The 54,193-nt window shown below is 64.6% G+C and carries 21 protein-coding genes and 2 pseudogenes; 13 read left to right on the top strand and 10 right to left on the bottom strand.

Annotated elements, in window-relative coordinates:
* Positions 1 to 43 precede the first annotated feature (43 nt).
* Both aguB and ACQKP2_RS05180 read right to left on the bottom strand, forming a co-directional pair.
* Complete coding sequence (gene aguB, locus ACQKP2_RS05185) at positions 44 to 952, bottom strand: N-carbamoylputrescine amidase (protein WP_427574897.1); 909 nt, start codon at positions 950 to 952, stop codon at positions 44 to 46.
* A gap of 4 nt (positions 953 to 956) precedes the next feature.
* Positions 957 to 2,009 carry an agmatine deiminase family protein gene (locus ACQKP2_RS05180; protein ID WP_427574895.1) on the bottom strand — a complete coding sequence of 351 codons (1,053 nt, stop codon included), beginning with the start codon at positions 2,007 to 2,009 and terminating at the stop codon, positions 957 to 959.
* A gap of 135 nt (positions 2,010 to 2,144) precedes the next feature.
* Between ACQKP2_RS05180 and ACQKP2_RS05175 the strand changes: the two genes are divergently transcribed.
* Entirely contained in the window at positions 2,145 to 3,002 is an 858-nt protein-coding gene (locus ACQKP2_RS05175) for a LysR substrate-binding domain-containing protein (protein WP_427574894.1), read from the top strand.
* Here ACQKP2_RS05175 and ACQKP2_RS05170 read toward each other — a convergent pair.
* The 5 genes from ACQKP2_RS05170 to ACQKP2_RS05150 form a co-directional block, all read right to left on the bottom strand.
* Positions 2,999 to 3,364: a fe2+ zn2+ uptake regulation protein gene (locus ACQKP2_RS05170; RefSeq protein WP_427574892.1), complete on the bottom strand. Its 366-nt coding sequence runs from the start codon at positions 3,362 to 3,364 to the stop codon at positions 2,999 to 3,001. The two genes, ACQKP2_RS05175 and ACQKP2_RS05170, sit on opposite strands and share 4 nt — an antisense overlap.
* A 148-nt stretch (positions 3,365 to 3,512) precedes the next feature.
* Positions 3,513 to 6,647 (bottom strand): multidrug efflux RND transporter permease subunit, encoded by a 3,135-nt coding sequence (locus tag ACQKP2_RS05165; protein WP_427574891.1) that lies wholly within the window; start codon positions 6,645 to 6,647, stop codon positions 3,513 to 3,515.
* Between the two features lie 19 nt (positions 6,648 to 6,666).
* Positions 6,667 to 7,836: an efflux RND transporter periplasmic adaptor subunit gene (locus ACQKP2_RS05160; protein ID WP_427574889.1), complete on the bottom strand. Its 1,170-nt coding sequence runs from the start codon at positions 7,834 to 7,836 to the stop codon at positions 6,667 to 6,669.
* 66 nt (positions 7,837 to 7,902) lie between these two features.
* Positions 7,903 to 9,324: a diaminobutyrate--2-oxoglutarate transaminase gene (locus tag ACQKP2_RS05155; protein ID WP_427574887.1), complete on the bottom strand. Its 1,422-nt coding sequence runs from the start codon at positions 9,322 to 9,324 to the stop codon at positions 7,903 to 7,905.
* 114 nt (positions 9,325 to 9,438) lie between these two features.
* Complete coding sequence (locus ACQKP2_RS05150) at positions 9,439 to 11,499, bottom strand: TonB-dependent receptor (protein WP_427574886.1); 2,061 nt, start codon at positions 11,497 to 11,499, stop codon at positions 9,439 to 9,441.
* Positions 11,500 to 11,754: 255 nt separating this feature from the next.
* On the opposite strand from ACQKP2_RS05150, the gene ACQKP2_RS05145 reads away from it, so the two are divergent.
* From ACQKP2_RS05145 to ACQKP2_RS05100, 10 genes and pseudogenes are all read left to right on the top strand, one after another.
* On the top strand, positions 11,755 to 12,732 hold the full coding sequence (locus ACQKP2_RS05145; RefSeq protein ID WP_427574884.1) for a TauD/TfdA family dioxygenase: 978 nt from the start codon (positions 11,755 to 11,757) through the stop codon (positions 12,730 to 12,732).
* Between the two features lie 7 nt (positions 12,733 to 12,739).
* On the top strand, positions 12,740 to 16,171 hold the full coding sequence (locus tag ACQKP2_RS05140; RefSeq protein ID WP_427574882.1) for a condensation domain-containing protein: 3,432 nt from the start codon (positions 12,740 to 12,742) through the stop codon (positions 16,169 to 16,171).
* 17 nt (positions 16,172 to 16,188) lie between these two features.
* On the top strand, positions 16,189 to 17,235 hold the full coding sequence (locus ACQKP2_RS05135; RefSeq protein ID WP_427574881.1) for a TauD/TfdA family dioxygenase: 1,047 nt from the start codon (positions 16,189 to 16,191) through the stop codon (positions 17,233 to 17,235).
* A 112-nt stretch (positions 17,236 to 17,347) separates the two neighbouring features.
* Positions 17,348 to 20,410, top strand: a complete 3,063-nt coding sequence (locus ACQKP2_RS05130; RefSeq protein WP_427574879.1) for a non-ribosomal peptide synthetase — start codon at positions 17,348 to 17,350, stop codon at positions 20,408 to 20,410.
* 76 nt (positions 20,411 to 20,486) lie between these two features.
* Positions 20,487 to 34,433: a non-ribosomal peptide synthase/polyketide synthase gene (locus ACQKP2_RS05125; protein ID WP_427574877.1), complete on the top strand. Its 13,947-nt coding sequence runs from the start codon at positions 20,487 to 20,489 to the stop codon at positions 34,431 to 34,433.
* A 93-nt stretch (positions 34,434 to 34,526) separates the two neighbouring features.
* A pseudogene (locus ACQKP2_RS05120) lies at positions 34,527 to 35,879 on the top strand (condensation domain-containing protein); the annotation flags it as partial.
* A gap of 120 nt (positions 35,880 to 35,999) precedes the next feature.
* Positions 36,000 to 37,328, top strand: a pseudogene (locus ACQKP2_RS05115) (amino acid adenylation domain-containing protein); the annotation flags it as partial.
* A complete protein-coding gene (locus ACQKP2_RS05110) occupies positions 37,314 to 43,637 on the top strand; it encodes an amino acid adenylation domain-containing protein (RefSeq protein ID WP_427574911.1) in 6,324 nt (2,107 codons plus the stop codon). The pseudogene ACQKP2_RS05115 and the gene ACQKP2_RS05110, both read left to right, overlap by 15 nt.
* 58 nt (positions 43,638 to 43,695) lie before the next feature.
* Entirely contained in the window at positions 43,696 to 47,517 is a 3,822-nt protein-coding gene (locus tag ACQKP2_RS05105) for a non-ribosomal peptide synthetase (RefSeq protein ID WP_427574875.1), read from the top strand.
* Positions 47,514 to 49,157 carry a cyclic peptide export ABC transporter gene (locus ACQKP2_RS05100; RefSeq protein WP_427574873.1) on the top strand — a complete coding sequence of 548 codons (1,644 nt, stop codon included), beginning with the start codon at positions 47,514 to 47,516 and terminating at the stop codon, positions 49,155 to 49,157. Before ACQKP2_RS05105 ends, ACQKP2_RS05100 begins: the two co-directional genes overlap by 4 nt.
* Before the next feature lie 69 nt (positions 49,158 to 49,226).
* Here ACQKP2_RS05100 and fhuF read toward each other — a convergent pair whose 3' ends face one another.
* Positions 49,227 to 49,916: a siderophore-iron reductase FhuF gene (gene fhuF, locus ACQKP2_RS05095; RefSeq protein WP_427574909.1), complete on the bottom strand. Its 690-nt coding sequence runs from the start codon at positions 49,914 to 49,916 to the stop codon at positions 49,227 to 49,229.
* 199 nt (positions 49,917 to 50,115) lie between these two features.
* Here fhuF and ACQKP2_RS05090 point away from each other — a divergent pair, with 199 nt between their 5' ends.
* Positions 50,116 to 51,819: an ABC transporter ATP-binding protein/permease gene (locus ACQKP2_RS05090; protein ID WP_427574872.1), complete on the top strand. Its 1,704-nt coding sequence runs from the start codon at positions 50,116 to 50,118 to the stop codon at positions 51,817 to 51,819.
* A gap of 42 nt (positions 51,820 to 51,861) precedes the next feature.
* On the opposite strand, the gene ACQKP2_RS05085 is transcribed toward ACQKP2_RS05090, so the two are convergent.
* Positions 51,862 to 52,797 carry a Ppx/GppA family phosphatase gene (locus ACQKP2_RS05085; RefSeq protein ID WP_427574870.1) on the bottom strand — a complete coding sequence of 312 codons (936 nt, stop codon included), beginning with the start codon at positions 52,795 to 52,797 and terminating at the stop codon, positions 51,862 to 51,864.
* A 197-nt stretch (positions 52,798 to 52,994) separates the two neighbouring features.
* Here ACQKP2_RS05085 and ppk2 point away from each other — a divergent pair, with 197 nt between their 5' ends.
* The gene (gene ppk2 / locus ACQKP2_RS05080; protein ID WP_427574869.1) at positions 52,995 to 53,912 is read left to right on the top strand and encodes a polyphosphate kinase 2; all 918 of its coding nucleotides are present in this window, start codon (positions 52,995 to 52,997) and stop codon (positions 53,910 to 53,912) included.
* Here the strand turns inward: ppk2 and ACQKP2_RS05075 are convergent.
* On the bottom strand, positions 53,906 to 54,193 hold a 288-nt coding region (locus ACQKP2_RS05075), incomplete at its 5' end, for a hypothetical protein (protein ID WP_427574868.1). The two genes, ppk2 and ACQKP2_RS05075, sit on opposite strands and share 7 nt — an antisense overlap.

The following is a 54,193-nucleotide window of genomic DNA, read 5'->3' as shown; positions in this document are numbered from 1 at the left end:
AAACCCCAGGACCGCGAGCAAGCGTTTATGGGAGACGTGCATATCAGACTCCTTGGTGGTTCCAGCGTGCATGGATGCGGCGACCGTCCTGGCTCAGCAGCGCCCCGTACATTTCCGGGCGACGGTCGCGGTAAATGCCCCAGCTCAGGCGTTCTTCGCGCATGGCCGCAAGGTCGAGGCCGTGCACCAGCACGCCGGTACTGTCACGGTCGGCTTCGGCGAGCAACTTGCCCTTGTGGTTGCTGATAAAGGACGAGCCATAGAAGCTCATCTGCAGGGTCGGGTCGGTGGTCGCCGCTTCCCGGCCGACACGGTTGGCCGCCACCACCGGCAGGATGTTGGCAGCCGCATGACCGCGCATGGTCATTTGCCAGTGGTCGCGCGAGTCCAGGGTTGCGCAGCCCGGCTCCGAACCGATGGCGGTGGGAAACAGCAGGACTTCGGCACCCATCAAGGCCAGGCAACGGGCGGTTTCCGGGAACCACTGGTCCCAGCAGATGCCCACACCGATGCGCCCGAACGCCGTGTCCCAGACCCGGAAACCGGTGTCGCCGGGGCTGAAGTATTCTTTTTCCTGATAGCCGATGGCGTTGGGAATATGGGTCTTGCGATACACACCTAACAAGCGCCCGTCGGCATCGGCCACGCTCAGGGAATTGAAGTACGAATTGCCCGCCTTCTCGAACCAGCTGAGCGGCAACACCACGCCCAGTTCCCTGGCCAGTGCGGCAAAGCGCTTGAGGACCGGGCTGTCGCCGAACTCCTCGGCCAGCGCCAGGTGCTGGTGGCTTTGCTCGATACAGAAATATGGAGTGGCGAACAGCTCCTGCAAGAGGATGACCTGGGCGCCTTTCGCCGCCGCCTCACGCACCAGTCGCTCGGCTTGATCCAGGTTGTGCTTCAGGTCCCAGCTGCAAGGCATCTGGGTCACGGCAATGGTCATCAGGGTCATGGCATCAACCCTCCACCGGCCAGACCGGCTGTTGCTGGGTAATGCAATGCACGCCCCCGCCGCCATGGGCCAGGTGATTGATCTGCACCGGCACCACCTCACGCCCCGGGAACGCTTGCGCCAGCACTTCGGCAGCCGCGTGGTCAGCCTCGATGCCATAGGCCGGCATGATGATCGCGCCGTTGGCAATGTAGAAGTTGGTGTAGGACGCGCAGAACACTTCGGCGTCAGGGTCCACCGCTTCCGAGGCTTCAAACAGCTCGATCAATTCGAAGCGGCGCCCCTGCGCATCGGTGTCCAGCTCCAGGGCACGGCGGTTTTCCCGGGCCACTTCGGCGTAGGTCGAACGCTTGTCATGGGTCGCATCCACCAGCAATACACCGGGGCGGGCGAAAGCACAGACGCCATCGACATGGCCATCGGTCATGTCGCCGGTGACATAGTCCGGATCGCCCGGCAGCCAGATGGTTTTCTTCACGCCCAACAGACGCGCAAAGATCTCTTCCATCTCGCCCTTGCTCATGCCCGGATTGCGATTGGGGTTGAGCAGCACCGATTCGGTGGTGATCAGCGTGCCCTCGCCGTCGACGTGGATGGCCCCGCCTTCGTTGCTCAGGGGCGTGCCGAAACATGGCAGCCCTAAATGATTGAGGGCGCGACGGGCCAGGCTTTCGTCCAGATCGTGCGCGGATTTCCCGCCCCAGGCATTGAAACGCCAGCTCACCCCGGCCAGCCCTTGTTGCGGGTGGCAGACAAAACTCGGGCCGGAGTCGCGGCACCAGCTGTCGTTCACCGCCAGTTCGATCAGCTCGACGTTGGCGCCGCACAGCGCCCTGGCACTGGCCACGGCAGACGGATCGACCACCAGTTTCACCGGTTCGAAACGGGCAATGGCATTGGCCACGCGGGCGAAATCCTCCTGCACCTGCGCCAGCGTGACGCGCCAACCCGACTCCCAGAGCGCCTGATTGTGCGGCCAGACCATCCAGGTCGCGGCATGCCGGGTCCACTCGGCAGGCATCATCCAACCGCTGTTTCGAATTTCATTCTGCTGCATGGTAAAAAGCCCTTTAGTTAAGCCATTGTGTTCAACGAAAACTGCCGCGACGGTCTTGGCATGCATGCTACGGCTGTAAAAAAGGGCGAACAAACGATGGATTTTGCAGAGAAATGATTAGGAGAACTTATCAGCATGCTCAAACACTGGCCCCCGCTCAGCTCACTGCGCGGCTTCGAAGCAGCCGCCCGGCTCGGCAGCTTCCACAAGGCTGCCGCCGAACTGCACCTGACCCAGTCGGCCATCAGTCAGCAGATCCGCAGCCTGGAGGCGTACCTTGAGCAACCGCTGTTCTTTCGCAGCGGGCGCAGTGTCAGCCTGACCGATGCCGGCCATGACCTGCTCAGCACCACCCAGGCCATGCTGCAACAACTGGCCGTGGGCATTCGCCGCCTGGGGCAGTATCAAAAACCCAATCAACTGGTGCTCAACACCACCCCGGCGTTCGCCCGCCATTGGCTGCTGCCCAGGCTCGGGGATTTCCGCCGCCGGCATCCGGAAGTCGACTTGTGGATCTTCAGCACCGATGAAGTCCCGGACATGGCCACCCAGACCATCGACATCGCCGTGCGCGACGACATCGGTTCCCAGGCCGAATGCAGCTTCAAGGTGCTCTGTGCGGACCGCCTCTATCCGGCGTGCCACCCCAACCTGCTGGCGCAGCCAGCGGAACTGCGCACCACGCTGCACGGCGAGCGGGAAATGGACTGGAGCCATTGGGCGGTGGAGGCCGGCATCGATGTCGGCCAGCAGGATCAGGGCCTGAATTTCTCCGACCCCGGCCTGCTGCTCGATGCCGCCTGCGCGGGACTGGGGATCGCCCTGGTCAGCCAGTTACTGAGCGAACAGGCCCGCGCCAGTGGTTTGCTGCACCCGTTGGTGGAGCAAACCATCCGTGGCCCCAACTGGGCCCTGTTGACCCATCGGGACAGTGAGAACAATGCGCGCAGTTTCAGTGAGTGGCTCAGTGAGCATCTGCACGCAGACAGCTAGTGGGTGTGCTGCCCCAGAAACGCCCAGGCGTGCGGCGTGAAGTGATAGGCCTTGTCGTGGAAATCGATGACGCCTTCCTCACGCAGGCGCTTGAGCACTTCGCGCACGCTGATGTACGACACCTCGGCAATCAACAGCCCCAGGTGAGCATGCACGCCATGCACGCCGATGGATCGCCCCTCTCTGGCCGCGACCAGCAGTGCGTCGATCACCTTCAAGCGGATCAGGCTGGGGCGCAAACCGTAACGGCCCAGCAGATCACGGATACGCCTGTTCTTGTTGCAATCGCCTTCCAGGCTTGGTGCGAGGGTCGCCTGTTGCAAGGGGGCAACCAGCGGCAGGCTGACGGTGCGGTTGTACATGGGAAAAGTCCTTTTCAGTAATGTACCGGTGTAAAAATTGGCGATGATTGTTTTTGACGTTTTTACCAATCTCTCTCGTGGCGCATCCGGCCCTCCACGCTGTTTTCAATGAAGCCCGCACCTCCTTTCGAGACAGTCGAAGAACCCCTCATTCATGCTGCACCTGGGTATCTGCCCCAGCAGGTTGATGGCGGCGCCAGCGCTGCGCCAGGGACAGCACCCGGACGAAGAACACCGGGACGCACAAGACGCCCAATACAGTGGCCATGAGCATGCCGCCGATCACGCCGGTGCCGATGGCGCGCTGACTGGCAGCGCCGGCGCCGCTGGCGAGCGCCAGGGGCACCACGCCCAGAATGAACGCCAGGGACGTCATGACGATGGGGCGAAAGCGCAAGCGCGCCGCCTGGGCCGCCGCTTGCGCCAGGCTCATGCCCTGGGCATGAAGCGCTCGCGCGAACTCGACAATGAGGATGGCGTTCTTGGCGGACAAACCGATGATGGTGATCAGGCCCACCTTGAAGTAGACGTCATTGGGCATGCCCATCACGGTCACCGCCAAGACCGCACCGAGCATGCCGACCGGCACGATCAACAGCACGGCAAAGGGAATCGCCCAGCTTTCATAGAGCGCGACCAGCACCAGCAGGACCATGGTCAATGACAGCCCCACCAGCAATGGCACCTGATCGCTGGCCTGTTTTTCCTGCAAAGACAAGCCCGCCCATTCGAGGTTGAATCCGGCCGGCAACTGGCGGGCGATTTTCTGCATCTCTTCCATCGCCTGCCCGGTGCTGTAGCCCGGCGCGGCATCACCGGAAAAGCGCAGCGACGACGAGCCGTTGTAACGGGCAATCTGCAAGGGGCCGACCTGCCATTCGAAACGACTGAAGGCGTCCAGCGGCACCAGGCGGCCCTCGCGGTTGGGCACTTGCAGGCGCAGCAGTGCTTCAGGCGTCTGTCGGCTGGCTCCGTCCGCCTGGATGATGACGCGCTGCATTCGCCCCTGATTGGCAAACTCGTTGATCTGTTCCGAGCCCAGCGCCGAGGACAGCGCCGAACTGATCACCTCAAACCCCACGCCCAGCGCCTCGGCCTTCTCGCGGTCGATGCTGACGCTGATTTGCGGCGCATCGGCCAGGCCGTCCTCCATCAGGTAATCGATGACCGGCGATGCCTTGGCGGCTTCGAGCAGTTGGGTGCGCGCTTTCAACAAGGCTTCATGCCCTTGCCCCGCCAGATCCTGCAAGCGCAGTTCGAAACCGTTGGACGTCCCCAGGCCCTCCACCGGAGGCGGCACCACGCTGAACAACGTGCCATCGGCAACGTTCTCGAAGGCCTCGTTCGCTTGCCGGGCCACTTCATCGCTGGCCTGCCCGCTGTCGCGCAGCGACCAGTCCTTGAGGCTGACGAACGACAACGCCGCATTGGCGCCGACCCCGGAAAAACTGAAGCCCATGATCGCCAGCACCTGGTCCGTGGCAGGTTGCGCCAGGGCGTACCGTTCCCACGCCTGGACCGTGACATCGGTGCGCGAGGCCGACGCCGCGGGCGGCAACTGGATATCGGTGATGATGTAGCCCTGATCCTCCGACGGCATGAACGAGGACGGCAGCCGGTCATAGGCAAAGGCAAGCACCAGCAGCAACATCAGGTACAGGCACAGACTTCGCGTACTGCGGCGAACCCAGCTCGCCCCCAGTCGCTCATAGCGACCGGCCAGGGCATCGAAGCGGCGATTGAACCCTTCCGCCCAGCGGTTGGGGCGCACCTGATGCGTGGGGTCAAAGGGCTTGAGCACGGTGGCGCACAGGGCGGGGGTCAAGCTCAACGCGAGGAACCCGGAGAACAGGATCGACACCGACAACGCCATGGCGAACTGCTGGTAGATCACCCCCACCGAACCGCCCATGAACGCCAGCGGCAGGAACACCGCCGACAGCACCAGCGTGATGCCGACAATCGCCCCGCTGATCTGCTGCATGGCCTTGGCGGTGGCGGCCTTGGGCGACAAGTGCTCCTGGGTGATCAGCCGCTCGACGTTCTCTACTACCACTATGGCATCGTCCACCAGTATGCCGATGGCCAACACCATGCCGAACAGCGTCAGCATGTTGATCGAGAACCCCAGCGGCGCCATGACTGCGAGGGTCCCCAGCAGGCAGACCGGCACCACCACCGCCGGTATCAGCGTGTAGCGCAGGTTCTGCAAAAACAGCAGCATGACCAGGAACACCAGGACCATGGCTTCGATGAGGGTGTAGATGACTTGCCTGATCGCCACCTCGACAAAGTACGAGGTGTCGTAGGGCACGCTCAGGACCATGTTCGCCGGCAGCGTGCCCGACAGTTGCTCGAGCCGGGTCTTGATCGCCGCCGCCGTTTGCAGCGCGTTGGCACCCGGCGCCAGTTGCACCGACATGGCCGCCGCCGGCTTGCCGTTCAGGCGCGCGTCGAAACGGTAGTCCTGGCGCCCCAGTTCGACCCGCGCCACGTCATGGATCCTGACGCTGGAGCCGTCGTCGTTGGCCCGCAGCACAATGTTGCCGAACGCCTCCACCGATTCGAGCTGTCCCTGCACCATGACCGTCGCGGTGATGTGCTGCTCGGCAGGCCCCGGGAGCTCGCCCATGCTGCCGGCGGGCACCTGCACGTTCTGCCCGGCAATGGCCTTGCCGACATCGGCCATCGACAGGTTGAAGCCCACCAGTCGCGCCGGATCGACCCAGATGCGCATGGCCCGTTCGGCGGTGTACATCTGCACCCGTCCGACCCCGGCCACCCGGCGAATTTCATTGTTGATGGCGCGGGCGGCATAGTCCGCCATCCCGACGGAGTCCTGCTGGCCGTCGGTGTAGGACAAGGCATAGACCATCAGGAAGTTGGCCCGCACCTGCTCCACCTTCAAGCCCTGCTCGATCACCGCCTGAGGCAGGCGCCCGAGCACCCGTTGCAGACGGTTTTGCACATCGACCTGGGCCATGTCCGGGTCAGTGCCCGGCTTGAAGGTAATGGTGGTTTCAGCGCTGCCGTTGGCGCTGTTGGACTCGTAATAGATCAGGCCCTTGAGGCCGTTGAGTTCTTCTTCGACCAGGCTGGTGACGTTCTGGCTGACAATCTGCGCCGAGGCGCCGGGGTAGCTGGCGCTGACACTGATTTGCGGTGGTGCCACATCCGGGTATTGGCTGACCGGCAACGTACCCAGTGTCAGCACTCCGGCCAGCGCGATGAACAGCGCAATGACCCAGGCGAAATTCGGACGGTTGATGAAAAATTCGGGCATCGCTTGCTTCCCAGGGCTTTCAGTTATGAGCCTGCTGCTCGGCCAGGGTCATGACGCTGACCTGCGTTCCGGCGCTGAGCTTGTCGGCCCGCTCGATCACCACCCGCTCGCCGGCCGACAGCCCCTGGGTGATCTGCCAGTCGGAGCCCTGCATCGCCCCGGTGCCGACCACCCGTTCGCGGACCACGCCGCCGTCGTCCACCAGCATCAACCGGGCCTGGCCATCGGCACCGCGCTGCACCGCTTGCTGGGGCACGAACAGCGCCTGCGGGTCGACGCCCGCCGGCGCGACCACGCGCACATACATGCCCGGCAGCAGCAGCTTGTCCGGGTTGGGAAACTCGCCGCGCAAAGTCACTTGCCCGGTGCTTCGATCCACGGAAATATCGGCGAACATCAACTGCCCGCGACGGGTCTGGGCCGGATTGCCCACCTGCACCGTCACCTGGGCCGAACCGCTGCCATCGAGGGTCAGGCGTCCGCTGGCCAACGCCTGCTGCAAGGCCACGACCTGATCGGCCGATTGCGTGAAGTCCGCGTAAATCGGGTCCAGTTGCTGGATGCGCGCCATCTGCGTCGCTTCGTCCTGCCCCACCAGCGCCCCTTCGCTGACCAGGGCCCGGCCGATACGCCCGCTGATCGGCGCGCGCACCTGGCAATAACCCAGGTTGAGCCTTGCGCTGGTGACATCCGCCTCGGCAGCAAGACGATTGGCCTGGGCGCTCTTGAGGTCGGACATGGCGTCGTCGAATGCCTGCTGGCTGACGGCATTGATGTCCACCAGTTGCCTGAAGCGCTGTACCTGGGTATTGGCGCGATAGACGTCGGCCTCGACCCTGGCCAAAGCACCTTCGGCACGCATCAGGGCAGCCTTGAGCGGTGCCGGGTCGATGCTGAACAGCAACTGCCCGGCCTTGACGTCACTGCCTTCCTGAAAATGCCGGGTGAGCACAACGCCAGCCACCCGCGCACGTACCTCGGCGATGCGTACCGGCTCGACCCGCCCCGGCAGATCGGTGGTCATGGCAAAGGCGCGCGGTTGTACGGTCAGTGTTTTCACCTGCGGCACCGATGCACTGTGTTCGGCGGGCGGTTTCCCGTCGCCGCAACCGCCCAGTCCCAACGCCGCAGGCAGCAGTACCGCCCGTAACAGCCGCGCCGGTTTCTTCGAGCTGAACGCCTTCTGCATTATTGCTCCCTGTTCAATGAAAAAAGGCCCGCCGGTTGCAGCCGGCAGGCCCTGTGCAGCGGTTTGTCAGCCACGCACGCGCTCGTTGAGCGCACTGGCGGCGCGGAACAGGATCTGCGCGACAAAGTCGATTTCCTGCTCGGTGATGATCAGCGGCGGCAGCAAACGCACCGTAGCGCCATGACGTCCACCCAGCTCGACGATCAGACCGTGTTGCAGGCAGGCCTGCTGGAATGCCTTGGCGCGCGCGGTGTCCACCGGCGGATGCCCCTGCACGTCGCGCTCGCCCTGCGGGTCGACGATTTCCATGCCGAGCATCAGGCCACGGCCACGAACGTCGCCGATCCAGCCGAACTCGTTTTGCAGGGCCAACAGTTGTTTACGCAGATGCGCACCGGCCTTTTCGGCATGCGCCACCAGGCCTTCGTCGCGAATGAAACGCAAGGTGGCAGTGCCGGCAGCCATGGCCAGTTGGTTGCCACGGAACGTACCGGCGTGGGCACCCGGCTGCCAGACGTCCAGCGAATCGTTGTAGACCACGACCGATAACGGCAGGCCGCCGCCGATGGCCTTGGACAAGGTGATGACATCCGGAGTGATGCCCGAGTGCTCGAAGGCGAACATGCGGCCGCTGCGGGCGATACCGCACTGGATTTCATCGACGATCAACGGAATGCCATGGGCCTGGGTCAGGCGACGCAGCGCCTGCATCCAGCGATCGGGCGCAGCAATCACCCCGCCCTCACCCTGGATCGGTTCGAGGATCATCGCTGCCGGTGCGGTGACACCGCTTTCCGGATCGTTGAGCAGATGCTCCAGGTAACGCACGTTCAGGTCCACGCCCTGCTCGCCGGCCACGCCGAACGGGCAGCGATAATCGTGCGGGTACGGCAGGCGCTGGACGCCGGCCATCAAGCCGCCCAGGGCATTTTTCGGCGACAGGTTGCCGCTGATCGACAGCGTGCCCAGCGTCATGCCGTGGTAGGCGCCTTCAAAGGCCAGTACCGAATGCCGGCCCGTGGCGGTGCGGGTCAGCTTCAGCGCAGCTTCGACCGCGTCGGCACCGCTGGGACCGCAAAACTGGATGCGCGCATTACGCGCAAAATCGGCTGGCAGGCAGCCGAAGACTTCCTGTACGAAGGCATCCTTGACCGGTGTCATGAGGTCCAGGGTATGCATCGGCACACCGGCGCTCATGACCCCGGTGATGGCTTCGATGATGACCGGGTGGTTGTGCCCCAGCGCCAGGGTACCGGCACCGGCCAGGCAGTCGACGAAGACTTGCCCGCGGCTGTCCTGCACATAGATGCCGTGGGCCTTCTCCAGCACAAGCGGAATGCGCCGAGGGTAACTGCGGGCGTTGGACTCCTGCTGTTGCTGACGCTCCAGCATCGGCGTCGAATCTAGGCAGTAAGGGCTCGACAGACCGGTGTGCAACAGGCGTAGCTGTGGCGCGCCACCGGATGTGGCATTCGAAAAAGCACTCATGATTTCCTCCTGAGAGGCTGGGTTTGGAAAGGAACCGGGCTGCCTGAAACGAGCGCTTCAGGTGACGACAGCCGTGGAACCGGACGCGGGGAATCCTTTCCCCAGTCCATGGGTTTACATGTCGTAGCGCAGAATCAGGCCTGCTGTGCGCGGAGCACCGACATCGATGATGTCGCCGCTGCGGTTGTTGGTGACGTATTCCTTGTCGAAGGCGTTTTTCACGTAACCGGATACCGAGACATTCTTGGTGAGTTTGTACTCGGCGTTGAAGTTGGCCAGCCAATAGTTGTCGGCCTTGCGCTCACCAATAACCTGACCTGCGTCATCGAACTCGTACTCCGACGGGGACGTGCTCTGCCAGACGACGTCAGTGTTGAGGGTCACGCGGTCGTTCCAGCGATAGGTAGCGCCCATGGTCATCTTGTACTTGGGCGAGAAAAGGAAATCTTCGCCGCTCATGTCCCGGCCGTCGCTGGTGACGAAGTCCTTGTACTTGCCATCGGTCACCGAGGCACCGGCGTTCAGGGTCAGTTGTTGGCCGAAGTCTTTTTCGACGGAGACTTCCAGGCCCTTGATGTCACTGCGGCCGGCGTTGAATACGTCGAAGAACTCGGTCTGCGGGTTAACCACACTGACCTGCTGGTCCTTCCAGTCGGTGTAGTAAAGGTTGGCGCGGGTACGCAGGGTCTGGTCCATGAACGAACCACGGTACGACAGCTCGTAGTTGGTGGTGTATTCCGGATCATAGGAGGTGTGGCCGCTACCGGCACGGACGTTGACGCCGCCGCCGCGATAGCCGCGCTGCACCATGAAGCCGACGAACTGATTGTCGGCCAGCTCGTAGTCGATACCCAGTTTCGGCAGGACCGCATCGGAGGTCTGCTTGTCTTTGCCAGGCGCAGAGAAGTCATCGATCTTGACGTCGGTGTCGTTGGTCTCGTGGTCGTAGCGCAGGCCGGTGATCAAGGTCCAGCGCGGGGCGAAGGTCCAGTTGATTTCACCGAACACGGCCTTGTTCTCGATCGTCGTATCGCCCTTGACTTCGCCGAACGGTTCGCCTTCGAAGAACAGCCGGTCGTGGAAATTATTGGTGTTGTGGCCGTAGTAGAGGCCGACAAAACTCTTCACCTCCTCCGAGCTGTAGTTCAGGCGCAGCTCCTGGCTGAACAGGTCGCCATACTGTTTGCGCAGTACCACCTGGTCGTCGACCGAGGTCTGGTCGAAGTCCAGGCGGGCGTCGTAATCGGAGTCGGTGTTGGCTGTCAGGCTGGTGATCGACCAGGCGTCATTGAGGCGGTAGTCGACCTTGGCGCTGACGGTGTCCTGCTTGAGCTTGTCGTAGGCGTCGGTGTTGGAGTCGATTTTGTAGTAACGGATCCTGTCGCCCTGGCGGACCACCGAGTTATCGCCCTTGCGGCTTTGATCGTGGGCATAGGTCAGCAGCACATCGAGATCGTCGTTGGGCAGGACCAGCAGCTTGCCACGGTAGTTCGCGTTGCGCGTCTTGTTGGCATCGCTATCGTCGAAGAGGTTGTCGATGTAGCCATCGCCTTCCTGATAATCCACGGCGATACGGCCGGCGATCTTGTCTTCGACTATCGCGCCGCCACCGGCCACCGCACCACCGCGCTCACCGTAGGTGCCGCCGTTGGCCCGCGCCGAAAAGCTCGGTTCGAAGGTCGGGTTCTTGGTCTGGATGACCACCGCACCGGCCAGGGAGTTGCGGCCCTGGGTGGTGGACTGCGGGCCGAGGAACACTTCGACCTGCTCGACGTCCCATAGCGGCATCGGGCTCAGGGTCAGTGCACGGTTGGGCTGCACCGCGCCGTCGACAAATACCGAGACTGCGCCATTGAGCGCCGCCGGGCCCTGGTCGTCGAAGCCGGAGACCGGCACGCCACGGATACCCCAGTTTTCGTTGCCGGAGGTGTTGTAGACACCCGGTGTGCGCGCGAACACATCGACCAGGCTGTGGTCTTCCTTCTCGCGCAGTTGCTTGTCCGTGACTACGGCTACGCTCGACTGGGTCTTTTCCAGTGTGCGGTTGATTTTTTCACCCGTCACCGTGATCGGAGCGATCTCCATTGTGTTCGTCTGTTCAGCCGCCCATGCACTGTTTGACAGGCACACCGCCGACCCCACAGCCAACGCAATTGTATTCTTTTTGAAATTCACGCCCCGCTCCCCTGCGACAGATTTGTATGTTTTTTCTTGCGCCCAGAACGCCGTAGTCCTGCGGCCGGCAGGAGTCTAATTCAAAAAAAAAAATAATGGAATAAGATTGATAATAACTCTCATTTGTACTTAACATGCCGAAATGTATCAACATGAATACATTTCAGTCGGACGTGAACTGCCAACTCCTGCCTTGTTTTTTCACGTTGGCAAACGTCTCTGTAACTGAGTGAAAAAGTTAAAGGATGTGCACGGATGACTTCATACGAACACCTGAGCGGGCGTCCCCACCCCTTGCCCACTGCTCCGACGGCAGGCCACGAGCCAACGTTGCCGGTGCTGGTACAGGGCAGGCCCGGACAGTCGATCCATGAACTGCAGACGTCGGTCCGCGAGACGCTGGACCAGGTATTGAGCACGGTTGGCGGTGTCCTGTTTCGTGGCTTCACCGTTCCCACGCCCATCGATTTCAAGCGCTTCGCCGCCAGCTTCGGCGCACCGCTGGCCAGCTACGAGTTCGGCTCCACGCCCCGCAGCAAAGTCTTCGCCGGGGTGTACAGCTCCACCGAATACCCGGCCCATCAATTCATCCCCCTGCACAACGAACAGGCCTACACCCGCCCCTGGCCGTCGCGCATCTGGTTCCATTGCATCAAGGCCAGCGATACCGGCGGCGAGACACCGATTGCCGACAGCCGCCTGATTTACCAGCGCATGCCCGCCGAAATCCGCGAGTTGTTCGCCAGCCGTGAACTGCTCTATGTGCGCAACTACAGCGGCGCACTGGATTTGCCCTGGCAGAAAGTGTTCAACACCGAAGATCGTGCCCAGGTGGAAAGCTACTGCCGCGACAACGGCATCGAGTGGCAATGGAAGGACGACGGTGAGCTGCGCACCCGCCAGCGTTGCGCCGCCGTGCTGCAGCATCCCGATACCGGTGAATGGGTCTGGTTCAACCAGGCGCACCTGTTCCATGTGTCCGCCATCGAGCCGAACGTGCGCGCCAGCCTGCTGGCGGCCGTGGGAGAAGAAAACCTGCCGCGTCACGTGTATTTCGGCGATGGCTCGGCCATCCCCGACGACGTCCTCGACACCGTGCGCGAGGTCTATCGCCAGACTGCCATCAGCTTTCCCTGGCAGCCCGGCGACATCCTGATGCTCGACAATCGACTGGTCGCACACGGCCGCAATCCTTTCACCGGTGACCGCAAAGTCATCGTTGCCATGGCGTGAATTGCACATGCTCTCTTTCAAACACTGGATCGAAGTGCTGGAAACCCACGCCCGGCATTTTCCACAGCGCGCGGCCCTGCACTTTCTGCCGGACGGCGTCGAGATCGGCGAAACCCTGACCTTTGCCCAACTGCACGAACAGAGCCAATCGCTGGCGGCGGCACTGCAAGCGCGCTATGCGCCCGGCGATCGCGTGCTGTTGATGTTGCCCAGCAGCCTGGACTACGCCCGCGCCTTCTGCGCCTGCGTGTATGCCGGTGTGATCGCCGTGCCGCTGTTTCCACCGCCTTCGCGCAAACCGCGTCATCTGGATCGCGTGCGCAACGTGGTGGTCGATGCCGAGCCGGCACTGATCCTTGCCCCGGCCGAGCATTGCCAGAGCCTGCTGGAACTGGTCGAAAACCGGGTCGATGTGTCGACGGTGCAGGACCTCGGTGCACCGCCTGCCAGCCAATGGACGCGCCCTGAGATCGATGGCGCTACCGTGGCCTTCTTGCAGTACACCTCAGGTTCCACAGCCACCCCCAAAGGTGTCGAAGTACGCCAGCGCAACCTGCTCGCCAACGTCGAGCTGATGCTCCAGGCCTATGGCTTCGACGAGCACGGCGCGATGGTCAACTGGCTGCCGCTCTACCATGACATGGGCCTGATCGGCGGCCTGCTGGCCCCGCTCTACAGCGGCATGCCCTGCTACCTGATGGCCTCGCAGACCTTCGTCAATGCACCGTCGACCTGGTTGCAGGCCCTGAGCCGCTACCGCGCCACCGCCAGTTTCGCCCCCAACTTCGCCTATGCCCTGTGCAACCGCGTGGTCAGCGACAACCTGATCGCACAGCTCGACCTGAGCGCCTGGCAACACGCGATCAATGGCGCCGAACCCATTCATCCCGGCACGCTGGAAACCTTTGCCCAGCGCTTCGCCGCCTGTGGTCTCAATCCCTTGGCGATCAGCCCCGGTTACGGCCAGGCCGAAGCCACCCTGTGCGTCAGCGCCACCCCGGCCGACGCCTTGCCGGTGGTGCTGCGCCTGGACAAAGCCGTGCTGGAAACCGGCCGCGTCGCCCTGGCGGCCAGCGATGCCGCTGCCGTGGAATTCGTTGCCTGCGGTTACCCGCAGGCCTTGCACGACATCGCCATCGTCAATCCGGACAGTCACGAACGCTGCGCCGCTGACCGCATCGGCGAAGTCTGGTTGAGCGGCCCGAGCAACGCCGAAGCCTACTGGAAAAACCCTGAAGCCAGCCGCGAGGCCTTCGAAGCGCGGATCGTCGGCGAGCCCGGCCAATACCTGCGCTCCGGCGACCTGGGCTTCATGCATGAAGGTCAGGTGGTGATTTGCGGTCGGCTCAAGGACCTGCTGATCCTCAACGGACGCAACCTGTACCCCCACGACATCGAGTTCGCCATTACCGATGCCGAGCCCGGCATCCGCACCGGACGCATTGCCGCCTTCTCGCAGATGGACCCGCTGCTGGGCCGCGAGCAATTGATCATCGTCGCCGAGCCCCAGCGCAAATTCGTCGACCCGGCCCATCACCCGGCCCTGTTTGCCTCGATGCAAAATGCCGTGCGCGAAGCCGCCGACTGCGGTATCGACCAGATCGTGCTGGTCGAAGCCGGCACCATCCCGATGACCACCAGCGGCAAGATCGCCCGTCAGGGCGCGCGCAAGCAGTTGGCCGCCGGCACCTTGAGCATCATTGCCCGGCACGGCGGACAGATCGGTGCAATCGATGAGCACATCACGCTGGCACAACTGCGCGAAGCAATCGACGCTGCCTCCGAGGATGCCCTGCCCGCTTGCCGCCAATGGCTGGAGCAGACCCTGCACGAGGTCAATCCGTACCTGGTGGCGGACTTCGACCTCAGCCTGATCGGCCTGGGCCTGGACTCCATCGGCATCGCCGACTTTGCCGCCCGCCTGCACAAGCAATCGGGCTGGAGCCTGGAGACCCAAAGCCTGTTCGGCGAACGAACCCTGGCCGATTGGGCGCAGGCCTTGCAAACGTTCCTGGGCGAGTGCGCAGCGGGCGCCGCGACGGCCGAACGCTGCGGCGCAAGCCCGCAGCAAGGTCGCCAGTCTTTTGCCCAGAGCCGCCTGTGGTTCCTGCGACAACTGAATCCGGATGACACCCGGCACAATCTGGTGCTGCACCTGCGCCTGCAGGGTGCGCTGGACACCCAGGACCTGGCATTGCGACTGGATGCCCTGGTCAATCGCCACGCGATCCTGCGCACGGCCTACAGCGATGGGGTCAACGGCCCGCAACAACGGATACTGCCGGCGACGGGCGTAGCGCTGACCTGGCACGACCTGCGCAATCAAGCCATCGCCTTGCAACAGCAAGCGCTCGCCGACCGCCTGGCACAGGAACACGCCACACCGGTGGACCTGGAAAACGGGCCGCTCTTGCGCGCGCACCTGCTCAGCCATGACGACGAGCAGCACGACCTGCTGTTGACCCTGCACCACATCGCCTTCGACGGGCGCTCGGCGCAGGTGCTGCTGGCGGAACTGGCCGCTCCGGTCGCAGGCGAACCGCCGATGCAATATCTGGATTTCGCCCTCTGGGAAGCCCGCCACTGGAGCGCTGAACGAATCGCCGCGCAGCAACAGTTCTGGCGCGAGCAGCTGGCGACGGTGCCGCAAACCCTTGAACTGGGTGGCCCAGGCCAAACTCCCGGCGAGCACAGCCTGAACTTCACCCTGCCCGGGACCCTGTGCGAACCGCTGGCAGAGCTGGCCCGTTCGCGGGGCATGACGCTGTTCATGCTGTTGCTGGCCGGTTATCAACTGGTGATCAGGCATCTGGGTGGCCAACAGCAGTTCATGCTCGGTACCGATGTGAGCGGCCGGCCATTGGCCGAGCACAACGACATGATCGGTTTCTTCGTCAACCAGTTGACCCTGCGCTGCGACCTGCGCGGTGAGCCGACTCTGGCTGGCCTGCTCGAACAGGTGCGCGATCAGGCGCGACTGGCCTACGCCCATCAGGACTTGCCATTCGATCTGGTGGTCTCGGCCCTGGCGCCGGAGCGTCGCAGCGGTCATTCGCCGCTGTTCCAGGTCAAGCTCAACTACCAGCCGTCGCGGGTTGCCCGGATCGACCTGGCCGGTGCGTGCATGACCTCGCTGGACGTGGTGCAGGCACCCGGCGACTTCCATCTGGTGCTGGACCTGGTGCATGGCAGCGAAGGCATCGACGCGACCCTCAAATATCGCGGCGAATACTTCGATCAGGACCGCGCCCTGCGCCTGCAGCACTTGTGGACGCGCCTGCTGCAGGAAAGCAGCGCCCTGCTGGACCAGTCGCTGCCGGTACTGGCCGAGCGGCTCGAGGCCTGGGACCTGGATTTCCAGCGTGATCGCCAACAGTCGCAAACCCTGGCCGGTCGTCGCCAGATGCTGCAAACCAAACGTCGCTCATTGACCCTTTAACCGAGTTGGATGCCTTTATGTCTATCGTGCCCCCACCTTCTCGCGCCCTCGGCGGCGTGCGTCGCAAAGCCATGAACGTGTCGGAACAGCAACTGGTCAGCGAGCGCCTGCTCAGCCCCGACCACGCCTTGCCGCTGGTGATCGAGCCGGCAGTCAGCGGCGTCGACCTGATCGCCTGGGCAGCCCGGGAACGGGAAAACCTGGAGAAGAAACTGCTGCAATACGGCGCCCTGCTGTTCCGCGGCTTCTCGGTGGTGTCGGTGGAACAGTTCGATCAGGTGATCGCCGCCCTGTCCCCCGGCGCGCTTGAATACATGTTCCGCGCCTCGCCGCGCACCCGGGTCGGCGGCAACATCTACACCTCGACCGACTACCCGGCCGACCAGATGATCTTCCCGCACAACGAGCACTCGTACTCGCCACGCTTCCCGCTGCGCCTGTTCTTCTATTGCCACATTCCATCCGAGACCGGCGGTGAAACGCCCATTGGCTCGACCCGTGCCATCAAGGCCCGCATCAGTCCGGACATCGAAGCGCGCTTCCGTGAAAAAGGCGTGCTGTACGTGCGCAACTACGGCGACGGGTTCGGCTTGCCGTGGCAGACCGTGTTCCAGTCCGAAGACCGTGGCGAAGTGGAAGCCTACTGCGCCAGTGTCGGCATCGAAGTGGAATGGAAGGAAAACAACCGCCTGCGCACCCGCCAACGCGGGCCGGCCGTGGTGCGTCACCCGCGCACCGGTGAGGAAGTCTGGTTCAACCACGCCACCTTCTTCCACATCAGCACCCTGCCGCCGGCCATCCGCGACTCACTGCAAAGCAACTTCACCGACCTCGACCTGCCCACCAACACCTTCTACGGCGATGGCGAACCCATCGAACCGCAGGTGCTGGAGTCCCTGCGCGCCGCTTACCTGGACTCGCTGGTGAAGTTCGGCTGGCAACAGGGCGACGTGCTGTTCATCGACAACATGCTGGCGGTACACGGTCGCGAACCCTTCACCGGCAAGCGCGCCATCATGACCGGCATGGCCGAAGCCCTGCTGCAGCGTGACGTCGCCGTCTGATCTTTCAACGGGCGCATCCCAATGAACACCCAGGCTCATCTGACGGCGGTCAGTGGGCCTGTGTGTCCCTGTTGTCGCCCGGTTTTAACCCCTATTTCCAGTCGAGTTGAACATGAGCGGACTCCAAGGTTTTCGTATCTCGCCACAACAGGCGTCTGTGTATCGGCACATCAACGGCGTTGCCGATCATCCACTGAGTTGCCGCTTGCAGTGGGCGCTGCCCCATCCGGTAACGGCCGATACCCTGAACCAGCGCCTGTGCGCACTGATCGCCGACAGTGAAATCCTGCGCACCCGCCTGGTTGCGGTGCCGGGTCTGCGCCATCCGGTGCAGGTGATCCATGACAGTGTTGACGTGCCGGTTGCCGTGCAGGACTTGCGCACATTCGATCAGGCGCAACAGGACGCCGCCCTGGCTCGCCTTGCCACGCAGCCCCGCGACTGGACCTCACCGTTGGCCGTGACACTGGTGCAGCTGTCGGACCAGCAATCGCTACTGGACCTGGCCGCTGCCAGCAGCCATTTCGACCTCGCCAGCCTGAAACTGCTGGCCCGGGCGTTGCAGCAGGACGCCAGCCCCGAGTTGAGCGAATCGCTGCAATACGCCGATTACGCCGAGTGGCGCTGGAGCCTGACCGAGGACGAACCCGATCATCCGGGGGTCAATTTCTGGAAGCCACTGGCCGAAAGCGAGCAACCTTCCCTGCAACTGTCCCTGGAGTCGGTTTCGGGCACAGGCTTTGCCCCGGACCGTGTTGATCTTGAGATCGCGCAGGACCTCGCCCGCCACCCGGCGCTGACCGACAACCTGCTGCTGAGCGCCTGGGCGACTCTGCTCGCACGCCTGGCCGGCCAGCAGCAGATTGCGCTGACGGTGATCCTGGAAAACCGTGGCGCGGAACTGGAACACGCCCTGGGCCTGTTCGAGCAATGCCTGCCGGTGCGTTTTGACCTGGACACCCAAACCACGCTGGCCGAGCAAGGCAAGGCCGTCGCCGCCACCCTCGAACGCAGCGCCGGCTGGCAGGACTACTACACCCACGATCTCAATGGCGGTTACGCCTTCGCCTGCCGTCAGGCCGACCCTGCGCAGCGCTATGCCAGCGCCGTGTTGAACCCGGTCAAGGCCTGCCTGAATGTGCACCGGTCGGCAGACGGCGTTCAGGCCCAGCTGATTTACGACCGCCACACCCTGAGCGCCAACGCCGCTGCCTGCCTCGGCGAGCAATGGCTGCAACTGCTGCAAGGCGCTTTGGCCGAGCCGCAACGCAGCTGGGCGCAACTGCCGCTGTCGGGCCCGCTGCAAGCGCAGACCATCGATAACACACCGACCTCGCCTGCGATTGAACCGCTCACGTTGGTGGAGCTGATTGCCCACCAGGTTCGGCAACAACCCGATGCCATTGCCCTGAGCGACCAGGATGGCGACCTGAGCTACGCCGCCCTCGACGCCTGCGCCACTCGCCTGGCCCATCAATTGCGCGACGCCGGCATCGCCGCCGGTGTGCCGGTGGGCATCCTGTTCGGCCGTGGCAATGCCGCCATCGTCGCCATGCTCGCGGTGTTGAAGGCCGGCGGCGCGTACGTGCCGGTCGACCCGACCTACCCGGCAGACCGCCGTGCCTACATGCTCGCCGACAGCGCCATCGCCCACATCGTGGTCAGTGCCGAACTGGCCGACAGCGTCCCGGCGAGCCTGCAGCGCTTCGTGCTCGACGACCTGACGGTGCCGGACATCAGCGACCTTGCGCCGCTGCCTTTGCCGCAGGCCGACGATCTGGCCTACCTGATCTACACCTCCGGTTCCACCGGCGCACCGAAAGCCGTGGAAATCAGCCATGGCGCCCTGAGTTTTTCCACCCAGGTGCGCATGGCTGCCTATGACACGCCGGTGCGGGCCTACCTGTTGCTGTCTTCGTTCGCCTTCGACAGCTCGGTGGCGGGCATTTTCTGGACCCTGGCCCAGGGTGGCCGCCTGGTCTTGCCGGCCACCGGCGAAGAGCTGGACATGCCGCGCCTGGCGCAGCTGATTGCCCAACACCGCGTGAGCCACGGGCTGTCGCTGCCGTCGCTCTATCAGGCGTTGCTCGACCAGCTGCAACGTACCGCCGGCAGCGACAGCCTCGAATGCTGGATCGTCGCCGGTGAAGCCTGCCCGCCATCCTTGATCGCCCAGCACAGCCGGGCCTTGCCGAACGCACGGCTGGTCAATGAATACGGCCCCACCGAAGCCACGGTCTGGGCTTCCTTTGAAGTGCTGGACCCCAACCGTGCCCTGAGCATCGGTCGGCCCATCGCCGGCATGGACCTGCGCGTGCTCAATGAATACGGGGTCGCCAGCGCTGTTGGCGAGCCGGGAGAAATCGTCCTCGCCGGCCCGACCCTGGCCCGCGGCTATCGCAACAAACCCGAGGAAACCGCCAGGGCCTTCGTCACCCTGGCCGATGGCACCCGCGCCTACCGCACCGGCGACCTGGCCTGCTGGCTGGCGGACGGACGCCTGGCGTTCCTGGGACGCAAGGACCATCAGGTCAAGCTGCGCGGCTACCGCATAGAACTCGGTGAAATCGAGCGTCAACTGTGCAGCCACAGCGACGTGCGCGAAGCCGCGGTGATCGTGCAGGAACACGCCGCCGGCAAGCGCCTGCTGGCCTACATCCTGGCGGCCCACGGCTATGCACCGGACTCGGAGGCGATCAAGCGTTTCCTCGGCGAGCGCTTGCCCTCGTACATGGTGCCGGCCCGGGTGCTGACGCTGCCGACCTTCCCGCGCACGCCCAACGGCAAGCTCGATCTGCGCCAGTTGCCCGACCCGGACCAGTTCGACGAAAGCGCCCACGTGGCCCCGCGCAACGCCATGGAAACCACGCTGCAAGCCATTGTCGCCAGGGTCTTGAAGCTTGAGACCGTGAGTGTCACCGAGAACTTCTTCGCCATCGGCGGCGACTCGATCCTCAGCCTGCAAGTGGTCGCCCAGGCCCATGAGCAAGGCATCGCCTTGTCGGCCAAGCATGTATTCGAGCGCCAGACCATCGCCGCCATGGCCGAAGTGGCACAGCCGCTGGCCGCCGACAGCGTGACCGCGCAAGCCCCGAGTACCGAGTTCAGTGCCTCGGGCCTGTCCGATGACGAGATGCAGGCGCTGATGGCCGAACTCGACGAGAACGAATTTTGACTGGCCGCACTCTTCACCGCGCTCCTCACCGCACAGATCGCCGCGCCGTCACCCCTTTTTTTGCAGGACGCTTTAAATGACCACCGAAAAAACCAGCAGCAACCCGATCGAAGACATCTACCCCCTGTCACCGTTGCAGCAAGGGATGCTGTTCCACTCCCTGCTGCACGAAGATTCCGGCGTGTACCTGATGCAGGACCGCTACCGCATCGGGGGTGCCATCGATGAAGCGCTTTTCCTGGAGTCGTGGCGCCAGGTGGTGGCGCTGCACCCGTCCCTGCGTGCCAGTTTCCAGTGGAAAACCCAGAAGCAACCGGTGCAGGTGATCCACCGCGAGGTCAAGGTGCCGCTGGACACAATCGACTTGCGCGGGCTTGCGCCCCATGAGCAGGAAGCACGTATCCGTGCCCTGCTGGCCGACGAACAGAAAACCGGTTTCAACCTGTCGAAGCCGCCGCTGATCCGCTTCCGTCTGGTGCGCCTGGCCGACGAGTCCTACGAATTCATCCGCAGCTTCCACCACATCCTGATGGATGCCTGGTGTATCTCCCTGGTCACCGTGGATTTCCTCAAGGTCTACGAAGCGCTGTGCAACGACCACACGCCGCAGCTCAAGAGCCCGCGCCCGTTTCGCGATTACATTCAGTGGCTGCAACGCCAGGATGCAGGCAAGGCCGAACAGTTCTGGCGTGGCCAGCTGCAGGGGCTCAATGCGCCGACGCCGTTGACCGTGGACAACGGCGTGACCCGCGACCGCTACACGGACGCCGTCTTGGTGGACGATCAACTGATTCGCCTGAGCGAGCAGGAAACCCAGGCCCTGGCGAGCTTCTGCCGCAGCAACCGGATCACCCCGAACACCTTCTTCCAGGGTGCCTGGTCGTTGCTGTTGTCGCGCTACAGCGGCCAGCGTGACGTGCTGTTCGGCGTTACCGTGGCCGGCCGCCCGGCGGAATTGACCGGCGTGGCGGAGATGATCGGCCTGTTCATCAATACCCTGCCGTTGCGGGTCTCGGTAGACCCCGAGGCGCCCCTTGACCAGTGGCTTGGCGCCCTGCAAGGGCTGAACGTCGACATGCGCGACTATGAGCACACGCCGCTGACCGACATTCAGGGCTGGAGCGATTTCCCCCGTGGCGAAACCCTGTTCGACAGCATTCTGGTGTTCGAGAACGCGCCCATCGACGAGCAGATTCTGGAGGGTGGCTTCCAGTTCAGCCTCGATGGCATGGACCACAGCGTGCACACCCACTACGGCCTGACCGTGGTGATCTTGCCTGAAGCCGAGCTGGGCATTCGCGTGTCCTACGACCGCGAACGCTTCGAGGCTGCCACCGTCCAGCGCCTGCTCGGTCACCTGGCCAGCCTGGTGCGCGGCATGCTCGCCGCCCCGAACGCCAGGCTGGGCAGCTTCGAACTGCTGGCCGAAGACGAACGCCGGCAAATGCTCGGCGAGTGGGCCGTCAACCCGCATGCTTTCCCGCTGGAGCAAAGCTACGCGCAGCTGTTCGCCGAACAGGTTGCCCAACGTGGCGATCAGCTGGCCGCGATCTGCGACGGCGAATCCCTGACCTACACCGAGCTGGATCGCCGCGCCACCCGTCTGGCCCATGCCCTGCGCGATGCCGGCGCCGGCGAGGACCGCTTGGTCGCGCTGGTCGCCCCTCGTGGCCTGTCGCTGCTGACCATGATGATCGCCGTGTTCAAGGCCGGCGCGGCGATGCTGCCGCTGGAGGTCAATCACCCGCCGGAACGCCTGCGCGAAATCCTCAACCTGTCCCGCGCACCGCTGCTGGTGGCCAGCGAAGGTTGCAATGGCCTGCTCGATCAACTGCTCAGCGGCCTCGATCACGCCCCCACGGCATTGTGCGCCGAAGCCTGCTGGCGGACCGGCAACCATGCGCCGTTGCCGCTGCTCGGTAGCCCCGACAGTCTTGCCTATGTGTTGTTTACCTCCGGTTCCACCGGCACACCCAAAGGCGTGATGATCGAACAACGGGGCATGCTCAATAACATCTACGGCAAGGTCCCGGCCCTGGGCCTGAACGCCGATGACCGCATCCCGCAGACCGCCTCGGTGGCCTTCGATATTTCCGTGTGGCAGTTCCTCGCCGCACCGGTGCTGGGCGCCACGGTTCATATCCTGCCGGATGAAGTGGCCCACGATCCGCAACGCCTGCTGCAAGTGCTGGCCAGCGAACGCCTGAGCGTGCTGGAAATCGTCCCCAGCCTGATGCGCACCCTGCTCGCGCTGTGCCCGTGCGACCTGCAACTGCCTGACCTGCGCTGGGTGCTGCCGACCGGCGAAGCCCTGCCGCCGACCGTGGCCCGCGACTGGTTCGCGCGCTTCCCGAACATTGCCCTGATGAACGCCTACGGTCCCGCCGAATGCGCCGACGATGTGGCGTTCCAGCCGATTTTCGAAGCGCCGGATGCCGACGTCAGCCACATGCCCATCGGCCAGCCGACCGCCAACAACCGCTTGTATGTGCTGGACGAGGCCTTGCGCCCGGTGCCGGTCGGCGTGGCCGGGGAGATCTGTGTCGGTGGTGTCGGTGTCGGCCGTGGCTACCTGCACGATCCGCAACGCAGCGCAGACGCCTTCATCGATCACCCGACACTCCAGGGACGCCTCTACCGCACCGGCGATTTGGGACGCTGGCGCGCCGATGGCGTGATCGAATACCTGGGCCGTCGCGACCAGCAGGTCAAGCTGCGCGGCCACCGCATCGAACTGACGGAAATCGAACATCGCCTGGCCCAGCACCCGAACGTGCGTGAAGCCGCCGTTCTGCTGCGCGAGAACAGCGTCGGCGAAGCCTGGCTGGTGGCTTACTGGTCGGCCCATGACGAGAGCCTGGGCAGCGATGGCCCGAGCGGCCAGTTAGGCGAGCATCTGCGCACGCAACTGCCGCCGTACATGGTGCCGGCAGCGTTTGTCTGCCTGGAACGCCTGCCGCTCAATGCCAACGGCAAGGTCGACCGCAAGGCCCTGGCCGCCAAAGAACTGGACTGGCAGGCCGACGCCCTGGAAAGCATCGCCCCGCGCAACGAACTGGAAGCGGCCGTGGCCAAGGTCTGGGCCGAGGTACTGGGCCGCGACAACGTCGGCGTGGAAGACAACTTCTTCACCCTCGGCGGGCACTCGCTGCTGGCCACGCAAATCGTTGCGCGCCTGCGGGCGCACTTCAAACTCGACCTGCCCTTGCGTGTGCTGTTCGAACACCCCACGGTCGCGTTGCTGGCCGTGGCGATTGCCGCCCGCCAGGCCGACGCTGCCGCGCCGCAAGCCAACAACAGCCAAGGACCGCAAGCCCAGCCACGGCCGGCGCTGCTGCCGCTGTCGTTCTCGCAACAACGCCTGTGGTTCATCGAACAACTGACACCGGGCACCACGCTGTTCAACATCCCGTTCGCCCTGCACTTGAAAGGCGAGCTGAATGTCGACGCCCTGCACGCCAGCCTCAACGATCTGCTGGCACGCCATGAAATCCTGCGCACCGGCATCCGCAGCACCGATGGCGTGCCTTGCCAGCACATCAGCCAATCGCTGAGCATCGAATTGCCGTTCGACGACTTGTCCGCGCTGGCGGCCACCGCCCGCGAAGGCGCGCAGTTCAGTGCCCTGCAAGGCACCTTCGAGCAACCGTTCGATCTGAGCCATCCGCCGCTGTTGCGTGCACGCCTGCTGCGCCTGGCGCCACAGGAGCACGTACTGGGCATTGCCTTGCATCACCTGGTCTCCGACGCCTGGTCGGCGACCATCGCCCTGCGCGAACTGGCCCTGGGTTATGAAGCCCGTTGCAACGGCAAGTCGGCCGAGCTGCCGGCATTGCCGGTGCAATACGCCGACTTCGCCCTGTGGCAACGCGAGCACCTGCAAGGTGCCGAGCTCAAGCGTCAGCTCGACTACTGGACCCGTACCCTGGACCGCAGCAACAGCGAAAGCAGCCCGTTGCTGGCGCTGCCGACCGATCTGGCGCGGCCGTCGGTGCAGACCTATCGCGCCGGCATCGTACAGCGTGAACTCGGCGCCGACCTCAGCGCGCGGGTGCAGGCTTTTGCCAGTCGTCTGGGCACCACGCCCTTCACGGTGTTGTTCGCCGGCTTCGCCGTGCTGATGCACCGTCTGAGCGGCGATGCCACGGTGCTGATCGGCACTCCGGTGACCCACCGTGAACAACCGGGCACCGAAGGCCTGCTCGGCATCCTGCTGAACAACCTCGCCATACGCGCCGATTTCGCACCCCAGGCCGATTTCACCGCACTGGTGGAGCAAGTGGCCCTGCGCCTGCGTGAAGGCTTGCAGCATCAGGACCTGCCCTTCGAGCAACTGGTCGACAGCCTGCAACTGCCGCGCAGCCTCAGCCACGCGCCGCTGTATCAGGTGATGGTGGCCCAGCAACTGGCCATGGAATCGCGCCTGCGCTTCCCCGGCCTTGAGTTCGAAGCCCTGGACACTCCGCTGAAACAGTCCGAGTGCGACCTGGACCTGCACGTGCTGTGCCCGGCCAATGCGCCGATCCAGCTGGAGCTGATGTACGCCCTGGACCTGTTTGTCGCCGACAGCGCGCGCCAGACCCTCGCCCGCCTGGAGCATCTGCTCGAACACATGATTGCCGAACCGCAACGCCCGGTGGCCGCCCTGCCGCTGCTGATGCCTGAGGAATGGCAACGCACCGTGGTCGAGTGGAACCGCACCGACATGGACGTGCCTCGGCACCTGACCTTCGCCCAACTGTTCGAACAGCAGGCCGAACGCACTCCGGACCGCGACGCCCTGTGCTTCGAAGGGCGCAGCCTGAGCTACGGCGAACTCAATCGCCGGGCCAACCAGGTCGCGCATTACCTGCGCAGTCGCGGGGTGGTGGCCAACCGCCCGGTGGCCCTGTGCGTGGAACGCTCGCTGGAGCTGTTGATCGGCCTGCTGGGCATTCTCAAATCCGGTGGTGCCTACGTGCCGCTCGACCCGACCTACCCGGTCGATCGCCTGGCCTACATGCTCGAAGACGCGCAACCGGCGCTGTTCCTCGGCCAGCAAGGGCTGCTGGAGCAGCTTGGCAGCGACTTGCCGCGCCTGCGCCTGGACACCGACGCCGCCCTGTTCGCCGCGCAGCCCGATGACAACCTTGCGCCACTGGCCGGGCCGGACGACCTGGCCTACATCATGTACACCTCCGGTTCCACCGGTAAGCCCAAGGGCACGCTGGTCACCAACGGCTCGGTGGTCAACCTGGCCTGGGCGCGCATTCACGGCCTGTACCGGCGCTACACCGACCAGCCGATGCGCACCAGTTTCAACTACTCGTTCGCGTTCGACAGTTCGGTGGCCGAGCTCATCCTGCTGCTCGATGGCCACAGCCTGTACCTGACGCCCGAAGATGTGCGCTACGACCCCGAGGCACTTGCACGGTTTTTCCGCGATACACGCCTGGACGCGTTCGAATGCACCCCGGCACAGCTCAAGGCGCTGCTCGAAAGCGACGGCGTGCGTCGTGGCCAGGTGTACCTGCCGCGCTTCGTGCTGTTCGGTGGCGATGCCGTGGACGCACAACTGTGGCAGCGCCTGCCGTCGATTGCCGGCAGCCGCTTCTTCAACACCTACGGTCCGACCGAATGCACGGTGGACGCCACCGGCTGCGCTGTGGACGACTTCCCGGCACGGCCGATCATCGGCCGCCCTATCGCCAACGTGCGCACCTATGTACTCGATGCCTGGCTCAACCCGATGCCGGCGGGCGTGCCGGGTGAACTGCACATTGGTGGCGCCGGCGTGACCCTGGGCTACCTCAACCGCGCCGAGCAGACGGCGAAAGTCTTCATTGACGATCCGTTCTCGCCGCTGCCGGGCGCGCGCATGTACAAGACGGGCGACCTGGTGCGCTGGTTGCCCGACGGCAATATCGAATACCTGGGACGCATGGACCATCAGGTGAAAATCCGTGGCTTCCGGGTCGAGCTTGGGGAAATCGAAGCCCTGATCGGCGCCCAGCCCGGCGTGCGCCAATCGGTGGTGCTGGCCCGCGAGGACGTACCCGGCGACAAGCGCCTGGTGGCCTATGTCACCTGTGATGCCCAGGCCGACATCGACGCCTGGCGCAAAGCCATCGGCGCCGCCCTGCCCGACTACATGGTGCCTTCGGCCTTCGTGGTGCTCGATGAGCTGCCGCTGACCGACAACGGCAAACTCAACCGCAAGGCCCTGCCGGCCCCGGACATTCAATCCGCGCCGGACGCCCAGGACCTGCCGCGTACCCTCGCCGAGCAACAATTGGCGGCGCTGTGGTCCGAACTGCTCAACGTGCCGTTGACGCAGATCGGTCGCGACAGCCACTTCTTCTACCTGGGCGGTCACTCGCTGCTGGCGGCGGTGCTGTTTGCCCGCCTGCGCCAACAGTTCGCCACGGTTCCGGCGCTGCGCTCGGTGTTCGAACACCCGACGCTGGAGGCCCTGGCCGCGCTGTTGGGCGAACCGCTGCAAGCCCCGGCCGCGACCTGGACCAAGGCACAACGCCCGAGCCGCCTGCCGCTGTCCTTCGAACAACAGCGCCTGTGGTTCCTCGAACAGTTGAGCGCCGACGGCGGCGAGTACAACGTGGTCAGCGCCGTGCAATTGGACGGTGAACTGAACGTTGCGGCCCTGCAATCGGCCTTGAACGCCGTGGTCGCGCGCCATGAGAGCTTGCGCAGCCGCATCGTGCGCGAGGCCGACGGCGAACTGGCGCTGGTGATCGAGCCGCAAGCGGACGTCACGCTGCGTCTGGCCCCGCTGGAGGCAAGCAGCGATGAAGTCTGGCAACAGCTGACCGACGAGGCGATCCATGCCGAGACCGGCCACCGCTTCGACCTGGCCAACCAGATTCCGCTTCGCGCCACGCTGATTCAGCGCCGTGGCCAGCCTCAGGCGTTGTTGCTGCTCAATGTGCATCACTGCGCCACCGACGACGCGTCCAGCCAGAACCTGCTCGATGAGCTGGCGCGTTTCTATGACGCCCATTGCCAGGGCGCCGTTGCCGAGTTGCCGGACCTGGCCCTGCAATACCCCGACTACGCGCTCTGGCAGCGTGAACCGGGGCAGCAGGCGCGGTTCACCGAGCAACTGGACTACTGGCGCACGCAACTGGAGGACGGTGACTACCTGCTGGACCTGCCGACCCGACAGGCTCGCCCACATCAGCTCGACCCGGTCGCCGGCGCGGTGCAGCTGCAATTGCCGCAGGAGCTGACCGTACGCTTGCGCCAATTCGCCCAACAACGCGGCGCCACCCTGTACATGCTGATGCTCGGAGCCGCGCAATTGCTGCTGGGGCGTCATGCCAACCAGCGCGATGTGCGTTTCGGCAGCCCGGTCGCCCAACGTCCGCTGGCCGAGTTGCAGCCGCTGATCGGTTGCTTCGTCAACTCCGTGGTCATGCGCAGCGACCTCGATCCGGCGTTGAGTTTCGAGGGTCTGCTCAGCCAGGTTCGCGACCGCGTACTGGACGCCCAGCAACATCAGGACGTGCCGTTCGACCAGGTGGTCGAAGCCTTGAATCCGTCCCGTAGCCTCGCTCAAACGCCACTGTTCCAGGTGCTGTTCGTGATGCAGAACGCCGATGCGTCCGCCGGCCAGTGGCCGCAGTTGCAGGTGCGTGAGCGCGCGGTAACGGCGCAATCGGCCAAGTACGACCTGAACTGGGAAGTGCATGACGGCGAGGAGCTGTCGGTGCTGCTCGAATACCGTGCCGCGCTGTTCAGCGAGAGCACCGTCAAGGCCTGGCTGGATCAGTGGCAACAATTGCTGGAAACCATGCTCGACGCGCCGCAGACTCGCCTCGGTGACTGGTCACCGTTGACTGAAACCCAGCGTCGGCAACAGCTGATCGAGTGGAACGCCACCGAGCGTCACTACACCGGCCCGAGCAACCTGCACACGGCCCTCAGCCAGCAGGCGGCCCTGACGCCGAATGCTCCGGCACTGGTGTTCGAAGGCCAGCGCCTGAGCTACGCCGAGCTGGATCAGCGCGCACAGCAGTTGGCCCGTGCCCTGCGTGCGGCCGGGGTCGGTCGCGAGACGATTGTTCCGGTGTGCATGGAGCGCTCGGTGGAGATGGTCGTCGCCCTGCTCGGCATCGTGCATGCCGGTGCGGCATGGCTGCCGCTCGATCCCGAGTTGCCGGCGGCGCGCCTGGCCTTCCTCATCGAAGATGCCGATGCGCGCATCACCCTGACCCAACCACAGTGGCTGTCGCGCCTGCCGGCCGGGCACGACGCCTGGACCCTCGACGCGTTGCCACAGGCACCTGCGGCCGAGCCGCTGAGCGTGGAGCCAAACGACCTGGCCTACGTGCTCTACACCTCCGGTTCCACCGGCCAGCCCAAAGGCGTGATGAACGAACATGGCGCCTTGATGAACCGCATCCACTGGATGCAGGACGCCTTCCCGATTGGCCCGAACGACCGCGTGTTGCAGAAGACGCCGTACAGCTTCGACGTGTCGGTGTGGGAGTTCTTCTGGCCGCTGATCACCGGCGCCACGCTGGTGGTTGCCCGCCCGGACGGCCATCGCGACCCGGCCTACCTCAGCCAGTTGATCCAGCAGGAACAGGTCACCATCCTGCACTTCGTGCCATCGATGCTGCGCGCCTTTGTCGAAGAGCCGAGCCTTGAGCACTGCCACAGTCTGCGGCAGGTGTTCGCCAGCGGCGAAGCGCTGCCGGCGGATCTGGTGCGGCGTTTCATGGGCAGCCACCCGGCGGCGCTAATCAACCTGTACGGCCCGACCGAAGCGGCCATCGACGTGTCGGTGTGGCGTTGCTCGCAAGACGACGTAATCGTGCCGATTGGCAAACCGATCGCCAACCTGCGCCTGTACATCCTCGATGCTTCGATGCAGCCATTGCCCATCGGCAGCATCGGCGAGCTGTACATCGGCGGTGTCGGCGTGGCCCGTGGCTACCTCAAACGCCCGGAACTGACCGAGGAGCGCTTCCTCGAAAGCCCGTTCATCGAGGGTGATCGCCTGTACCGCACCGGCGACCGCTGCCGCTTCCTCGCCGATGGCAACATCGAATACCTCGGCCGCCTGGATCATCAGGTGAAGTTGCGTGGCCAGCGTATCGAACTGGGTGAAATCGATGCCGTACTGTTGAAGCAGTCCGGCGTTCGCGATGCCGCGACCCTGTTGCTCGATCAGCGTCTGGTGAGTTTCTGGTGCGGCGACGCCGATGAAAGCGCCCTGCGTGCGGCCTTGAACGACAACCTGCCGGCGCACATGGTGCCGGGCCTGCTGGTGCAGCTGGACAACCTGCCGCTCAACAGCAACGGCAAGCTCGACCGCAAGGCGCTGGCTGCCACGGCATTGCCTGAAACACACCTTGACCGACCTCAGACGGCACCGCGCAACGCCACTGAAACGGTGCTGTGCGAGCTGTTCAGCGAACTGCTGGAATGCCCGTCGGCAGGCATCGAAGACCACTTCTTCCAACTCGGTGGTCACTCGTTGCTAGCCACTCGCCTGGTCGCGCGGGTGCGTGAACGTCTTGGCGCAACGCTGCCGTTGGCAGTGGTGTTCGCCCAGCCGACCGTAGCGGCATTGGCCGATCACCTGCGGGCGGCACTGCCCGGCGAAACGATCAGAGCGCAGTCGCGTCCGACGCGGTTGCCGCTGGGTCTGGCACAACAGCGGTTCTGGATGCTCGGCCGACTGGTAGCGGATTCGCGCGAATACCACATGCCGTTTGCCCTGACCCTGCGTGGCGATCTTCAGATCGATGCCTTGAGCAAGGCGTTCGAACAGGTCAGCCAGCGCCATCTGGTGCTGCGCAGCCGTATCGTCGAAGTCGATGGCGAGGCGCAATTGCTGATCGACGAACAGGGTCCGGCGCTGGCCGTTGATTGCGTGGCCACAGCAGACTGGACAGCGGCCTGCGCGCATGCCGAAGACGCCTTGATGGCGCCTTTCGACCTGGCGGGCGCCGCGCCTTGGCGGGCTCACCTGTTGCAACGCCAGGACAGCGACGAAAGCCGCCTGCTGGTGTGCCTGCACCACAGCGCCACCGACGGCTGGGCCATGCAACTGCTGATCGATGAGCTGAGCCAGGCCTATAGCGCCAACCTGCACGGGCAGGCACCGGACTGGGCCGCGCTGGAGATCGACTACGTCGACTTCGCCCTGTGGCAACAGCACCCGGACACCCAGGCCGGCCGCAGCGCCAGCCTGGACTACTGGAAAAACCACCTGGGCCAGGACGACTATCAACTCGACCTGCCGCTGGACCATCCGCGCGGCGCCGAAGCGGACCGCCGCGCCGGGCAACTGACGCTCAGCCTCGGCAGCGCACGTGCGGACGCCATTCGCCAATTCGCCCGTCAACGCGGCACCACCGCCTACGTGGTGCTGGCCAGTGCCTTGAGCGCCCTGCTCGCGCGCTACAGCGGCCAGCGCGAGATTCGCCTTGGCACGCCCGCCGATCAGCGCGATCAACCGCAAACCCAAGCCTTGCTGGCGTGTCTGGTGAACACCCTGGTGATCCACAGCGACGTCGATCAGCAGGCCCCCGGCGAGCAGTTGCTGGCCAACCTCGAAGCTGACCTGCGCGCGGCCCAGGCTCATGCCGACCTGCCGTTCGCCACGCTGGTGGGCGCCGTCGCGCAACGCCGCGACCTGAACCGCACGCCGCTGTTCCAGGTGATGTTCGCCCTCAACCACGGGCGCATGGACAGCCGTCAGTGGCCGGGCCTGACCATCGACGAGCAGATGCTGCCGGTGATCGATGCCAAGTTCGAACAGAGCTGGGAAGTCCAGGACGACGGCCGCGACATGATCCTCGCCCTCGAATACCAGTCGGCGCTGTTCGACGCGCACACCATGCAACGCTGGAGCGAGCAATGGTGCAGCCTGCTCGACGCGCTGGTCGCCGCACCGCAGCGGCCGCTGGTGGAGCTGTTCCCGCAACAGCAGGATCAGCAGCAACTGGATCGCTGGAACGCCACCGAGCGCCACTACTCCGGCCCGAGCAACCTGCACACGGCCCTCAGCCAACAGGCGGCCCTGACGCCGAACGCTCCGGCACTGGTGTTCGAAGGCCAGCGCCTGAGCTACGCCGAACTGGATCAGCGCGCACAGCAGTTGGCCCGTGCCCTGCGTGCGGCCGGGGTCGGCCGCGAGACCATCGTCCCGGTGTGCATGGAGCGTTCGGTGGAGATGGTCGTCGCCCTGCTCGGCATCGTGCATGCCGGTGCGGCGTGGCTGCCGCTCGATCCCGAGTTGCCGGCGGCGCGCCTGGCCTTCCTCATCGAGGACGCCGATGCGCGCATCACCCTGACCCAAGCGCAATGGCTGTCGCGCCTGCCGGCCGGGCACGACGCCTGGACCCTCGACGCGTTACCCACCGCACCCGCAGTCGAGACGCTGAACGTGGAGCCAAACGACCTGGCCTACGTGCTCTACACCTCCGGTTCCACCGGCCAGCCCAAGGGCGTGATGAACGAACACGGCGCCTTGATGAACCGCATCCACTGGATGCAGGACGCCTTCCCGATTGGCCCGAACGACCGCGTGCTGCAGAAGACGCCGTACAGCTTCGACGTGTCGGTGTGGGAGTTCTTCTGGCCGCTGATCACCGGTGCCACCCTGGTGGTTGCCCGTCCGGACGGCCATCGCGACCCGGCCTACCTCAGCCAGTTGATCCAGCAGGAGCGGGTCACCACCCTGCACTTCGTGCCGTCGATGCTGCGCGCCTTCGTCGAAGAACCGAGCCTGGCGCACTGCCACAGCCTGCGGCAGGTGTTCGCCAGCGGCGAAGCGCTGCCGGCGGATCTGGTGCGGCGTTTCATGGGCAGCCACCCGGCGGCGCTGATCAACCTGTACGGCCCGACCGAAGCGGCCATCGACGTGTCGGTGTGGCGTTGCTCGCAAGACGACGCGATCGTGCCGATTGGCAAACCGATCGCCAACCTGCGCCTGTACATCCTCGACGCGGCCCAGCAGCCGCTGCCCATCGGCAGCATCGGCGAGCTGTACATCGGCGGTGTCGGCGTGGCCCGTGGCTACCTCAAACGCCCGGAACTGACCGGGGAGCGCTTCCTCGAAAGTCCGTTCATCGAGGGTGATCGCCTGTACCGCACCGGCGACCGCTGCCGCTTCCTCGCCGACGGCAACATCGAATACCTCGGCCGCCTGGACCATCAAGTGAAGCTGCGCGGCCAGCGTATCGAACTGGGTGAAATCGATGCCGCACTGCTGAACCAGCCTGCGATCACCGGGGCCTGCACCCTGGTGCTCGATAACCGGCTGGTGGCCTTCTACAGCGGCAGTGCAGCGCAAGCGGATCTGGGCGCAGCGCTCGGCGCCGAGTTGCCGGCCTACATGGTCCCGACGGTGTGGGTCGAAGTACCGGCCCTGCCGCTGACCACCAACGGCAAGATCGACCGCAAGTCCCTGGCGGCCCTGCCGATGCCGGTGACCCAGGCGGATCACGTGGCACCACGCAACGAACTCGAAGCCCTGCTCTGCCGACTGTTCGGTGAGTTGCTGGGCGAGATGATGAGCGCAGGCCGCGAGGTCGGCACCTCGGACAGTTTCTTCGCCCTGGGCGGGGATTCGATTCTCGGCCTGAAGCTGATCTCGCGCTTGCGTGAACAGGGTTACGCGCTCACCCCCAAAGACCTGTTCCGCTCGCCGACCCCGGCGGCGCTGGCGCAGATCGCAAGCCCCTTGCAGAGCCTGGCCGAACAGGGCGACGTGACCGGTGCGATGCCGTTGATGCCCCTGCATCAATGGTTCTTCGACCAGCAACAGCCGCAAGCGGCGTATTGGAACCAGTCGGTGCTGGCCGACAGCGACCGTCGCCTGGAACCGGCGCTCGTACAGGCCACGCTGGATCGTCTGGTCGCCCACCATGACGCCCTGCGTCTGCGCTTCGCCGAAGTCGATGGCCAGTGGCAGGCGCATTTTGCCCCGGTGTCGCCAGCGTCCTTGACCTGTTGCGACCACCTGGAGCAACTGCAGGATGTCGCCCAGAGCCTCGACCTGCAAAACGGCCCGCTGTTCGCCGCCGCCCTGCTCGAAGGCCAGCCGCAACGCCTGTATCTGGTAGCGCACCACCTGGTGGTCGATGCGGTGTCCTGGACGCCGTTGCTGGAAGACTTCCAGCAGCTGTATCAGGGTCTGGAGCGTGGTGAAAACCCGAGCCTGCCGGCGAAAACCACGTCCTACGGGCAATGGGCAGAGCACCTGCACGCACACGCCGCCAAGGTCGGTGCCGAGCGAGGCTACTGGAACACCCAGGCGGCCGTGAGCGCGGCGCCAACGGCCACGGTCGCCGAGCGCCAGACCCTGTCGGCCCGCTGGGATGCGACCCGCACCCAGCAATGGCTGACCGAGTCCCACGCCGCCTATCGCACGCAACCGGAAGAGCTGCTGATCGCCGCCCTCGCCGCGACGCTGGCCGAAGCGCAAAGCCGTGCCGACATCGTGGTCGATCTGGAGCGCCACGGTCGCGATGCGCCGTTCGAAGGCCTGGATGTCAGCCGCACCGTCGGCTGGTTCACCACCCTTTACCCGTTGCGGGTCAACTCCAGCGGGGCCCCCGGTGAACGTGTGCGCAGCGCCAAGGAAGCCTTGCGCGGCGTACCGGGCCAGGGACTTGGCTACGGCTTGCTGCGCCAGCGCGGCGAATTGTCGGCCAGCCATGGCGATGTGCTGTTCAACTACCTGGGGCATGAGGCTTCGGCCGGTGGCTGGTTACGCGCCAGCCGCCTGACGCCACCGGCAGAAGTGGCCACGGCCAACCGGGTCACCCATGGCCGTGAAGTGGTGGCGTGGCTGGAGGACGGTGTGTTGCACATCCAGTGGCACAGCGTCACGCCGAGCGCCGACAGCCGCTTGCCCGCGCGCCTGCTGGAGCATCTGCAAGCGCTGGTCGAACACTGCCTGGACCCGCAGGCCGGGACGTTGATGCCATCGGACTTCCCGCTGGCCAAAGGCATGAACCAGGCCACCCTCGACACCCTGCTCAAACGCCTGGGGCCAAAGAAATGAGTCCCGCCATCGTCTAGTAGCTAGTAGCTGATTTCGGAGTGCGCCGTTCGCGGCGCACGTGCCCTTCGTTTTTCTGGATTGAACACCGCTGCCATGCATGACCAAATCGAAAACATCTATTCGTTGACTGCGCTGCAAAAAGGCCTGCTGTACCACGAGGCCTACGCCCCCGAGTCCCGGGTTTACTACCAGCAGATGAACATCGCCCTGGCTGGTGAACTCGACCTGGGCGCCTTTCGCCAGGCCTGGCACGCCCTGATGCAGCGCCACGCGGTGCTGCGCACGGCGTTCCTGTGGGAAGAACTGGACGATGCCTTTCAGGTCGTGCTCAAGGAAGCGGACCTGCCGCTGCGCGAAGTCGATTTGCGCGGCAATCCGCAGGGCCTGGCGGCGCTGGCGGCCGAGGATCATGCCCAGGCGTTCGAACTGGGCGCCGCGCCGCTGATGCGCCTGACCCTGGCACGTCTGGACGACCGCGACGGCCTGGCGCACTGGTCACTGCTGTGGACCCACCATCACCTGTTGCTCGATGGCTGGAGTGTCGGTTCGCTGCTGGCGGACTGGCGCGACCTGTACCGTGCGGCCCGGCGCGGTCAACAGGCGGTGCTGGACAGCGTGCGTCCGTTCCAGGACTACGTGGCTTACCTGAGTGAGCGCCCATCCGCCGATGATTTCTGGCGCGCCCGCCTGGCGGACTTCGCCAACACCACCCGCGTTCCCGAGTCCGATCCTCGCGGCCTGCTCGCCGACCCCGTCGAGGCGCACCTGCCCTGCACCGAGCATCTGAGCGTGCTGGATGCCGTGACCACCGCGCGCCTGAGCGGTTTCGCCCGGGACAACAACCTGACCGTCAACACCCTGCTGCAAGCGGCCTACGCCTATTTGCTGGGTCGTCATAACGGCAGCGATGAAGCCTTGATCGGCGTCACCGTGGCCGGGCGTCCACAGCGCCTGGGCGGCGTCGAGCGCATGGTCGGCCTGTTCATCAATACCTTGCCGCTGCGCGTGCGCTGGGACGATGCACCGACCGTGGGCCAATGGCTGGCGGGTATCCAGGACTGGAACGCCGAGATGCGTGAGCACGAACACACGCCGCTGGCCAGCCTGCGCGCATTGACCGCGCTGCCGCCCGGCGGTGAATTGTTCGAAGCGATCATGGTGTTCGAGAACTTTCCGTTCCCGCGCGAACTGGACCAGATCGACGATGGCCTGTTCGGCCTGCCCGATGCGGAACACAGCGCCCCCCTTCGCCACACCGGCGGGCGCAACAACTACCCGATGTCGTTGATCGCTTCGATGGAAGGCGACTGCCTGCATCTGCACCTGGTGCATCAGCGCAAGCGCCTGTCCGACGCCGCCGGCGCACGCCTGTTGCAGCAACTGGTCGCGCTGATCGAAGAACTGAGCCGCGATGCCGCACGCCCCCTGGCCGACGTTGCGCTGTGCCCGGCGCAGGAGCTGAACCTGACCCGCACCTGGGGCAACGGGGCAACGTTGCAATTGCCGGATGCCCCGCTGCATGAACTGATCACCGAGCAGGCTCGCCGCCATCCGGAACGCGAAGCCGTGCGCGACGCCCAGGGTGCGCTGAACTATGGCGAACTGCTGCAAGCCTCGACCGGGCTGGCCAACGCCTTGCGCCAGCGCGGCCTGCAACCGGGTGATCGCGTGGCCCTGGCCCTGCCACGCAGCAATGACGCGGTGGTCTCGCTGCTGGCGGTGATGCAGGCCGGCGGCTGCTTCCTGCCGCTGGACCTGGGCCAACCGGCCTCGCGCCTGGGTGCGCTGATGGCCAGCGCCGACGTGGACTTCATCATCGGTGCGCCGACCTTCGACACCGCCTCCGCCCAGGTGATCGACGCCGCGGCCCGCGCCACCGGCACTGACCTGCCGAGCGTGGACCCACAGGCCTGCGCCTACGTGATCTACACCTCGGGCTCCACCGGCACCCCCAAGGGGGTGCGCCTGTCCCACCGCGCCATCGTGGCCTATGTCAGCGGCATTCTCGCCGAGCTGGGTTGCGACGATGCCGAACAGCCGTGGCGCCATGCCCTGCTGTCGACCCTGGCGGCCGACCTTGGCTACACCCAGCTGTTCGGCGCCCTGGTCAGCGGCGGCAGCCTGCTGCTGGTGGACGATGACACCCGTGCCGACCCGAACGCCCTGGCGCAGTGCTTTGGCGCTTTCCCGCCGGATCTGGTCAAGCTCACGCCCAACCACTTGCAGGGCCTGCTCGCCGCACACCCCGACGCCGGCCTGCTGCCGCGCCGCGCCCTGCTGCTCGGCGGCGAAGCGTTGCAAGGCAGCTTGCTCGACACCGTGTTCGGCCTGTGCCCCGACCTTGCGGTCTACAACCACTATGGCCCGACCGAAAGCGCCGTGGGTATCTGCCTGTCGCGCATCGACCAGCCCCTGGACGGAGTCCAACCGCTGGGCCGTCCACAACCGAACCGCCAATTGCGCGTACTCGATGCTCAGGGCCATGCGGTGCCGGTGGGCATGCCGGGCGAACTGTGGGTCGGTGGCGAAGGTCTGGCCATCGATTACCTGGGCGATCCGGTCCAGACCGCAGCGCGATTCGCAGCCGTCGCCGACCTGCCGCGTGCCTACCGCACCGGCGACCGCGTGCGCTGGCTGGAGTCGGGTGAACTGGCGTTCCTGGGCCGCGTCGACAATCAGGTCAAACTGCGTGGCTACCGCATTGAACTGGGCGAGGTCGAAGCCCAGATCAAACGCCTGTCGAGCAATATCGAGCAGGTACTGGCGCGGGTCATCCAGCCGGCCAACGAAGCACCGCGCCTGATCGCCTGGCTGGTCGCCAGCACGTCCCTGTCGACCGACAAACTGCGCTCCGACCTCGCCCTGCGCGTGCCGGACTACATGGTGCCGGCGGATTTCGTCGCCCTCGATGCGATCCCGCTCAATGCCAACGGCAAACCGGACATCGCCCGCCTGCCGCTGCCCGATGCACCGGTCAGCCAGGACAACTACGTGGCGCCGCGCGATGCGGTGGAAACCGCCTTTGCCGAGATCTGGCAGGACGTGCTGCAAGTGGAGCGCGTCGGCATTCACGACAACTTCTTCGCCCTGGGCGGCGACTCGATTCTCAACCTGCAGATCATCGCTCGCGCCCACCAGCGCGGCATGAAGCTGACGCCCAAGCAATTGTTCGAAAACCGCACCATCGCCGACATTTCGGCGGTGATCAGCCAAGGGGCGAATTTCAGTCGCGAGGCCGCCAGCGTTGCACGCACAGTACCGCTGACAGCCGGCCAGCATGCCCGGATCGTAGCCGGCCCGCTGGTGTCGGACTGGCGTTGCGTGGCGCTTGACTCGCCGATCAGTGTCGAGGTGCTGAACCGCGCCGTGCAGGCCCTGCAACAGCAACACCGTGCGCTGCAGTCGGGTCTGTTCCAGCAGGCGGACGGTACCTGGTCGCAAAACCTTCCGGCGAACCCCAAACCGGCCGGCGCCAGCGTCCAGTCGTTGAACCTCGATGACGCCAATGCCCTGGCAGCGATCGCTGAACAGATCCACGCCTCGCTGGATCATGCCGCGGGCGAAGGCTGGCACGCCTGCCTTTCGCAACAGGGCGATGCCGTGCTGCTGGTCACCCACGCCCTGCGGCTGGACGCCGCTTCATGGGCCCTGCTGATGACCGACCTGGCGCTGGCCGTGGCCCAGGCGCAATACGACCGGGCAATCGAGTTGCCCCATCACGGCGGCCATCTCGATGAATGGGCCGAACATCAGCACAACCGCGCCAAGGATGAAGACGCACTGGAGTCGGCCTGGGAGTACTGGTTGCAACACGCCGGTGAACCCCTGCCGACCACCGCGCAAGCGGACGGCCCGGCGACGGTGCGCAGCGTGCACATCGATGCACCTCTCAATGCCCGCCTGAACCTGCTGCAACGCCGCAGCCATGCACCGTGGGCGTCGCTGGTGGCCACTGCCGTCGCCGCCGAACTGGCGCAACAATCCTCTACGCCGGACGTCTGGCTGAGCCTGGATCGCGGTCGTTGCGAGCGTGCACGCCTGTCGCTCGACAGCGCCTTGAGCCGTACCGATTTCGATCCGGCCACGGTCATTGGCGCCTTGAGCCACGGCGTGCCACTGCGCCTGAGCGTGACTCCGTCGGCCAGTGCCGCGCAGATGCTTGCCCAGGTCGACGCACAACTGGCCGCCGCACCGCATGCCGGTGACGACTACGGTGTGCTGCGCTACCTGGCCGACAACGACTACCTGCGCGAGCCGCTGTTGAGCCTGCCGCAGCCGACGGTGCACATCGCCATGGCTGGCCAATGGCAAGCCCATGAAGGACCGCTGGGTGATGTGATCGCCGCCAGCGCCCCCGTCGAGGCCGACGGGCTGACCCTTCATGTCAGCCTGCGACAGGATCAGTTGCACATCGAATGCCGCGGGGTCGACGCCGAACAGTGGGCGCGGGCCCTGGAACAGCGCCTGACGTTGCTGGCCGCGGACGCCGAACACGCTGTGCCTGGTGCCCATGCGTTCCCGTTATGCCGCGCTGCAGGACATGACCTCGACGCCCTGGGGGCGAACTTCGACTGGGCCGGGATCGACGACCTGCTGCCCCTGTCGCCGATGCAGGAAGGCATGCTGCTGCACACCCTGCTGCGTCCCAACAGCGGCATCTACCTGATGCAGCAACGTTACCGCTGGGACGGCGAGCTGGATCGCAGTGCCATCGAATATGCCTGGGCGCAACAATTGGCCCGCCACCCGATGTTGCGTACCGGTTTCTGGTGGCAGGACGGCAAGGCGGCGCTGCAATGCGTCTACCGCGACACCGACCCGGCCTTTGCCTGGTACGACTGGCGCGGCCTGGATGAAGCCAGTCGCCAACGCCAACTGGACGCCGTGCTGGATGCCGAATGCCGGCAGGGTTTCGACATGCGTCGCCCGCCGCTGACGTTCCTGCGGGTGTTCCAGGTCGCCGACCAGGAGTTCCTGATCGTGCGCAGCTTCCACCACATCCTCACCGACGCCTGGTGCTTCGGCCTGTTGATGGCCGACCTGTTCGCCCACTACCAGGCCCGCGTGCTGGGTCAACCCGCCGCGCGCCCGTTGCTGCCATCGTTCAGCAACTACATCCACTGGTTGCAGTGCCAGGACAACCGCGTTACCGAGCAGTTCTGGACCCGTGAACTGGCCGGTTTCAGTGCGCCGACGCCACTGGTGGTCGATCGCCCGGCCGTGTCCGAGCAAGCGGTCGAAACGGTGGCCAACCTCGATGTCACCCTGTCGATTGCCCAGACCCGTGCCCTGACGGCGCTGTGCCAACAGCACTCGCTCACGCCCAACACCTGGATTCAGGGGGCCTGGGCCTTGTTGCTGGCGCGCTACAGCGGCAGCGATGACGTGCTGTTCGGGGTCACGGTGTCGGGCCGTCCGACCGGGTTGCCCGGTGTCGAAGACATCGTCGGGCTGTTCATCAACAGCCTGCCGCTGCGGGTCAAGGTCGACGACTCGCAAGCGGTGCTGCCATGGCTGCAAGCACTGTTCGCGCACAACTTCGAATTGCGTGCCTACGAACATGCACCGCTGGTGGACATCCAGCGCTGGAGTGAGGTCGAGCATGGCCGGTCGCTGTTCGACAGCCTGGTGGTGTTTGAAAACGCACCGTTCGACGCCGGCCTGTCCGACCGTCAGGTGGACTTCAACGTCGACATCTATGAAGACCGCGTGCACACCAACTACCCGATGACCGTGGTGCTGTACCCCGGCGATCGCCTGGGGATTCGCCTGACCTACGATGCCGCGCGCTTCGACACCGACACCGTGCAGCGCATGCTCGGGCACTTGCGCCAGTTGCTCACGCAAATGGTCGAGCAACCCAATGCACCGCTGGCGTCGCTGTCGCTGTTGACCGGGGAGGAACACCAGACCGTGTTGGTGGACTGGAACCGCAGCGAAGTGGAATTCCCGCTGGATCAAACCTACGCGCAACTGTTTGCCCGCCAGGTGGCAGCGAATCCACAGCGTATTGCCGCCGTCTGCGGTACCGAGCGCCTGAGCTACGCCGAGCTGGATCAGCGCTCCACTCGCCTGGCCCGTGCGCTGCAGGAAACCGGCGCCGGGCGCGACACGCTGGTGGCCCTGGCCGGCGAACGCGGCCTGCCGTTGCTGTGCATGATGATCGCCGTGCTCAAGGCCGGAGCCGCCTACCTGCCGCTGGACATCAAGCATCCGCCACAACGCCTGGCGGAAATCCTCGAACTGTCGGGGGCAGCGATTCTGCTGACCAGCGCCAGCGCCGATGCCGTCATCGACCCGGCACTGGCCAACAGCACGGCCACACCGCGACGCCTGCGCACCGAATCGCTGTGGCTGAGCGGCGACGCCCTGCCGTTGGCGGTCAGCGGCTGCCCGGACGATCTGGCCTATGTGATCTTCACCTCCGGCTCCACCGGCACGCCCAAAGGCGCGATGGTCGAGCAACGGGGCATGCTCAACAACATTTTCGGCAAGGTCCCGACCCTGGGCCTGTCCAACGACGACCGGATCGCCCAGACCGCTTCCCCGGCGTTCGACATTTCGGTGTGGCAGTTCCTCGCCGCCCCGATCCTCGGCGCTACCGTGCACATTCTGCCGGACGCAGTCGCCCATGATCCCGAGCGCCTGCTGCACGCGTTGGAGGAGCAACAGCTGTCGGTGCTCGAGGCCGTGCCGACCATGATCCGCGCCCTGCTCGACCTGGCCGGGGCCGATACGCAGCTGTCGGCCCTGCGCTGGTTGCTGCCCACCGGCGAAGCCCTGCCGCCGGCCCTGGCCCAGGCCTGGCTGGATCGCTTCGCCCATGTGCCGCTGATGAACGCCTACGGCCCGGCCGAGTGTTCCGACGACGTGGCCTTCCACCCGTTGACCCGGGTGCAGGGTGAAACCGGCAACGCCATGCCGATTGGCCGACCGACTGCCAACAATCGCCTGTACCTGGTGGATGCGGCCCTGCGCCCGGTGCCAGTGGGTGTACCGGGTGAAATCTGCGTCGGCGGTGTCGGCGTCGGTCGTGGCTACCTCAACGACCCGGATAAAACCCGCGCCGCGTTTGTCGACCATCCCTTCGAGCCCGGCGCCCGTTTTTACCGCACCGGCGACCTGGGGCGCTGGCGCGCGGACGGGGTGATCGAGTTCCTCGGTCGTCGCGACCAGCAGGTGAAAATCCGTGGTCACCGCATCGAACTGGGGGAAATCGAGGATCATCTCGGTCGTCATCCGGCGGTGCAAGCGGTGGCGGTGATCGTCAACGCCGACCAGCGTGGCGACCTGCAACTGGTCGCTTACTGGGTGGGTGATGACACACCGCTGGCCGTGCTGCGTGAATGGCTGGGCCAACGCCTGCCGTCGTACATGGTGCCGGCCCACTGGCAACGACTGGAGGCGCTGCCACAGAACGCCAACGGCAAGGTCGACCGCAAACAGCTGAGCGCCCGTGCGCTGGACAACCACGGCTTGACCGAGCAACGGCCACTCGCCAGCGCCACCGAGCAGCAACTGGCGGCGATCTGGACACAGATTCTGAACGTGGCATCCATCGGTGCCGACGATAACTTCTTTGCCCTCGGCGGACATTCGCTGCTGGCAACGCTGGTGGTCTCGCGCATCCGCAGCCAGCTCGCGGTGGAATTGCCGCTACGTGCGGTGTTCGATCATCCGGTGCTGGAGAACCTTGCCCGCGCCATCGACCAGGCACGCTTGCAGGCGGCCCCGGCGAGCCTGCCCGCGATCACCCCTGCCGATCGTACGCAGCCGCTGCCACTGTCGTTCGCCCAGCAACGCCTGTGGTTCCTGGAACAGCTGAATCCGGGCTCCAGCGGCTTCAACATCCCGTTCGCCCTGACCCTGACCGGCGCACTGAACGTCGAGGCCCTGCGCCTGGCCTTCGAACGGCTGGTGGCCCGCCATGAAGTACTGCGCAGCACGGTACACAGCGACCATGGCCAGCCCTGGCAACGCATCGAGGCGGCGCAGGCGTTCGCCCTGCCCGTCACCGATCTGCAACCGGTCACGCTTCAGGAGCCAGCCATCGAGGCGCAATTGGCCGAGGTCTTCGACCAACCCTTCGACCTGACGCAGTCGCCCCTGATCCGCGCGCGCCTGTTGCAGCTCGATGGACAAACCCATGTACTGGCCATCGCCCTGCACCACATTGCCGTGGACGCCTGGTCCATCGCGCAACTGGTGGAGCAACTGGCCAGCGACTACACAGGTTCTGGCGGCGCAGCGGCCGCCACTGAAGCGCCGGCCCTGCAATACGCCGACTTCGCCGTATGGCAACGCACGCACCTGCCAGGCCCGGTCTGGCAAACCCAGCTGGCTTACTGGCGCCGACAGTTGCAGGACACCCCTGCGCCGCTGTTGCTGCCAGGTGCCCGCAGCGACCAGCAAAGCCAGGGCCATGAGGGTTGCGGGCGTCATCGCAGCCGCCTGCCGACAGCGCTGGCCAGGGCCATCGGCGAGTTGGCCACGGCTCGCGAGGCATCGCCGTTCATGGTGCTGCACAGTGCGTTGAATGTGTTGCTGTATCAGCAGACCGGACGCGAGGACTTGCTGGTCGGTACCGACATCGCCAACCGTCACCTGCAACAGACCGAAGACATGGTCGGCTTCTTCGTCAACCAGTTGGTGCTGCGTTGCCGTGTCACGTCGCAACAGACCTTCGCGCAACTGCTCGACGAATCGCGGCGGGTGGCGCTGGATGCCTTTGCCCATCAGGACCTGCCGTTCGATGCCTTGGTGGCCGATCTGCTGCCGCAGCGCGATGCGCGGTATACGCCGTTCTTCCAGGTCAAACTGGTGGTGCAAAACACCCGTCAGCAAGACCTCCGGTTGCCGGGCCTGGTGATCAGCGAGCGGGAACTGCAACCGCAGGCCGCGGATGTCGACCTGCTGATCAACGTGGTGGATGACGGCGAAGGGTTGCTGGTGGTGTACGACTACGACACCCGTCGCTACGCCCGTGCCGGTATCGAACTGCTGGACAGCCTGTTCACCTGCCTGCTCGAACAGTTGCTGCGCAATGCCGATGCCAGTGTCGAGCAGCTGCTGGCGCCCCTCAACCAGCTGCAACAGGCCCGCCGCGATCAGGCCCAGGCCGCATTGCGCGAAGCCGGCAACGCCCGTCAGAGCACCCTGGGCCAGGCCCGCCGCCGCAGCGTCGTGAAGGATGCCGAACAATGACCCTCCTCATTGCCGTGAACCTCGCGCCCATGTCCCCCTTTTTCGTACAGGTTTCAGCATGACTCAGACTCACGAACAGACGCCATTCGAAGGCTTCGAACTGTCGCCGCAACAGGCTCGGCTGTGGCGTCTTCAACAATCGCACCTGGCCCCGACCGCACAGCGGGCCACGTTGCGTATCCGCAGCGAACAGGTGCTGGACAGCGCACGTTTGCACAGCAGTTTTCACGCACTGGTGCAGCGCCACGAAATCCTGCGTACCCGCTACCAGCAACTGCCAGGCCTGTCGTTGCCGATGCAAGTGATCGACGATTGGCAAGACCCCGCCATCGAGCTGCAACTGGCCTCCGACGGCCATTCGCTGACGCTTCAGTTGCCGGCATTGCATATGGACAGCACCAGCCTGGGCTGCCTGGCCGAAGAATGGGCTGCGAGTTATCTGCAAGCGGCGCCACAGGACCCGCCGCTGCAATACGCCGACTATGCGGCGTGGCGCCATGAGTCGGTGGATGACGAACAGGGCCGCCAGTTCTGGACCGAGCAATTCGCCAATCTGGTCGCCGATGTGCCATTGCCCTGGCAGCAGCAGGCTGCATCGGGTGCATTGCTCGAACCGGGTCGGCTGCCATTGCCGCTCGATGGCGTGACCTTGCAGCGCCTCGACGCACAGGCCGCCAGTCTCGGTATCAGTGGCGGCACACTGGTACTCGCGGCCTGGGTGGCACTGTGGCAACGCTACAGCGAAGCTGAACAGCTGACCCTCGCTTACGAAAACCAGACGCGTCCCGATGTACTGGGCGATGCCCTGGGTCTGTTTTGCGAACCCTTGCCGCTGACCCTGGACACGGCGCCGCAGCTATCCTTTGCCGCGCTGTGTCGGCAACTGAACGAACGTGCAGGCCTGCTCAACGATGCCCGGGACAGTTACCCCAGTCATTTGAGCAACGTGCCGGTGCTGGCAGGCGTGGGCTTTCGCCAACTCACCGACACACCCGGCAGCGCCTTGAACGATGCCGGCTGGCAAATCGACGTCGCCGACAGCGTCGGCACCGCCTGTGCGTTGCTGTTGCAATACCAGCCGCATGCCAGCCACGCCTTGTCGATTCATTTTGATGCCACGCGTTACACCCCGGCGCAGGTGGAGATCCTCGCCGGCCAACTGCTGAGCGTGATCGAACAAGGCTTGCAGGCGCCGCAGGCCTCGCTCGGCTCGTTGGCGACCTGCAACGCCGCCGAGCAACGACGGGTGACCGGCGAGCTGGCCGCATCGCCGGCCCTGACCCCGGCGCAGGAGCAGCTGTACGCCACGACGTTCGCCCTGCCCCACCTGGCGGCGTGTTTCGCCATGGGCTCGGGCGCCGATGCAGAGCGCCCGGCAGTGACCGGGCCGAGCGGTACCTTGAGCCATGCCGAACTGGACCGGCGTGTCACGGCCCTCACCCGGCAACTGCTCGCCCATGACCTGGAACCCGGTGCGCGGATCGCCCATTTCCTGCCGCGTGACATCGATGCCGTGGTGGCCCTGGTGGCCATTCTGCGTGCAGGCGCCTGTTACGTCCCGGTCGATCCTGCCTACCCTGCCGAACGCATCGAACACATTCTGCGTGACAGCCAGGCTCGCTTGGTGCTGACCCACAGCGCCCGCGTGCAAGACCTGCCGGCGGACTGGCAGCCTTGCGCGCTGGCCATCGATCAGGACTTGCCGACAGTGCCGCAGCGCGATGCGCCCGAGACCGCGCGGGATCAACCGGCCTACCTGATTTACACCTCCGGCAGCACCGGCCAGCCCAAGGGCGTGGTGATCAGCCATGCCAACGCCCTGCATTCGCTGGCGGCGCGGCTGGCGGGGTATCCGCGCCCGGTGGAACGCTTCCTGCTGCTGTCGTCGTTCGCTTTCGACAGCTCCATTGCCGGGCTCTTCTGGAGCCTGGCGCAGGGCGGCTGCCTGCACCTGGCCAGCGAAGCCGAGCAAAAGGATCCGTTGCAACTGGCTCGACTGATCCGTGACAACCAGGTCACGCACCTGCTGGCGTTGCCTTCGCTGTATGCCCTGTTGCTGGATGAACTGGGTGACACCCCGAGCCCGCTGAACACCGCCATCGTCGCGGGCGAAAGCTGCCCGCCGGCACTGGTCGCCCAGCATTATCGCCAGCAGCCCGGCGCGCAGCTGTACAACGAGTACGGCCCGACAGAGGCTTCGGTGTGGAGCACCGTCGCCCTCTGCCGGCCGGATCAGGCCGCCGGCAGCGTGCCCATCGGTCGCGCCATCGCCCACACCCGTGTGTACCTGCTCGACAGCGACGGTGCGCCCGTATCGCGGGGTCTCAAGGGCGAGATTCACATCGCGGGTCCCGGGCTGTCCGCCGGCTATCTGGGCTTGCCGCAGATGACCGCGGAAAAATTCCTGCACGCCGCGCATCCCGCCCTGGACGGTCAGCGCCTGTACCGCACCGGCGATTTCGCCTGGCAGGATCTGGACGGGCAACTGCGCTTCCTGGGCCGTAGCGACTCGCAGGTCAAGCTGCGCGGCTACCGCATTGAATTGGGTGAAATCGAGACCGCGTTGTGCCGCATCAGCGGCGCCCGGCTGGCGACGGTGTTGCTCGACTCCACGCAGGCAGAACCGGCCTTGCGCGCCTTCGTCGAATCGACTGCCGCGCTGTCGACCGACAGCGTGCGCGACGCCCTGGCCGCCCTGCTGCCGGCCCACATGATTCCCGCCGACATTCAGTGGCTGGATCAGTTGCCGCGCACCGCCAACGGCAAGGTCGACAACCGTGCGCTGCTGGCCCGTGTGCCGAATCGCAGCCTGGCGACCTACGCAGCCCCCGAAGGCCATGTGGAGCAGGTGCTCGCGGCGATATGGCAAGAGTTGCTGGAGATCGAGGTGATCGGTCGCCATGACGACTTCTTCGCCCTCGGCGGTCACTCCCTGCTGGTGGTGCGCATGACCGCGAGGTTACGCACCGTCCTGGGCATCGAAGTGCCGGTCAACGTGATATTCCAGTACCCGACGCTGGCGCGCCTGGCCGAACAGATCACCCGGGCGGAACACACCGGGACGCTTATCACGCTGCAAGCCGGCAGCGCGGGACAGGCGCCCTTGTTCTGCCTGCACCAGCCTTCGGGCGCCGTTCATCACTATGTGCAAATGGTCGCCGGGTTGCCGGAGCACATGCCGGTTCATGGCATAGCCCTGCCGGAGTCACTGCGTGATCAAGACCTCGTCGCCCTGGCCAGCCACTACTTGCCACAGATCCGCCAGATTCAGCAGCAGGGACCTTATCGTCTATGCGGCTGGTCCATGGGTGGCCTGCTGGCGCTGGAACTGACCCGGCAACTGGAGGCGCAAGGGCAATCGGTGGAGTGGCTGGGCTTGTTCGACAGCACCTTCCATGCCGGCGATGAGCCGCTGCAATGGGAGGCGCTGTACAGCCTCGTGCAGCAGGAACTGAGCAGCGATGGTCGTCAACGACTCGCCACGCTGTCCCCGCAGTGCCTGAGTGAATTGCGCCAGGCCACGGATGAACTGGGCCGTGTAGAGCAGTTGCGTTTCGCCCTGCTGCAATGGGCAGGCGCCAACGGCCTGGACCTTCAGGCACCCCAGGCCTACGTCGAGCAGACGCTCAACGTCATGGCCGACGCCCGCCGTTGGGTCAACGGCTATTCAGTGCCCGCCGTGGCGGCGACCCTGCATCTGTGGTGGGCCGAACAGACCCTCGCCGAGCGCCCCGACCTGCCCGCACAGTGGGACGCGATCAGCCGGCAGACCTGTCATCATCGGGTTGCCGCCGATCACGAGACGATCCTTGGGCAACCTGCCTTCCATGAACAACTGAACAAATCGCTGGCCACGGCCTCGACGGAAACCGTCGCATGAACCTGATTCTTTATCTCTACCGCCAATCGGCCCGCCTGCTGGCATTGGCATCCATCACCGGCGCACTGGGTGGGCTGGCCAGTGCGGGGCTGGTGATTCTGATCAACCGCGGGCTGGCCGACCCGCAGCAGCTGCCGGAACTGGCCCTGGCCTTTTTCGGCCTGTGCGCCGGCATGCTGCTGAGCAAGCTGTGCTCGGAAATTTCGCTGCTGCACCTGACCCAGAGCGCGATTTTCCAGATGCGCATCGATCTGTCGCGCAAGTTGCTGGCGACGCCGCTCAAGCGCTTGCAGGGCATGGGTAAACACCGTTTGCTGGTGATTCTCACCGAAGACGTGCACACCTTTACCGCCGCGTTCGAATGGGTGCCGCTGCTGTTCGTCAACGCCGTGGTGACGCTGGCGTGCTTCGCCTATCTGGCGTGGCTTTCGTGGTCGTTGCTGGCCATCCTGGCGGTGTTCCTGCTGGTCGGCCTGGTGGCGTTTCACCTGGCCGAGCGCGGGCCATTGAGCCATCTGGAACGGGTGCGCCAGCAAAAGGATGTGCTCTACCAGCACTTTCGCAGCCTGATCGAGGGCAGCAAGGAACTGCAACTGAACAATGCCCGTGGCGAGGCGTTCGTCGAGCGGGTCATCCGTCCGGGTGCCGACGAGTTTCGCACGCGTTTCCTGCGCGGTATGGCCGGGTACTCGGTGGTGGCCAACCTCGGCACGCTGCTGTTCTACCTCAACCTCGGCGTATTGCTGTTTGTCGTGCCGTTCTGGTTGCCGCAATCGATCACCGTGCTGACCAGCTTCACCGTGACCCTGCTTTATCTGGTGCGGCCGATTTCCGACCTGATGATCGCCCTGCCCTCGTTGCGTCAGGCCAGCATTGCCCTGAACCGCATTCGTCAACTGGATGCCGAACTGAGTGGCCAGGATCAGGCCCCGGCTGCGACGGGCAACGCGTTTGCCAGCGAAGGCCCGATGCGCCTGCTGCTCAACGGCGTTTGCCATCGTTATCCGGGCGAACATGAGGATCACCCGTTCATGCTCGGCCCGGTGGACCTGACCCTGGAACAGGGCGAACTGGTGTTCGTGGTGGGCGGCAACGGCAGTGGCAAGACCACGCTGTCGATGCTGCTGCTCGGGCTCTACGCCCCGGAAAGTGGCTGCGTGGTGCTCAACGGCGTGGAAGTCGACGACGACAATCGCGAGCAATACCGTCAGCACTTTGCCGCCGTATTTGCCGATTTCCACCTGTTCGAACATTTGCTGGGCGACGAAGGGCCGGACGCCGCACACCGCACCGCCGAAGCGACCCGCTACGTCAAAGCCCTGGGGTTGGGGCACAAGGTCAGCATCGTCGACGACCGTTTCTCCACCGTGGAGCTGTCCACCGGCCAGCGCAAACGACTGGCGCTGGTATCGGCCTATCTGGACGACAAGCCGTTCTATCTGTTCGATGAATGGGCCGCCGACCAGGACCCGACCTTCAAGCGCGTGTTCTACATGGAGCTGTTGCCGGAGTTAAAGGCCAGGGGCAAAACGGTGATCGTGATCACCCACGACGACGCTTACTTCCAGCAGGCCGATCGGGTGCTGAAAGTCGAAAATGGCCGAATCACCCAGGTCGAGGCCCACGCGGCCTATGCCTGATGAGCTGTAATCCCCGCGACTGGCACTCGCGGGGATCAGGGCCATGAGATTGGTATCCGCTGTCGCCGCTCAATGGTCCTGATAGATGGCGAGCAGGTAACTTATCTGCTCTGCCACCGGCAAGCGATGCAGCTTCGGACAGGACTCGCAAAGCACCGGCGGCTCGCCTTCGACCGGCTCGTGCAACTGGTAATGCAGGCAGCAATGCCGGCGCAATGGCAGTTGCGGGGAAATCTGCGGTACAGGGGATTTGACCATGCGTTGCAGTCCGCGCAATTTCAGGCGGCCATCATTGACCATGGCCTGCTCCAGCCACCGGTGCGCCTCGGCGAAGCCATCCCTGGACAGATCGGCGTCCATCCTCGCGAAAATACCGTCCCAGATCGCGACCAGGTTGCCCCACAGTATTTTCGTGGCCAGGCCTCCGAAGGCGGCCAGGGTAGCGAACAGCGGTGCTAGGTGTTCATGAATCAATCGCGACCAGTAGGCCGCACGGTCTTGCGCAGCCAGGGCAGGCAATTGCGCATCCAGACCCAGCGCCAGGGGTTGACCGTTATCGTGCAACAGCACGACCCCCTCTCCCCGGAAATCGATCGCGCATTGGCGCGTAAGCACACAGGCCAGGGCAGCCGGCAGAATGATGACCATATAGTTCATTGACCACTGCGAAACCACGGCCGCGCGGTTCACCCCTGGATAAAGCAGGGCGAAGCGGTCCAGCAAAGGCTGCAACAGGACGGGATCGGCGAGCCGGTTCAGCGCGATGGAGGGTTGGTCGCCGGTTTCATGCCGGATGACCTGCGCAATGGGCGGCCAGCCCTGGCTGAGCCATTCTGGAAATTCGATAACCCGTCTCCCGTGACTTTCCCTAAAGAATGCAAACGATTAGCATTGGCAAATCCTATCCTCCCTCTTCCGCAAACTCAACGTCGCAAGCGACCGGGCTCATTCAGACCACATGCAAACACTTCGCAATTTCTGGCGTCTCGCAGGGCCTTTCTGGTCATCCGAACAGAAGTACCCGGCCTTGCTCCTGCTCGTGGCAACCGTACTGATGACCCTGTGCCTGGTGGGCGTCAATATCCTTACCAACTTCTGGAACCTGCACTTTTACAACGCCCTGCAGGACAAAGACTATGCGGGATTTCTGCTGGGCGGCTTGCAATTCATCCTGCTGCAGGTTGCAACGACCACGTTTACCGTCGCCGCGTTTCACTTCCAGCAAAAACTGACGTTGCGCTGGCGCCGTTGGGCGACCTGCAACCTGCTCGAACAATGGCTGGGCCACCAGCGCTACCAGAAGCTGAAACTGACCGAGACCGACGTCGACAACCCGGATCAGCGGATTGCCGAGGACATCGACCTGTTCATCATCAAATCCCTCAAGCTGAGCCTTGGGTTGCTGACGTCAGTGGTGTCGCTGTTTTCCTTCCTGCATATTCTCTGGCAAGCCTCCAGCCTGGTCAGCGTACCCTTCGCCGGACAGTCCCTGATCATTCCGGGGTTGCTGGTGTGGATCGCCATCCTCTATGCGCTGCTGGGCACCGGCCTTGCGTTCTGGCTGGGACGCGCCTTGCCACGGCTCAATTTCATGCAACAACGACGCGAAGCCGATTTTCGTTTTGCGTTGATGCGTTTGCGAGAAAACGCAGACTCGGTGGCCCAATACCGCGGTGAGGCCGTGGAAAACGTCCGTTTCAACCAACGCCTGGAGGCCGCGCTGGAGAACTTCTGGGCACTGGTGAAGAAGCAGAAGCTGATCATGGGTTACTCAACCTTCTACCTGCGCAGTGCCACGGTGATCCCGATGTTCATCATGGCGCCGCAGTTCTTCGCCGGGGCCTTTACCCTGGGTCGCCTGACCCAGATCAGCGCCGCCTTCGGCGAAGTGCACTCGGCCATCGCCTACCTTGTGGAGGTGTTCCCGGAGCTGTCGGCGTGGAAGTCGGTGATCGACCGGTTGATTGGCTTCCAGGAGCGCCTGGATAACGTCGACATCCAGTCGAATGTCATCGTCGGGCAAACGTCCAATGGCCTTCACATCAAGAATCTGGACATCTGGCTGCCGGACGGCCGGCGTTTGTTCAGCGACTTCAACCTTTCACTGCAACCCGGTGACAGCCTGCTGATCAGCGCCCCGTCCGGTTACGGCAAATCGACGTTCATCCGCACGATCACCGGGCTTTGGCCCCATGCCAGCGGTTCGGCCAACTACGACCGCAGTGGTGCGCTGACACTCTCGCAAAAGCCGTACCTGCCGCTGGGCAGCCTGCGCGAGTCGCTGTGGTATCCCAACCCGCCGGATCGTGATGCAGACGCCGCCGTACGCCTGGCCATGGCGCAGGTCGGCCTTGAGCACCTGGCTGAACAACTGGATGAGGAACTCGACTGGTCCCAGACCCTGAGCGTGGGTGAACAGCAACGCTGTGCCTTCGTGCGGGCCCTGCTGGCTCGCCCCGCCATCCTGTTTCTGGATGAGAGCAGTTCGGCCCTGGACGCGGCGAATGAAGCGCGCTGCTATCAGTTGCTCAAACAGGCGCTGCCGGACGCGATACTGATCAGCGTCGGCCACAATGCATCATTGGAACACTTGCATTGGCAGGTTCTGGAATTGAAAAACGAGGCGGACTGGGTGCACCGGGTTGCAAGGCAAACGGTGTGAATTCACGCAGGTCCCAGGCCCGTCATGTCACGTCACGTCACCTCAGTGACGGGACATCAGGCCATGCAGCACGCCGAAGCGCAAACCGGGTTCCGAAGGTGTCATGTGGGAAATGCCGAAGACCTTGAACGCTGCCAGCATAAGCACCAGGCCACCCGGCAAAATGCTCAGGCGATGGGCCTGCAGGCCGGCCAGGCGAAGCTTTTTCACATGCCCGACATCCAGCAGGCACAGCGACAGGCGCAGCAGGCCGCTGTAGGTGATGCCGCTCTGGCCCGGATCGTTGAGCCCGTTGGCGTTGAGTATCCGGGCCAGCATGCGGGCGGTGCCCGATGAGCCGATGGTCTGTTGCCAACCCTGGGCGCGATAACGGCGGGCCACCTTGTCGAACTCCAGCGTGGCGACAAGCTCCGCCTCAAGCAAAGCCTTGGCGGTGATACGGCCGCCGGCAAAATAGCGTGCACCAAAGGTGCCGCTGCCGATGGCGATGCTCTCGGTCACCAGTGGCTGGGTACCTTGCCCCAGAATCAGCTCGGTGGAACCGCCGCCGATGTCCACCACCAGGCGCATGCTTTGCGAACCCGGTACCGTGTGGGCCACACCGGCGTAGACCAGATGGGCCTCTTCCTGACCGGAGATGACGTCGATTCGAAACCCCAGGTGGCGTTCTGCGCTGGCCAGGAACAGTTGGGCATTGTCGGCTTCACGCACCGCGCTGGTGGCCACCGCCCGTACTCTGCCTGGCTCGAAGCCACGCAGTTTCTTGCCGAATCGCGCCAGTGCCTGCCAGCCCCGATCGAGCGCCAGTTCGTCCAGCGCCCCGCCTTGAAACCCTTCCGCCAGGCGTACTGGCTCGCGCAGGGTCTTGACTTCCTGAATCGTGAACTGCCGGTTTCGCTTCACCGGTTGGCCAATCATCATGCGAAACGCATTGGAGCCCAGATCGATGGCTGCAAATAGCGAAGCGTCTGCTTTCATGGCAAGAATTCCTGGCGGTTTCATCAGGTCGCGGACCGCATCAAGCCGTCCGCTCAGGGCGGTTTGCGACGATCCTGCCTGAGCTGCGTGACATCACGATGACAGCCCAGTGAATTTCGATAACACCTGTCCGTCACGACGCCGTCACAAGCGCAGGCCTAGCATGGACACTTCCAACTTCGTCCGGAGTTCCGACCATGCTGTTGACCAATGACACCCTGATGCAGCGCATCCACCGCGAGTTGCTGGATCACAGTGACGAAGAGCTGGAACTGGAATTGATGGAAGACGATCACGACCTCGAGGCGTTGTTCGATGACCACCCCGATGACAGCCCCGAGAAGCAGGCACGGCGCCGCTATTTCAGCGAGCTGTTCCGCCTGCAGGGCGAATTGGTGAAGTTGCAGAGCTGGGTGGTGAAAACCGGACACAAAGTGGTGATTCTGTTCGAAGGCCGCGATGCAGCGGGCAAAGGTGGCGTGATCAAGCGCATCACCCAGAGGCTCAACCCCCGGGTCTGCCGGGTCGCCGCTCTGCCCGCGCCCAATGACCGCGAGCGCACCCAGTGGTATTTCCAGCGTTACGTCTCGCACTTGCCGGCGGCGGGTGAAATCGTCCTGTTCGACCGCAGCTGGTACAACCGCGCCGGTGTCGAGCAGGTCATGGGCTTTTGCAACGCGGACCAATACGAAGAGTTCTTTCGCACCGTGCCGGAGTTCGAACGGATGCTGGTGCGCTCGGGTATCCAGTTGATCAAGTACTGGTTCTCGATCTCCGACCAGGAACAGCACCTGCGCTTTCTCAGCCGCATCCATGATCCGCTCAAGCAGTGGAAGCTCAGCCCCATGGACCTGGAGTCCCGCCGTCGCTGGGAGGCCTACACCAAGGCCAAGGAAATCATGCTCGAACGCACCCACATCAAGGAAGCGCCCTGGTGGGTGGTGCAGGCCGACGACAAGAAAAAGGCCCGGCTCAATTGCATCCATCACCTGCTGGGGCAAATGCCCTACGAGGAAGTGGAACTGCCGATGATCGAATTGCCGGAGCGAGTGCGCCAGGAAGACTACACGCGCAGCCCGACACCACCGGAAATCATCGTGCCGCAGGTTTATTGAAACCATCGGTCGGATTGCGCGCCCGAGCGCGTGGCGCCAATCCGTTCGTCATTATTCTGTAACCTCGGTGCAGCAATACTGGCGCCATACATCGCGTGCTTTTCCTGCTGCCCTCCTGGGCAGCTTTTTTTTGCCTGCACGAAGCTGCTTGTAGGAGCGAGCGGTGCGGCGATCCGACTTGCCCGCGAAGGCGGCAGGTCAGATCGCTGCACCGCTAATGTGGCAGGTACAGGATTTTGCGGAGGTACGCTTAACCCGTAGGAGCGAGGCTTGCCCGCGAA

Origin of the sequence: Pseudomonas sp. NPDC089569, assembly GCF_050280625.1 — a bacterium.
In the GTDB taxonomy this organism is placed as follows: domain Bacteria; phylum Pseudomonadota; class Gammaproteobacteria; order Pseudomonadales; family Pseudomonadaceae; genus Aquipseudomonas.
Note: the sequence above shows the minus strand (reverse complement) of the source record. Positions and strands in the feature narration are given on the sequence as shown.

What these genes read in the sequence shown, in the direction of transcription:
- aguB (WP_427574897.1), bottom strand. Translation starts at nt 952, where the DNA reads ATGACCCTGATGACCATTGCCGTGACCCAGATGCCTTGCAGCTGGGAC.
- ACQKP2_RS05180 (WP_427574895.1), bottom strand. Translation starts at nt 2,009, where the DNA reads ATGCAGCAGAATGAAATTCGAAACAGCGGTTGGATGATGCCTGCCGAG.
- ACQKP2_RS05175 (WP_427574894.1), top strand. Translation starts at nt 2,145, where the DNA reads ATGCTCAAACACTGGCCCCCGCTCAGCTCACTGCGCGGCTTCGAAGCA.
- ACQKP2_RS05170 (WP_427574892.1), bottom strand. Translation starts at nt 3,364, where the DNA reads ATGTACAACCGCACCGTCAGCCTGCCGCTGGTTGCCCCCTTGCAACAG.
- ACQKP2_RS05165 (WP_427574891.1), bottom strand. Translation starts at nt 6,647, where the DNA reads ATGCCCGAATTTTTCATCAACCGTCCGAATTTCGCCTGGGTCATTGCG.
- ACQKP2_RS05160 (WP_427574889.1), bottom strand. Translation starts at nt 7,836, where the DNA reads ATGCAGAAGGCGTTCAGCTCGAAGAAACCGGCGCGGCTGTTACGGGCG.
- ACQKP2_RS05155 (WP_427574887.1), bottom strand. Translation starts at nt 9,324, where the DNA reads ATGAGTGCTTTTTCGAATGCCACATCCGGTGGCGCGCCACAGCTACGC.
- ACQKP2_RS05145 (WP_427574884.1), top strand. Translation starts at nt 11,755, where the DNA reads ATGACTTCATACGAACACCTGAGCGGGCGTCCCCACCCCTTGCCCACT.
- ACQKP2_RS05140 (WP_427574882.1), top strand. Translation starts at nt 12,740, where the DNA reads ATGCTCTCTTTCAAACACTGGATCGAAGTGCTGGAAACCCACGCCCGG.
- ACQKP2_RS05135 (WP_427574881.1), top strand. Translation starts at nt 16,189, where the DNA reads ATGTCTATCGTGCCCCCACCTTCTCGCGCCCTCGGCGGCGTGCGTCGC.
- ACQKP2_RS05130 (WP_427574879.1), top strand. Translation starts at nt 17,348, where the DNA reads ATGAGCGGACTCCAAGGTTTTCGTATCTCGCCACAACAGGCGTCTGTG.
- ACQKP2_RS05125 (WP_427574877.1), top strand. Translation starts at nt 20,487, where the DNA reads ATGACCACCGAAAAAACCAGCAGCAACCCGATCGAAGACATCTACCCC.
- ACQKP2_RS05110 (WP_427574911.1), top strand. Translation starts at nt 37,314, where the DNA reads ATGGTGCCGGCGGATTTCGTCGCCCTCGATGCGATCCCGCTCAATGCC.
- ACQKP2_RS05105 (WP_427574875.1), top strand. Translation starts at nt 43,696, where the DNA reads ATGACTCAGACTCACGAACAGACGCCATTCGAAGGCTTCGAACTGTCG.
- ACQKP2_RS05100 (WP_427574873.1), top strand. Translation starts at nt 47,514, where the DNA reads ATGAACCTGATTCTTTATCTCTACCGCCAATCGGCCCGCCTGCTGGCA.
- ACQKP2_RS05090 (WP_427574872.1), top strand. Translation starts at nt 50,116, where the DNA reads ATGCAAACACTTCGCAATTTCTGGCGTCTCGCAGGGCCTTTCTGGTCA.
- ACQKP2_RS05085 (WP_427574870.1), bottom strand. Translation starts at nt 52,797, where the DNA reads ATGAAAGCAGACGCTTCGCTATTTGCAGCCATCGATCTGGGCTCCAAT.
- ppk2 (WP_427574869.1), top strand. Translation starts at nt 52,995, where the DNA reads ATGCTGTTGACCAATGACACCCTGATGCAGCGCATCCACCGCGAGTTG.